Consider the following 56783-nt stretch of genomic DNA (forward strand, 5'->3'; position numbering starts at 1 on the left):
ATGCGCGCGACGTCGGTCGCATCTTCCGCGTGGCCGGCGCGCTCGAATACGGCATCGTCGGGATCAACGAAGGCATCATCAGCACCGAAGTCGCCCCCTTCGGTGGCGTGAAATCCTCCGGCCTCGGCCGCGAGGGCAGCAAATACGGTATCGAGGACTATATCGAGATCAAATACATCGCCCTCGGCGGATTAGGATCTTAGAGACGCCAGGCTAGGACGGTCAGGCAGGTTAGGACCTTGAGGGGTTCCGGCGGCCTGACAGCTAAGTGCGCTATACCTGTTATGTTAGGCATTGGCCTAGATACGAGATCGCAACAGGCTCCTATTGTCGTGAACGAAGATCGCCAGCAGAATGCGGGTGATTCCATAAAAGGTCGCTGACAAGGCGGCCAAAAAAGTCGGGGAACACGACCATGCGGGTTTCGGATCTGACCAGCAAAAAGGCGATCGACCGCCAACTCGATAGATTGGACACCTACGGCGTCAGTCGGCGAGACTTCGCGCGTCTGGCGACGACCGGCATCGCGATCGGTGCCGCCGCCCGTGCTCTTGGCCTGCCTACGGCGGCCATTGCCGCGCCCAATGGCAAAATCGCCTATATGTATTTCTCCTCGCGACTGCAATATTGCCTGACTGTCAAGAAGTCGGTGGAAGACACAACGGCGGCGCTGAAGATCGGCGTCACCTCGGCGGATGCCGAATTGAACAGCGAACATGAGTTTGATCAGTATGAGCAGCTTGCCGCGGCCGGCGGGCTTGGCGGTGTCATCCTCAACGCGCCCGACGGTAGCAATATCAAGCGTATCGCGGGGCTGGCCGAACAGAACAAAACATGGATCGCCAATGTTTGGGCGACGGAGCCTTGGTTCACGCCGTTCGATGCGAGCGAATACTACACCTATTACGCCGATCCCGATGACTATCATGCGTCCTATGAGGTTACGACCAAGCTGCTGACGGAAATCAAGAAGAAGACCGGAAAGGGCGGTAAGATCATCGGCCTGACCGGCATTCCCGGCTTCATCACCGATAAACTGCGGACGCGCGGCCGCAATGATGCCTTCAAGGCCTTTCCGGAATTCTCGATCGCCGACGATCTGCCGGGCAACTTCAATATGGAAGACGGCAACAAGGCGGCGACCGATCTGCTGACACGTCATCCCGATGCCGTCGGCATCTATGCCGCCAATGACGAGGAGGCCGCGGGTGCGATCGCGGCCCTGCGCACGGAGGGCATGAAAGCGGGAGATGACATGCTCATCGTCTCGGCCGGCGACGGCAATCCTGAGGCCGCGGCGGCCATCAAGCGCGGCGAACTGGTGGCCACAGCTGCCAATGTCCCGCAATTCATGGGGGCGATGATGACGACAAGGCTCTATGATGTGATGAACGGATGGTCACCACGCGCATCCGAGCGGATGATGCATTGGGGCTCGAAGATGATGACGATCGAGAATGTCGACACCTATCTTGCGCGCTATGTCAACAACGGTAGCGTGGCACCCTTCGATTACCGGCTGATGTCCAAGGTGCTGCATCCGCAGGATTGGGACCCGCAGGATCTGATGACGCCGCTCGATATGGACGTCGAATGGCAGGGCATTCCGAAGCCGGCGAATTGGAAATATCCGAAAGCCTATATGGATGCCAAGCAGAATGGCGAGATGCAGGCGGTCGCTGAGGAATATAAAAGCCACTACAAGATCGACATGTTCGGCCCGTCGCCGGTGAAATCCGGCTAAGGCGCGGGCATTCCGGCGCCATGGCCGAGCTTCTCAAAATCGACGGGGTGTCGAAAAGCTACGGCCCGGTGCCGGTGTTGCATGACATCAGCCTGTCGGTGTCATCGCGATCGATCATCGGCTTGATCGGGGAGAATGGCGCCGGCAAGTCCACGCTGTTCAACATCATTTCGGGGCTCGCGCGACCCGATACGGGAAGCATGCAACTGAAGTGCGAGGCGTATGCGCCGCGCGACTTCGGCGATGCTTTCAAGCGTGGTGTCACGCGCGTCTTTCAGGAACAGGCGCTCGTCTCCAATATCCCGGTCTATGAGAATCTGGTTCTGTCGCAGGAACATCGCTTCACGCGTTTCGGTCAGGTTCTGAACAAGCGGGCCATGATCGCGGTTGCGGAACGGATCGTCGCCGATGCCGGGATCGATGTCGATGTGCGTCGCTTGACCAGTTCGTATGACTTCTCCAAGCGACAGGCGATCGAGATCGCGCGTGCCTGCCTGGCGCCACGGCATTTGATGGGCATCGAAGATCCCGTCGTTCTGCTCGATGAGCCGACATCCGCACTCGACCGTAAGGACGAGACCGCTTTTTTCGATCTATTGCTGCGCCTCAAGACGCAGGCATCGTTCATTTTTGTATCGCACCGCCTGTCGGAAGTGCGAACGCTCAGCGACGCGATGCATGTGATGCGGGACGGAAGACTATCCCCAGTGTTGAACCCGGTCACAACGCCGGAGACCGATATCTACGCGTTGATGGTCGGTCGCGAACGGTCCGACGACTACTACCACGTCGCCCGACAGCAGAGCGTCGAGGATCGGCCGGTTGTTTGCCAGGTCAAGGCGCTGACGGGACGCTCGTTCTCGCCCGTCTCGTTTGATATTCGCCAAGGTGAGATCATCGGTATCGGCGGCTTGCTCGACTCGGGCAAGTCCGCCTTCGGCAAGGCGCTCGCGGGTGTGGAACCACCGCTGTCAGGCGCCATCAGCCTCGCCGGAAACGCACCGCAGACGCCGCGCATCGCGGCCCTTATCCGCGAGGGTGTCGGCTATGTGCCGGCGGAGCGGCTTGTAGAGGGTATCATTCCCAGCCTGGCGCTCGCCATCAACCTTTCGCTGCCGAGCGCGGATCGTTTCTCGCGTTTCGGGCTGTGGCGTCTGGCACGCGAACGTCAGGCGGCCGAGGCGGCTGTGCTGAGGATGGGTGTGCGTTCCGGTTCGCCCGGCATGCCTTTGCGCAACCTGTCCGGTGGCAATCAGCAGAAGGTGGTGCTGGCACGTTGGCTGCAGCGCGACCTCAAGCTCCTCGTATTGGACAATCCGACGCGCGGCGTCGATGCCGGTGCCAAGGAGGAGATCTACGCCCATATCCGGCATTTGACCGAGCAAGGTGTCGGCATCGTGCTGATCACCGACGAGTTGATCGAGCTCATCGGGCTGTCGAACCGAATCCTCATTATGCAACGCGGCGAATTGGTGGCTGAGTTGGACGCGCCGGTCGGCGGCAAGCCAACCGAGCATGATTTGATTCCGCATATGCTGCCAAGCGCAGCTTAGAGAGAGACGAGCGCATGTCATCGGCGAACTCCGCTCGCGTTTCTCCGACCAGGCCAGGCTGGGTGCAGGCCGGCCTGGCCAATCGGGGCACATGGTTGCCTATTCTGGTCGTGGTCGGCCTGATTGTCGTATTTGCCGTCACATCCCCGCCATTCCTGAGCTGGCGGAATTTCTCGGCCATCACCGGGGAAGGGGCGACACTCCTTATAGCCTCTCTCGGTGCCAGCTTCGTTATTCTGATGGGGAGCATCGACCTCTCCGTCGGTTCGATCGTGCTGCTTGTGGGTTCCGTCTGCGTCACGCTGCTGGCCGATCATGACTATGGGCTGATGATCCTGCCGCTGGCGGCCTTGCTCGGCTTGGTGCTCGGCGGCATAAACGGCATGATTTCCGTGGTCGGTCGGGTGCCGAGTTTCGTCGTGACGCTCGGCAGCCTGTCCGTTTTCACCGGGATCGCGCTGAGCATCCTCAGCGGCCAGGCCATCATGTTCGATTCGACGGCGCTGGATGATCTGGCGACTGGCCATCTCATTCCGCATCTGCCGAACATCGCGCTTTGTGCGCTGGCATTGTGGGTGATCGCGGTCGCGATCGGTATCTGGACGAAGTTCGGGCGGTTCATATTGATCATCGGCGGGGGGGAGATTGTTGCGCGCACATCAGGCCTGCCGGTCGGGCGGTACAAGATTCTGTCCTTCGCCTTTTCCGGCATGATGGCCGGCATCGCTTCGGTTTTCGCAATGTCGCGGCTTGGCGCGGTGGGGCCGACCCTGGGACAGGATCTTCTGCTCAATACGATTGCGGCCATCGTCGTCGGTGGCACTTCGCTCGCGGGTGGCGCGGGTGGCGTTCACCGGACCTTCGTCGGCGTGGCCATTATCGCTTTGCTCAATAACGGCCTCAATCTTCTCGGCGTGGGACCGTATTGGCAGATGGTCATCAAGGGTGCTGTCGTTATCGGCGCCGTGCTGGTCGGGCAAGACCGGCTCCTGACCCGGATCGTCAAATAAAACTGTATCAGGGAAGAAATCTATGAGCGTGACTTACAACTTCGCCGGCAAGACAGTGCTGATCATCGGTGGCACCACGGGTATCGGACGCGCCACGGCGGTCGCCTTTGCCGATGCCGGCGCCGACATCTTCGTGGCCGGCATCGGCGCCGCAGACGGCGAAAGCCTGAAAGCCGAGATTTCGGCAACCACGTCGGTGGCCGTGGAATTTTCGGAAGTCGATGTCAGGGTGGACGCCCAGGTGAAAGCTCTGGTCGAGCGCGCGGTCGTGCGCTTCGGGCGCATCGATATCGCCTTCAACAATGCCGGCATTCCGGGAAAAACCGCGCCTGTCCAGGACTTGGAGGAGAGCGACTACGACCTTATTCTAGACGTCAATCTGAAAGGCATCTTCCTCGGTCTTAAATACCAGATTCCGCATATGCTGGCCCAAGGGGGCGGTGTCATCGTCAATACCGCATCCCTGTTTGGTGTCATGGGTTTTGCGACGACTGCCGCCTATTGCGCATCGAAATGGGGCGTGATCGGCCTGACCAATTCGGTCGCGCTGGAAGTTGCCAAGTCCAATATCCGGGTCAACGCCATCGCGCCCGGTTCGACGATGACCCCGCTCCTCAGCGGCATGTTCGGCGGTGAGCAGAGTGCGCGCGATACGGTCACGCATCTGATTCCCATGGGTCGTATCGCGGACCCCAAGGAGATCGCGCAACTGGTATTGTTCCTGTCGTCCGACGCCGCATCCTATATCACCGGTCAGGCGGTCGTGGTCGACGGTGGTGGCTTCGTCGCCAGTGCTTGAGGTATGGATATGAATAATCGAGACATCACACGGCTGTCAGTCAGACGCATCGAGGAGCGGGCGCCCAATATACCGCTATTTTGCGTGCCGGAGGCGCCGACCGAGAGCCTATTGCCGGCCGGTGAAACGCTGCTCGACGATGCGACTCTCAGCTATGTGGTCGCCGCACAACCTGCCTTCGATTTGTTGCGTCAGGCGGCGGGACAGCTCGCGGCACTTCTTGTCTTGGCGGCGGCCGGCGGCCGCAGCGCGCAGGACAACCCGGCTTTCGCTCTCGCCTGTGCGGAGCGTGCTAAAGCAGGCGATCTGATCGGGGCATTGCCTACGGCCCGAAAGGGGAGGCATCATCATCGTCATCTGCGCGCCTGCAACGATGCCTTGACGGCAGCCTGCGCGGAGGCGGCCGTGAACCTCAACAGGGACGACCAGCGGGCCTTGGCCTTGTTGCGGGAAGGGCTGCGGCAACTCCATTTTGCGGCCGCTGCCCTGCCGGGCTTCGAGGTTGTGGCCTTCGGGCAGTCCTGCTGCGCTGCTCATGCATCTATGGCGACGATATCACGGGGGAAAGCCAATGGCTGACTATTCGATCTGGGTGATGGAATACGCCTTCATGCCGTCAGCGCCGGTCAGCGTCATGGTCTATGGCGCGCATAATCAGGGCACAAGAAAGATGCCTTATGGGTATGTGCTGATCAAAGGTCATGGCACGCTGGCCATGGTCGATGTCGGGTATAATCAACGCGACTACGGCCAGACGCTTGAACAGAGGTTTGACGTTCACGGCTGGAAGTCTCCCGAGGTTGTATTGGCCGAGGCCGGTGTCAAACCCTCGGATGTCGAGCATGTCATCCTGACGCATGCGCATTTCGATCATGCGGGCAATACCGATGCCTTCCCGAACGCGACCTTCTATTTGCAGGAGCGTGAGCTATCCAAATGGATTTGGGCGCTGGCGCTGGATCGCAAATTCCGCTGGCTCCAGGCCGCGACCGACCCTGGTGACATTGCGCGGATCGTGGATCTGGCGCGAGAGGGTCGTCTTGTCTCGATCAACGGCGACCATGACGATATTCTGCCCGGGATTGACCTGCGTCTTGCAGCCGATAGTCACACCTGGGGGTCGCAATATGTGACCATCCGGAATGACGGCAAGCGCGAGAGCGACGATGTCTGGGTCATGGCTGGCGATCTGGCCTATAGCTATGACAATTTTCGCGGATTGGACGCGGCCGATCCTGGCTATGTGCCGATCGGCCTTGCGATGGTCAGCCAGGAAAATCTACTATTCGCGACAGACGCGATGATCAACGCGGTCGGTGGTGACTATAGGCGGGTCGTTCCGCCGCATGACGAGGAGGTGGGTACTGTCTTCCCTTCACGCGTCACCAAAACCGGGTTGCGGATCAGTGAGATTGCCCTTGCCAAGGGAGACACAAGCCTCGTGTCGTGATGCTGTACTGCACGACTCTGGGTCTGTCGTGATTCGTGTGAAATGATCATGCAGTGACCGGCAGCATTCTGGCGCGCAGTAGTTCCGTGCCGGCTTGACCATACATGGAGTGCGTGAGCGCCTTAGAGCGTTTCCTGTTCGCTTACGCTCACAGGTGCCGCTCTAATTTATTGTTTTTGCGAGCATCTTCACCCGGACAGATGATTCCATCTGACCGGGATCTGCTCTAGGGCAAAGTCCCGAGCCAGAAAGGACAAAAGGTCTGCCGGATTGGTAAGCCCCACAACAACGCCTTAGATAGTTTGCTTTCGATCGTGGGAGCCATCAACCAAGCAACGAACGAGGTGTAACCCCGAATTCTTTTTTGAATGATCGCGTAAAATGCGAGAGGTCGGAGAATCCAAAATCGAAAGCGGCGCTCGTAACATTTTTCACGGAACCATCGGCAAGTGCCTTGTAACTTGCTGCCAATCGCTGGCGCCACAGCCATCGGCCAGGTGTTGTTCCATCAATGGCAAACAAACGATTTAACGTTCGTGGCGCAACGCCCTGTGCTTTGGCGATAGTTTCTGTGGTCAATGTTGAATCATGTAAATTTGCACGGATGTATGCCTTGACCTGGCCAAGGCGGATATCTTTGCGATCACTTGCGAAACTGGCGTCCAAGTAAACTTCTATGCTTGCGCCCAGAAGGTCCAATAAAGGCAAGGCCAGCCGGTTGGCGCTCGTGCGGTCAACGCTATCTTTCAAATCGACGAACTGCGAGATCAGCGAACCCACAAACACACCTAGACGCGATGCCCCGGAGATGCGGGTTGCTGTTGCCCTTTGTGCGCTTGGCAGTCGGGAGATTATCAGGGGCCGTGGTATGGTGATCACGGTTCCTCGCGATTCTCCAATAAAATCAAGCTTGAATGGCTTGGATTGATCGTAGAGCGCGATGTCTCCAACGCCAATCCTGATAGCGCGATCGGCCTGAAGCATACCGAGCTCGCCCCTTGTGCCAAGGTACAGCATAAAATCGTCTCGAGGGTCTTTCTGGACATCCAAGGAGCTCCGGGTCACCAGGATATGCCCGGACGGAACATTGGTCTCGATTTCGCTAATCGACGTGGCGCCAAAATCCCACATCGAAACGCGGCCATCAAAGTCCCCGACGGTGGGTTTCTTGCACTCCGTCAGTGAGTAGTTCCGGCAAGTAAGATGATGCCAGCTCTCGAAATCACGCCGCGCGGAATCCATAGAACTCTTGAGCAATTGAGCCCCCGTGCTTATTACATCAACGCGTAAACTATCCCGCTTTAGCGGCAGCAAGATTTGTGCCACCGCAGTTTCGCAATTTCCTGCGAGCTTTGGCCGTTAGAGGCCAATGAGTGGCCGCTATAGGCAAACAGCACTCGGAAATCTTTGTTAACATCGTCAGAGCATCGGCCTGCACCAAGTACAACCTGCACCAAGTACAAATCGACGAGGCTTGCGCTTTCCGCAGCAAAACGCGCCGCCTGCCGTCAACTTCGCCTTAAAGGAAACATTGAATGACGATCAAACGTCCTACGCCCGATCAGTTGAGTTCAATCGCCACTGGCTTCGGCATGAGTATGACGGGAGAGGACATCGCTTTTTTTGGCGACCTCATAGAACCAACGATTAAGGGCTATGATCTTCTCCAGCAGATGACCGACGAACTGCCGATAGTCAAATATCCCAGGACGCCCGGCTATCAGCCCATGGGTGACGAGAACATCTATAACGCTTGGTATATCAAATCGGAGATTAAGGGCGCGGCGGCAGGCGCGCTTTCGGGCAAGAGCGTCGTTATCAAGGACAATGTCTATGTGGCGGGGGTTCCGATGATGAACGGCGCTTCCACGCTTGAAGGGTATATGCCGGAGATCGACGCCACCATCGTCACGCGAATCCTTGACGCAGGTGGAACGATTGTTGGCAAGGCAGCTTGCGAGTTTATGTGTTTCTCAGCATGCAGCCATACAGGTTCGCGGGGGGCCATTCATAACCCACACCGGATGGGCTTTTCCGCGGGTGGCTCGTCATCAGGAAGTGCAGCACTTGTTGCGGCTGGCGAGGTTGAGATGGCGATCGGCTGTGATCAGGCAGGATCCATTCGAATGCCGTCGGCGATGTGCGGGATCTATGGCATGAAGCCGACCTATGGTTTGGTGCCTTACACTGGTATCGGCGGTATTGAACCGACGATCGATCACACGGGTCCGATGACGGCAACGGTTGCCGACAATGCTCTGTTGCTCGAGGTTATCGCGGGGGCTGACGGGTTTGATTCGCGCCAGCATTCGCCCGTCGTGGGAAACTACAGGGAGGCGCTCGGTCTGGGTGTGAAGGGTCTGAGGATCGGCGTGGTTCGTGAGGGATTTGGTCATGCAAATTCCGAGGCTGCCGTGGATGACGCGGTCTATCGGGCGGGAGCGCTTTTCGCCAAGCTCGGTGCCATAGTCGAGGATGTCTCGATACCCATGCACCAACTAGGCCCCGTGATCTGGCTGCCTATAGGGTTGGAAGGTAGCGTCAATCACATGATGAAAGGGAATGGGTTCGGCACGGGTTATAGCGGCGTTTATCTTTCTAGCTTTTCGGATGCACACGCGGCCTGGCGCGACCGGGCGGACGAGTTACCGGACAATATCAAAATGGTCATGCTTTTGGGGGAGTATTTCCAGAAGCATTATCGAGGCCGTTTCTACAACAAAGCTCAAAACCTAGTTCGGCGCCTGCGCGCGGCTTATGACACTGCGCTCCAAAATTATGACATTCTCCTCATGCCGACGGTGCCGACCTTGGCACCGCCTTTGCCGGGTCAAGATGCTTCGCGAAAGCTGAAGGCTGAGCGGGCGCTCGACGTGGTTGCTAATACTGCCCCATTCGACATCACTCATCATCCGTCGATGTCAGCTCCATGTGGTATGCATGATGGACTGCCAATCGGCATGATGCTGACGGCAAAGCATTTTGACGAAACGGCAATCTACCGGGCCGCCCACGCATTTGAGCAAGCCTATGACTGGAAGTCTCTATAATCGCGAGCCATTTACTCCTGGGCTGGCGTCATTGGGAGCGGGGGCTTTCAGCGTTGCGTGCATCTGGCGCTAAACATGAGAAGCGCCGGCTTGGCTTCATCCTACCGCCTCACATTCACCTGCGGCATGTGCTAGAGGGCTGGTGAAATCCTTCAGCCAACACGCCAAACTGGCTGGACAATTGTGGCGGCAGAGACGGTTTACCTGATCCCATTTAAGGAGCAACGCTGGCGCATAGTTTGTTTAATATTCGGGCATTTGCTCAGAATTTGAGCGGTTAAATTGTGTTTGACAAGCGGTCTGGCTTGCATAGATTACTATTCCGGCAGTTGGAGCAATGGCGCTCTGGATACTGCCACCTCGTTGCTTTCTGACATGGCACCGCCGCCGCTGGATTTTCTAAAGCTGCGTCGAAACCAGCCCTGCATAATGGGCTCGCGAAAGTGGATGAGTGTTCAGAACATTTAAAATAGGTTTGCTGCTGTCGACAACCGGGTCCTACGGCCCAATGGCGCATGCGAGCTTGAACGGCGGTCTTTTGGCCGTAGATACGCTCAACGCTAGACCAGATCGCAAGTTTAACCTCGTCCCGGTCACGTCGGATCCAGGGGGCGAGCCTTCGCATTATGCGCGTCACGCTTCGGCATTGCTCGACCAAGGAATTCGCCATGTCGTCGGCTGCTATACATCTCTGAGTCGCAAAGAGGTGGTGCCGGTGTTTGAGAAGCGCGACGCACTGCTGTGGTACCCCACGCATTATGAGGGTTTCGAGGCATCGCCCAACGTCGTTTATGTCGGGGGGGGCCCGAATCAACACACCTTGCCGCTCATCGATTGGGCTCTCCGCAATGTCGGGCGGGCCGCCTATTGTGTTGGGTCCAATTACGTCTGGGCTTGGGAGACCAATCGGGTTTTACGAGAAGGGCTAATACCTGCCGGAGGCCGTATTGTCGGCGACCGCTACATCGCCGTCGAAGATCTAGACCTCGATCATGTCGTCCAGGATATTTTGAGGGTTCGGCCGGATTTTGTATTCTGCACTTTGATTGGCGCTTCGGCTGCCCGGTTCATGGATCTGTTGCGAGCGGCCTGCCTGTCCAGGGGTATCGACCAGGCGCGGGATATGCCGCTTCTGACCTGCAATCTCACCGAAACGACAATGCTGGCGGTGTCGCCTGAGGCCCGTGACGGCCATGTCAGCTCCTCAGTCTACTTTTCATCTGTTGACACGCCGGAGAGCCATGCATTCGTCAGCGCCTTCACCCGTCGCTTTGGCGCAATGCCTTCGGCCGATGCGGAAAGCAGTTTCGTCGCCGTCCATCTTTTGGCGCAGGCGCTCGAAGCGGTAGGCACCGATGATATTGATGCAGTTCGAGCGGTTGCAAATACGCTGCGGGTACAAGCACCGCAAGGCGAAGTGAAACTTGAAGCCGACACCATGCATGCTTGGCTAACCCCGCGTATCGGTATCTCCCGTCGGGATGGCGGTTTTGATATCATCGAGGAATACGAAGCGCCCGTTCGGCCAGACCCTTATCTAGTTGCGAGCACGCCGAGACTGGCGCCGGTCAATCTAAGGCTGGTGTCATGAGCGTCACGGGACGTGTCCAAAATTTCAGTGGCTTCCATGCCGTAGTGCTTAGCTCGCAAGTCGACCGCGAACAGCCGCTCGCTCAGGCTCTGAGGCGTCTCGGAATGACGATGACCGTGCGTGATCCGGACGAGGGGTTACCTTTGTCCCACGACGGCAAAGGCGACCTGCTGTTTGTTGATGGTGATTTTCATCCAAAGGGCATGGAAAGGCCTGAGGAAGCTGCGCTCTGGGATGTGCCGGTCATAGGTCTCGTGGGTATCGAGGCTCCTGGTCGCCTACGTGCCCTCATGGCGCTGGGTGCGACAGCGTTCCTGCGCAAGCCGGTTTACGCGCCTGCCGTTTATCCAGCAGTCTTTCTGGCTGTGAACACCCATCGTGAGCGCCAGCATATGCGAGAGCAGCTGGTGGCCCACGAGCGTCGGCGCGCCGGACGAAGATTCGTTATCAAAGCCGTTATTGCGGTTATGCAGGACGAAGGCTGTGACGATGAGCAGGCCTACGAAATGCTTCGCCGAGCAGCGATGCAAGAACGCCAGAGTATTGAGGTTTACTGCGAGATTTGGGTGCAAAAAAGCATCTCGGAACAAGCTCATAATCTCGGTCAAGCTAAAGGCTAAAGTCAGCTTATTTTTCAAACAAAGGACAGCAAATGGATCCGAACGTTCCGCCCAGTGGCGCCTCGCGCCGTGGTTTTCTGAAATCGTCCGCAGCCGTTCTCGGTGGCACGCTCGCGGCGCCTCTGGTGGCCCGGTATGCCCATGCCGCTGATACGATCAAGGTCGGCAGCCTTCTTGATCTCTCAGGCGCACTTGGTAGCTCGGGGCAGGGGATGTATGACACCATCCGCACGGCGGTTGCAGAGGTCAATTCATCGGGTGGTCTGCTTGGCAAGCAGGTGGAACTTATCAACTACGACACTCAGACCAACATTCAGTTGTATTCGCAGTATGCACAGAAGCTAGCGCTGCAGGATAAGGTTGCGGTGGTTCATGGCGGAATTACCTCCGCGTCACGTGAAGCGATCCGACCGGCCTTCGATCGGTTTCATACCCTGTATTTCTACAATGTCCTCTACGAAGGCGGCGTCTGCGATCGCAACATCTTTTGCACGGGCACCACGCCAGCTCAGACAGTTAGCAAGCTGGTGCCCTATGCGTTGAACAACACGGGCAAGAAGGCCTATATCATCGCCGCGGACTATAACTACGGTCAAATCACCGCCAAGTGGATGGCCAAATATACCCGAGACAATGGTGGCACCGTGCAAGCGGTGGACTACTTTCCGCTCGACGTAACCGATTTCGGTGCCACCATCAGCAAAATCCAAAGTGCAGATCCTTCCGTGGTATTTTCGGCTCTCGTGGGTTCGAATCACACGGCTTTTTACCGTCAGTGGGCCGCAGCGGGGATGCTGAACAAGATCCCGATCGCCTCTACGACCTTTGGTCTTGTTGACGAAATTCATACATTGGATGCGAGTGTGAGCGATGGCATCGTCACGGCCTATGGCTATTATCAGGAGATAGATACCCCCGAGAGCCAAGCATTTGTCAAAGCGGTGCAGGCCAAGTTTGGGTCGAATATCGGTTATCTGAGTGAACTGCCAGCTGACAATTACGAAGGTTTCAAGCTTTGGGCCGCCGGTGTGAAGGCGGCTGGGTCAATTGACCGTATGAAGGTCATCGAGGCGCTTGAAAGCGGCATATCTATTGATGGTCCATCCGGAAAAGTGACGATAGACCATGCAACGCATCACGTGATCCGTAACGCGTATCTTGCGAAGGCAAAGAACAAGACATGGGATGTTGTTAAATCGTTTCCAGATCAGAAGCCTGATGATACCGCGGCTGTCTGCAATCTGATAAAGGCACCCCGGACGAGTAAGCAATACGTCATCGACGTCAAGGCCTAAATCGATGCATGAGCATGGTGCCTGCGGGATTTTGCGGGTGCCATGTTCGCTATCGGAGCGTCTTTTTGTGCATTTCGGAACCATGCCAGCTGAGCAGTCCTTAATGTTCGGCGGAACTGGGAGACCTTTCGAAGAATGATCACGATCACTGCAATCATTCGCGTACGAGCTGGCGCGGCCGACGCAATGCTTGATGCTCTAGCAGAAGTAGCCGACTATGTGCGCTCGGAGGAGCCCACCACGGTCGGCTTTTTCGTGTCCCGTGATTTGGAGACACCTTGTATCTTCACAACCTACGAACGCTTTATTGATCGTGCTGCGATGGATCTTCATAATTCATCTGAGACGGTCGCACGCTTCTTTGCAAAAGCAACGCCTTTACTGGAAGGACCTGTGGTTCTCCATAGTTGCGAGGAACTGATCGCGGTCGCGCGTCAGGAGACTAACTCTAGGTGACTTGACTTCGCGCTATCCGTTATTTTGGTTTGTGGCTGAACTGGCGACCACCTTTCGGGCGGGAAGGCCTCTTACGGCGACTGGAGCGCGACGCTTTTACGCGAAAAGATTGTCGTTAACGTGAGGATGGCAGCAGCGACAAGCACAAGGCCTAACCCGAGTGTGCAGACGCCGGTCCAGCGGGCAAAGGACCAGGCGTAGCCGCCAGCTAACGCACCCAAGGCTCCGCCACCGAAGGTTGCGACCATATAGATGGTGTTGAGGCGTCCGCGTATTTCCGGTGCAATCCCGAATATGCGAGTTTGGTTCGCCACCTGACCGCTTTGCAGGCCAAAATCTAACAAGTTCACCGCGATGACAAGGCCGACGATGCTAGTGGCGCCTGTCGTGCCTGCGAAAACGAAGGCCAGTCCCGCGGACAGAAGTCCCAGGCAGTTCACCGGTGCCGAGCCCCACCGGTCAGACAGTCGTCCAGCGATGGGTGCCAGGAGTGCGCCTGGTGCCCCCCAAAGGCCAAACAAGCCAGCCGCGGCCGGCCCCAGCCCAAAGGCGGGCGTCTCAAGATGGAATGCGAGTGTCGCCCAAAGGGCGGAGAAGCCCCCGAACACACAGAAATTCATACCCATGGACAGCAACAGAGGTCGGTGCCGCAGGAGGGGAGGAAGGGATTTGAGCAAAGCAAAATAGCCGGTCTTGGCTTGCCCGGCAGGTCGCTCTGGCATGAATTGTGGTACAACGAAGAACATCACCACCAAGAGAACCGCCTCAAGCAGGTAGGGCGCTCGCCAACTATGGCTGAACTGCGCCACAATCCCGGAAACCGTCCGCGACAAAAGGATACCCATGATCAGCCCGGTCGTCAGCGATCCGACGATCCGCCCGCGATTTTCAGGGCTGGCAAGGGTGGTTGCGAGCGGGATTAATATCTGCGCAACGACAGACGTCGTAGCAATCATCAGGCTTGCTGCAAGCAGGATTCCCAAACCGGGTGCCAATGCGGCACCTAAAAGACCAAGTATGGTCAGGACGAGCAAGACCTGCACCAGCTTCTTGGGTGCAGCCGCATCTGAAAGCGGCACGACGAAGAGGATGCCGATTGTGTAGCCAATTTGAGCTGCCACGGCCACCAAAGCAGAAGCATGCTCGGGGACGCCGAGTTGGTGAGCTATCTGGCCTAGGAGTGGCTGGCATAGATAAATAGTCGCAACCATCACGCCACATGCGACGGCCATGACAGGGATGGTTCCCGGCCGGACGCCGGGGAGAGTGACGGACTTAGCCATGATGGTTCATCGCACCGGATTTTTGTTGGAAATCTTGGGTTTGGCCAGATTTTCAGACGCGTGGCGGCGCTTACGCTTTCTTCGCAGCGTCAAGGCTCTCGAAGACTTCCTTAGCGGCCTGCAGAGCGCCCAGTGCGGTCGGGAGGCCAGCCCCAAAGCCAATTTGGATCAAGACTTCGACAATCTCCTGCCGCGTGGCACCGGCCCGGAGAGCCGCAGGAATATGCATCTTCATCGCACCCCAACCGGTCACACCCAAGGCACCGCAAGACGCAATAACGACGAGTTCGCGGGTTCGCAGATCTAGGCCTGGGCGGTTATAGGCATCCCCGAATTCGCTTTCGAGAATCATGCGTGCATAGCCGGGCGCTATCGCATCAACCGTCTCTATAAAGGCCGTCGGGGGCTGGCCCATAGCGGCTTCAAATGTTTTGACGCCCTGCTCATAAAGGGCGTCGGAGCCGTTTTGATTGTTTTTGCCGTCAGACATGGTAAAACTCCTTTTGCACAGCTAAGTGCAAAATTGCCATGCACAGTGCAGTGCAGTCAAGGGCTGGGGTGAGAAGGTCGCTACATGCCTAACGAGGTTCACGGGTCGATATTTGACGCGATCGCCACGCCGTCGGCCTCGCAAACCAAACGTGACGCCATTCTCTCGGCCGCCAGCATCGTGTTCATCCAGCATGGCTATGAGGGCGCCAGCATGGATTTGGTGGCCCAGGCAGCCGGTGCAGCGCGCCGTACCCTCTACAATCAATTCCCGGCCGGGAAGGAAGAGCTGTTTCGTTCCGTGGCCGAGCGCATGTGGCGGGCCTTTCCGGTTATGGATATCGCGACCGATGAGGAAGCCCTGGCAGATCCGGAGGCAGGATTGCGGCGGATCGGCTATGGCATCGCAGGTTTCTGGGCGCCGCCTCTGGCGATCGCTTTTCTGCGCATGGTTATTTCTGAAAGGCCCCGCTTTCCAGACCTGACGCGCAGCTTTTTCGAAGTCGGGAAGACGCCCGCTATGAGCGCCGTCCGCAACTACATTGCCGAGCTCGGTCGTCGCGGAATCCTCAAAATCACGAATGCTGAACTGACATCGCGGCAGTTTCTTGGGCTGATCGACGAGTCCGTGTTGTGGGGCCGTGTCATGGGAGACGATAAGCAACTGAGGCAAGCTGAGGTCAAAGATATCGTCGAGCAGGGTGTCGATATCTTCCTCGGCTATTATCTCGTCGTCAAAGCAAATGCATCTAGTGAGACATCGCGGCCAGTTGCAAACAAACCAAAGCGCGCCAAGCGATCCAGCAAATAGCCGGACTGTTTGACACGCTTAGCTAGGCAGGATGCGCGCTCCCATCAACGTACAGGGCAATGCGCGCGATGACTGCATTGGTCATTTTATATGAGTCAATGGCGGCTGGTCTGATTACGGCGGCATTGGGGGGAAGCGGACTGTCCGGTTTTGGGAGCGTAAGTAGGAAAGCAGCCGCGCAAATCTCATTCTCCCGGGACGGCACAGAGGCGGACCTGCCGCATCCAGGCTCCAACGCGCGGGCTTGCCGTGAAACAGGCAAAGGGGACGGCTAATAGGGACCCTGCCAAAGTTGGTAAGGCCCAGAGCAATGATGCTGGCGCCACATGCCAGGTCGCCAATCCGAATCCCAATCCGAGCAGGAACTGCGGCCATAAGCCACCGATCGCTTCACGGATCGGCACGATCCCATCGTCGCGCTGCTGGGCTTCCCAGATGATGCGGTGACCGAACAGCAATCCGAATATAAAGCGTGATTGTGCGACCATCATCACGGGGCCGATCATCAGGGTGAAGACCGCGTCTGTTGCGGCACCGGCCAAAAGCCGAAATCCTCCGCCCCAACGTTCGCGATCTTCGCGCCGCATCAGAATATCAATGACACCCAGCAGACGCGGTGCGAAGCCCAGGATCAACATCCCGAAATAGAGCCCGAAAGCGAGTGTTCCAGGCGTATGGCCGTGCAAACCTGAGAAACCATTGGCAATACCGACCGTCAGCATGATGACGGAGGCGGGTGCGCCCAGATACATCGCGACGGCGTTGCACAGCTGAAATCGTCCCATCAGGCGAAAGCCCGGCTTTCCGATCAGGCGCAGGTATTGAAGATTGCCTTGGCACCAGCGCAGGTCTCGACGAATGAAGTCCGGCAGCCGCGGCGGGTTTTCCTCCCAGCTGCCGAACTCATCCGCGATGACGCGAACATCGAAGCCGGCCGCTCGCATCAGCGCCGCCTCCACCTGATCGTGGCTGAGCATATGCCCTGCGAGCGGCAGTCCGTCCCGCAATACCGGCAGCGCACAATGCGCCACAAAAGGATGCAGGCGGATGATGGCATTATGACCCCAGTAGGGGCCGCTGGAACCTTGCCACCAGGCGATGCCCGTCGTATGTGTCCGCATCCCATGGCGCATGCCGAATTGGAAAATGCGCGCGAATGCGCTGGTCGCGGGCCGTCCTGTCACCAGTGTTTGCAGAATACCGAGGTTGGGGTTTGCCTGCATGACGCGGATAAGCCGCAGGATAGCGGCCCCTGACATCAGGCTGTCGGCATCGAGCGCGATCATGAAATCGATCCGCTCCTGATGGGCTGTTGCAAAGTCACGCAGGTTGCCGGCCTTATACCCGATATTTTCTGTGCGACGGCGATAGTGCAACCTGGGATCATTTCCGAAGGCTATGGCTTCCTCGGCGCAAATATCTGGTCGCGCGCTATCGCTCAGAACGTGAAATTCGATATCTGCGCTTTGCGACATCGCATCCAGGCTTTCACGCATGGCTTTGACTCGTGCCACAACACCCGTCACGCTTTCATGGCGGATGCAAACGCAAATCGCTGTTCGCGAAATAATTAGGGCATCAGCGGGCGTCGCGTTCAACGCGGGATTGGTGTAAGACGCGGGAGAATGATGGAAGCGGAGAATGAAGAAACCAATGACCGCATTCCAGAAGGCCAGCAAGGTCCAAGGCAACGCGATGAGGTATAGCAACATGATCGCCACGCCGGCCCACGACCAGCCGGCGCCCCCGATGATCCGTGCCATGAGCAAACCTAGTCCCAGCCAGCTTATGAGGTTCAAAGCCAGCACCAAGACGCGCCGCGGCCAAAGCCGCTGCTCCTCTGCGATTGTCGACGCTTTGCCCTCGACCCAAGTGGTGCTCACGAAAAGTCCTGTCGCTGATCTGCCAAAGTTAGTGGAACACGCGTGACCCGCAATTTATTCACGCATAAGGCGCAGGCTCTTTGGATAACAGGTCGGGCGCAATCGGACATCCGCGCCACGGATGTGCCGGCGCCGCGGGATCGCGACGTGCTGGTTCGCGCTCTGCAAAGCGGCATCAGCCGGGGGACGGAAGCGCTGGTCTTCGCGGGCCAAGTGCCGGAGGGCGAATGGGCGCGCATGCGTTGCCCGTTTCAAGAAGGCGAATTCCCCTTCCCAGTGAAATACGGCTACGCGTCGGTCGGCGTCATCGAGGATGGCCCGGCCGACCGGCTCGGCCAGCGGGTCTTCTGCCTCTATCCGCATCAGACCTTTTTTACCTTGCCGGCCGATGCCGCAATCCCGGTCCCAGACAACGTGCCGACCTCCCGTGCTGTTCTTGCGGCCCAAATTGAGACAGTGCTTAACGCGACCTGGGACTTGGCGCCAAGGATAGGCGACAGAATCGCGGTGGTCGGTGGCGGCACGATCGGCTGTCTGGCCGCCTGGCTCTGCGCCCAATTGCCAGGGACCGAGGTCACCCTGATCGACGTTAACCCCGCGCGGGCGATGATCGCCGAAGCCCTGGATGTGCGCTTCGCCCAAGGGCATGAGGCGCCGCGCAATTGCGACGCGGTCATCCACGCCTCCGGCAGCGGCGACGGTCTCAGCCTTGCCTTGTCGCTGGCGGGGTTCGAGGCGGACGTCATGGAATTGAGCTGGTATGGCGACAAAGCGGTGACGGTGCCGTTGGGCGGCGCCTTTCATAGCCAACGCCTGTCATTGCGAAGTTCTCAGGTGGGAATGGTCTCACCTTCCCGTCGGGCTCGTTGGAGCCACGCCCGACGGTTAGGCCTGGCGCTGTCGCTCGCCGCCGATCCGCGATTGGATTGCCTGGTGCGGGAGGAGACATGCTTCGACGCCTTGCCCGCTGCTTTGCCGGGGCTGCTCGGCCAGCCGGGCGCCTTGTTCCATCGTATCATCTATCCGTCGGAGTGACTGCCATGTTCGCTGTCGAAGTGCGTGACCACATCATGATCGCCCACAGCCTGCGCGGTGCGGTCTTCGGCCCCGCACAAGGCCTGCACGGTGCGACTTTCGTCGTTGACGTGGCGTTTTTTCGGCCGGCGTTGTCGCCTGACAATATCGTGGTCGATATCGGTCGCGCGCTCGATGCCTTGCGCGCGGCGCTGAAGCCAATGAACTACGCCAATCTCGATGACGATCCCGCTTTCGCCGGGCAGGTCACGACCACGGAATTCCTTGCCTGGACGATTTTCGATCGTATGGCCGGGGCGCGGCGTGACGGGCTTCTCGGGCCCTATGCCGAGGGCATCACCCGCATGCGCGTGACGCTGAGCGAATCCCATGTCGCAAGGGGCTGGTACGAGGCTGATCTTGATTGACGCGACAGGGCGGGAGGTTGCGTTTGCGATACCGGGCGATATCGATACGCGCACCGGCGGCTACGGCTATGACAGGCGATTGATCGCGGGTTTGCGCGAGCAGGGTTTTAGTATTCGTCATTTGCCTTGGCCGGGCAGTTTCCCTTATCCAACGGCCTCCGATCTAGCCGAGGTCGCGGCCTCTCTGGCATCCCGGCCGGATGGCGAGATCGTCCTTATCGATGGTCTGGCCCTTGGCGCCATGCCGGAACTGGCAGCGGCCGAGGGGCAGCGTCTGCGGCTTATCGCTCTGGTCCACCACCCGCTGGCGCTCGAACCATTGGCGCCACGCCGCTTCGTCGCCTCTGAACGTGAAGCCCTGCGCCATGTACGGGCCGTCATCGTCACCAGCGACGCGACGGCAGAGGTTTTGCGCGACGCTTACGGTGTTTCGGCGGAGAGACTGATCGTGGCGCCGCCCGGCACAGACACCGTGCTGCCGGCCGCGCGGCAGGGTGATCCGCCGCATATCCTGTCCTTGGGCAGTGTGACACCGCGTAAAGACCACACCACCCTCGTCTCGGCGCTGTCCGCTGTCCGCGACCTGGAATGGCGTTGCACGATCGCCGGCAGCCTGGACCGCGCCCCGGAAACGGTTGCCGCGCTGCGGGCGCAGATCGACGCTTTTGCGCTGCGGACAAGGATCATCCTCGTCGGCGAGGTGGAGGATACCGGGCCGCTCTATGCCGATGCAGACCTATTCGTGCTGGCAAGCTTGCATGAGGGCTACGGCATGGTCTTCGCCGAGGCGCTGGCCCACGGACTGCCGGTCATCGGCACGCTGGCTGGCGCCATCCCCTCTGTCGTGCCGGAGAAGGCTGGGGCCCTCGTGCCGCCCAAGGATGGGCTTGCCCTCGCTATCGCGCTGCGTCGGTTGCTGACCGACCCTGCGGCGCGCGAGCAGGCGTCCAGTGCCGCCCTTCAGGCAGCGGCTGCGCTGCCTGGGTGGGAGAATACGGTCAGCGTCGTCACTGAGCTTCTGCGCCGGTTGGGCTGAGCGTCTCATCAAGGTCGAAGTCGAACAACACGTCGTCGCCCAGCCGATGCGTCATGCAGGGCGGCCGCATGGCCTGCTCCATACGGGCGATCTGCGGCAGGCAGATACCGGTCTGCCCGGAGCCGATAATGACCGGGGAAACGCATATATGGAGCCTGTTGAGCGCACCGGCGGCCAGGAAGGCCGATACCGTATGGGCACCACCCTCGATAAGGATTCGCTTCAGCCCTCGTTCCGTCAAGGCTTTGACAAGGGCATGCACGTCGATACGACCGTTGGAGGAGGGCAGCGTCAACCCCTCGATCCGCGGTGGCCGCGCCATAGGGTGACCTTGGACGGCGATGCAGGGGATACCGTCGTCGTGCAGCACGCAGGCGTCATGCGGCAACCGACCGTTGGGGTCTATGATCACCCGCACCGGGCTTGGTCCATGGACATGGCGTGTGGTGAGTTGTGGGTCGTCGGTTGTCACAGTGCCGACGCCGACGACAACGGCATCCGCCAGGGCGCGCAACTGGTGCAGATGCGCGATCGCCTCGGGCCCACCAATGGTCCGCGAATGCCCTGTGGGCGTTGCGATACGACCATCGAGCGATTGGCCAAGCTGACCCAGGACGAATGACCCCCGTGCTTGGGAGATCGGGGCATAGAGGGAATGGAGGCCCATCTCGGCAACGTCATCCATGCGGTAGCACCTTTGCCAATGCGGTCTCCGTCGTTGCGGCAAGTCCGTCCGGTACCGGGACGGAGAGCAGTCTCGGGTCTAGCATATGGCGATGCGCCAGCTTTGCCTGGAGATAGGCTCGATTGGAATCGGTCACAAAAACGCTGGTCTGGCGGATCGCGGCAATATTGATACCCGCCGCGCGGAGCTGGCTGACCTTTTCGGGGTTATTGGTCAGAAGCCGGATGCGATCGATATTCAGAGCGAAAAGCATCTGGGCCGCGAGACCGAAATCCCTTGCGTCTTCAGGGAGGTTGAGTTCGCGATTGGCTGCATAGGTGTCGATGCCGCGGTCCTGCAAGCGATAAGCCTCAAGCTTGGCATAGAGGCCAATCCCCCGACCTTCCTGGCGCAGATATAGCAGCACCCCACCTTCTTCAGCCATTTGCGCGAGAGCTTCATGCAGTTGCTGGCCACAATCGCAGCGCGCGGAACCGAATACGTCTCCCGTCAGGCATTCGGAATGCAGCCTGACCAATATGGGTTGCGATGGGTCTGAGGAGCGCCCCGGAACGCGGATCGCGATATGCTCGCCCCCCTCCAATCCATCGAATCCTAGGAATTCGGCGGGCACTTGGCCGTCTCCAATGGCAATCTTGACCGGATTGCGCGCACGACAGAGCGTATTGGATGTTCCCACCATTCGCTGTGCGGCGACGTAGCTCATAAGGAGACCACCGGTTGTCTGCAATGATGGCGCCGGCCCCGTAAGGCCTCGCACGCCATGGCGTTTCCATTTTTCCGGTCGTTGTCGTTATAGGCCATGGAGCGCCGAACCGCGGGCAGTTGAAGTCGATAAACACTTCGGACCTGGGTTTATTCATGAAAATGTCGGGGATGCTGGCCTCGGCCTTGGGCGCCCTGCCATGGGAGCCGATGGTGCTCGGGGCGTGCAACAGCTAAATTTTTGAAAATGCGGCATGACCCTGAATAAATCCCCTGCTGGCGTGTTGTTACGCCATGATCCAACTGGTCAGTGATCGACTTCAGAGCGAAACGAGGCGAAGCGAGCCTTTGACAGTCGCAAGCGACAAAGCCGGCCACGTGCGCGAGCATCTTGCCGGGCAGTTGGCGCGTCTTTGGCGCTACGCGCTCGTCTTGTCGGGGCGTCGCGACGTGGCCGAAGATTTGGTGCAGGCAACCTGTCTGCGTGCGCTGGAGCGCGCGGAGCAATTTCAGCCCGGAACCAGGATTGACCATTGGCTTCTGACCATCCTGCATTCGATTTGGATGAACGAGGTTCGCGCGCGCCGCATTCGTATGGGCCGCGGTTTTGTCGATCCTGAGACAGCTCTCACGACAGACGGAGTGGCGACCGCGGAGTCTCAGGTGTTCGCCAATGAAATGGTCTCACGGGTGCAAACCTTGCCCGAAGCGCAGCGTGCCACCGTATTCCTCGCCTATGTCGAGGAAATGACCTACCGGGAAACCGCCGATATCCTCGGGATCCCTATTGGCACAGTGATGAGCCGTCTCTCTAGTGCGCGGGCGACACTCATTGCCATGACCAAGGCGAAGGGGCGGTCATGACGGTCCAAACCCCAACGGATCCTGAACTTGTTGCTTATGTCGACGGTGAATTGAGCCAAGACGATAGGGCGCGTGTGGAGTTGGCCATGGCATATGATCCGCAGATCGCCGCGCGTATGGCTGCGCTATCCGGGGCGACGTTCGGGATGCGAAAAGCCTTCGCGCCGCTCCTATCCGAAGCGCCTGTCGAAAAAATGCTATCGTCGTTGGGCGACATCCCGACAAAGGTTGCGCCGCGGCCTGTGCAGACTGTCAACAAGACGGCGGGCGGCGGGCGGCGATGGATGATTGCCGCCGGCCTCGCCTTGGTGGTGCTCGGCGGTTTGGGCGACCATCTGGCCTTCGCGCCAAAACCTGTTGCTGTTGCGGAAAACTCCGGCCATTGGCGGGACATTGTCGCCAGCTATGTGCGGCTTTACACACCCGAGACATTCGCTAATGTCTCTGATGACGCTGCGCTTCAAGCACGGCAGTTGCAGACCGTCAGCCGCGCCATGGGCCTTCATCTGGATCCGAAAACCATTGCATTTGCAGGACTGCAATTCAAACAGGCCCAGCTTCTGCAATATGACGCCACGCCGATCGCGGAGCTCAATTATCTTGATCCGCAATACGGCCCGATGTCGCTTTGCATCATGCCGTCCGATGCCGCGCCCTCGGCACCGGAAGCCGAAATGCGCCGGGGTTTGAACGTTTCCTATTGGAATGACGGACATCGTTCATTCATGGTCATCGGTGCGCAGCCTGCATCCTACCTTGGCGAGGTGGCACGACGCCTCGGCTCGACATTGGCATCTATTTCTGTTGACCAGGATTTGGGAAAAAGTGGCATCACGATATGAGAACGCTGCGCTCGCCAGAGGGACATATCTCAGCCGTACCGCCAAGCTATGATCATGCTGTCATCGCATTGCATTGGCTGACGGCGATTCTCGTGGTCACCCTCTTTGCCCTGGCTGAGGTTTGGTCTTTCCTGCCAGATGGGCATCTTAGTGACAGTATGCAGTCACTGCATATTTCTCTGGGCATGTTGCTTGCCGCAGTAATGATCATGCGGATAGGCTGGCGCACCGTTTTTGCGAAATCGATCCCGCCTGCTGTCAATGGTCTTCAACATTTTGCAGCGACTGCGGTGCATCTTGCCCTCTATACCCTGCTTGCTTGCCAGGTTGTGCTTGGCTTTCTGTATTGTTGGGGCGGCGGCCCAGCCGTATTTTTTGGAATTTTCTCAATTCCGTCGCCGATCAAAATTGGTTCGGTCGCCAATAATTGGATCGGCTTTCTGCACTACTATAATGCCTGGCTCATCATCTGCCTCGCGGGCGCCCATGCTTGCGTGGCACTCTTGCATCACTATGTGCAGCAGGATCATGTTCTATCTCGCATGATCCCATTCATGAAAAACCTGCCTCGCCATAAATGACAGATAAGATCTGACATTTCACCTCGGCTCACCTGATTTCTTGCAGGTGCGCGGAGGCGTACGCGTTACAGTTGTGTTTACAAATTTCTCTGACGCAGGCACTTCAGCCGCGTCCATCTAAATCCACACAATTGCAATTGACAGTCCGGCAGATGCCCAATAGGAGATGCAAACGAGAATCATTCTCAAAATAATCAGAGGAACATGTCCGTGACACATCTGAACTTCCGACGCCGAGGGCTTGCCTTCGGCTTATCTGGCGCGATCATGGCGCTTGCGGCGCCGACCTTGTCCTACGCGGCGGACCCTGAGGTATTGACGCTCTACTCGGCTCAGCACGAGCAGGTCATCGACATGTTGACCGCCGCCTTCACAAAGCAAACCGGCATCAAGGTTTTGTCCCATGCAGGCGAGGGGCCGGATATCGCTCATCAGTTGGTGCAGGAAGGCAGCGCCTCTGCTGCCGACATTTTTCTGACGGAGAACTCACCGGAACTGGTGCTGCTCGACGAAAAGAAGCTCCTGGCGCCTGTTGATCCGAAGACGCTGGCGGCAGTGCCTCCGCAAGACAGCCCATCCAGCGGACATTGGGTTGGCGTGCTGGCGCGGGAAAATGTTTTGACCTTCAATCCCAAACTGATCGCGGAAACGGAATTGCCCGCATCGCTGCTCGATTTGGCTGACCCCAAATGGAAAGGTAAGATTGCGATCGCGCCAAGCGACAGCGATTTCCTGCCACTGGTTAGCGCTGTGCTGGTCCTCAAGGGGCAGGAGGCGACGCTTGCTTGGCTGAAGGGCCTGAAAGCCAATGCGCAGGTGTTTGATGACGACGAGGGCGTCGTCGCGGCCGTCGATCGCGGTGCCGCCGCCACGGGCATCATCAACAGTTACTATTGGGCGCGCTTGGCTACCGAACAGGGGATGGCGAAGACCCAAGCACAGGTCTATCATTTTGACAATGGTGACGCTGGCGCGCTCGTTAACATCTCGGGTGCAGCCATCTTGGCTTCGTCAAAAAACAAAGACGCGGCGCAGAAATTCCTGGCCTTCCTGGTGTCCAAGCCAACCCAAAGCATGCTCGCGGCATCCGACGTCGATTTCGAATATCCTCTGGCGGCCGGCGTGCCGGTCAACGCGATGATGAAGCCGCGCTCTGAACTGCATCCGCCGGTGATCTCGCTTGAGGCATTGGGCGACGATCAACCAGCTGCCGCGCTGCTGCGCGAGGCAGGGCTGATCTGACAAACGCCGATGCGCTGGAAGCCATCACGCCCCATCCCGGCCGCTCTATTGGCGGCCGCTCTCCTGGCATCCCTGCTGGTGCTAGCACCGATTGGCTGGACGGCGGTGCTGGCCTGGGGCGTCGGCGCCGCAGGCGCACGCATGCTGCTTTTTCGCCCCTTGGTCGGAGAGTTGCTGGTCAACACGCTCGCGCTCATATCCTGCACCGCCATGGTCGCTACCGTTATCGCGACGGCGGCGGCCTGGTGTGTGGAACGGACCGATCTTCCAGGGCGACACATCTGGGCGGTGCTGGCGGTGGTACCGCTCGCCTTGCCATCCTTCATCACCAGCTTCGCCTGGGTGTCGCTCAGCCCAGCCTTGCAGGATTTCGGCGGCGCGTTGCTGGTCGTGACCAGCTCCTATTTCCCGCTCATTTATTTGCCAGTAGCGGCGGCTTTGCGGTCCATGGACCCAAGCCTGGAGGAGACGGCGCGCAGCCTGGGGCTGGGACTTTGGCAGGTCTTTGCGCGCGTGACCTTGCCGCATCTGCGGCCAGCACTGCTGGGCGGCATCTTGCTTGTGGCTTTGAATACGCTCACGGAATTCGGTGCGTTTGCCCTGTTGCGGTTCCGCACGCTCACCACGGAAATCTTTGCCATCTACCGGACGAGCTTCGACAATTCGGAAGCCGCGCTCTTTGGTATCCTGTTGATCCTTCTATGCGTCCTTTGCCTCATGGCTGAATCCTGGTCCAGGCGCCAGGCGCGCTATGACCGCATCGCGCGCGGCGTCGTGCGACCTGCGTCACGGGTAGCGCTCGGGCGTCTTCGCCTTCCAGTCCTGGCTGGCTTCGGCATGCTGTCGCTGGTCACGCTTGGCGTGCCGTTTGGCATGATCCTCTATTGGCTGACGCAGCATAATTCTGCCGCTACGTCTGTCGCCGCAGCCAATTTGCCGGACGTGTTGAGCGCCACATGGGCATCGCTGCGCCTGGCTTTGGGCGGAACGGCGGTGACCATGGCACTCGCCTTGCCGCTGGGCTTCCTCGCCACGCGTTACGATGGGCGGCTGGTCGCGCTGCTGGAGCGTACAGCCTATCTGTCTCAAGGCATGCCAGGGATCGTACTGGCCCTGGCGATGATCTCGATCACCATCACCTTGCTAAGGCCGCTGTATCAAAGTGCATTCCTACTGATGGTCGTCTACGCGGTTCTGTTTCTGCCGCTGGCCTTGGTGAGCGTCCGGGCGGCCTTTGGGCAAGTGCAGAGGGGGTTGGAGGAGGCCGGCCGCGCTGCCGGTCTCGGTTGGTTTGCAACGGTGTGGCGCGTTCTGTTGCCCTTGGCGGGACCGGGGCTTGGTGCGGCAGCGGCGATGGTCTTCGTGTCGGTGATCACCGAATTGACGGCCACACTGCTGATGGCGCCGATTGGAACACGCACGCTTGCGGTGCAGGTTTGGGCGAATACGACGACGCTCGCCTTTGCTGCGGCGGCACCCTACGCGGCTTTGATGGCCGCACTATCGCTTCTTTCCGCCTGGGTGCTGGCCCGACGGTTCGGATTGGTTCGCGGGGTTTAGGAACGTCGATGGCCGACTTACACATCACGGGGCTGCGCAAAGCCTTCGACAACACACCTATCCTGCGGGAACTGACATTGTCCGTTGCGCGCGGAAACCTGGTTGCCGTGCTCGGTGCCTCGGGCAGTGGCAAGACGACGCTGCTGCGGCTCATCTGCGGTTTCGAGCGGGCGGATGCCGGAACTATTTCGATCGACGGTGCTCCCGTCTGTGGCCCTGGCCTCCATCTCCGGCCTGAGCAGCGGCATATTGGCTATGTCGCGCAGGAAGGCGCGCTGTTCCCCCATCTGTCCGTCGCCGCGAACATCACATTCGGTCTGCCCTGGCGGCAGAGACGGGTGCGGAGCAGGGTGGCTGAATTGTTGGCCCTGGTCGGATTGCCGGAAGCCTATGCCGATCGAGCGCCATACCAACTCTCCGGCGGCGAGCAGCAGCGCGTGGCGCTCGCCCGCGCCTTGGCACCGTCACCCGCGCTCGTCCTTCTGGATGAGCCTTTCTCGGCGCTTGACGAGGCTTTGCGGCTTGAGACGAGGCAAGCCGTCACGCGTGCTCTCACCAAAGCCGGTGCCACAACACTGTTGGTGACGCATGACCAGAGCGAAGCCTTGTCAATGGCCAATGCGGTTGCCGCACTGCGTGCCGGAGAACTTGTTCAAGTTGCCGACCCGCGAACTCTGTATCAGCAACCTGCTGATGCCGAACTGGCCAAGTTCTTGGGGAAGGCCGTGATGGTGCCGGGGCAAGCGATGGGGGATTGCGCCATCACTCCATTTGGGAAGCTGCCTTTGGCTGGGTCCCCTGAGACAGGGCCGGTGCAAATTCTGATCCGCCCAGAACAGATCTGCTTGGTACCGTCGGGGGAGGGTTACCAGGTCTCGGTCCGTACTGTGACCTTCCACGGCAGTTTTTGTAGGGTCACCTTGCAGGCAACAGAAAATTCAATCCCGATCGAAGCGCTCGTTCCTGGCCACTCGGCTCCTATATTGGGAACTATAGTCGCGGTTCGAGTCGAAGGGACTGTGATGGCATATTCACATTTGTTCTAGGCTGCGCCGGGTCCGGCGCTTGCCAAACCAGTGTGCTGTATCTTTTACATTTTTCTCGTTGACCATCGGCCTCTCCCACAATCTATCGACCATGATCATTGGGCGCGTCGGCCAAGGCTTTACCGGTGGCGCACTCATCCCTGCCGCACAGACCACTATCCGCACCCGGCTGCCCGCCCGGCAAATGCCACGCGGCATGTCCATCTTCGGGCTGATTCAGGATCAGAGCCAAAAAGCTTCTCGCGTTGCGTTAATCAACGGGAAAGTGACGCATTATCTGAGCGATTTCAACGCTATGCACGCGTATCAAGGCCCTCTGTCGGACCAAGGCTCACCCCTTTTTACCTTGGAAAAGCCAGCTAAATCAGGTGACCGAGAAGGCCGAAGGCCTCTTCGATATATTGCGCCAGCGGACGTGCCGCGTTGTCCTGCCGCCAGTTGTCTTTGGCGAAACGTAGCGTGCCCATAGCCATCTTGGCGGCAAGACGTAGAGCAGGCCGCTGCGTCTGATCGGGCCACAAATCGTAAAAGGCCTCGGCCAGAACCTCCTCCAACTGAACGTGAAGCGCTTCTTTGCTTAGCCGAAGCGTTTCCGTTGATCGCAGGATGCGGTCCGCAAGAATGGACTCCTTGCTCTCGTATCTTGAGGCAAGGGCGAGGAAAGTCTTCCGAGCGGCGTTGATCGGTGATTGATCCGGCGACTGCTTGAGCACGGTAGACCGCAAAACATGCGGTATGCCGCCGCTCTCATGTGCCAGCAAAACATCTTCTTTCGACTTTAGATAATAGAAAAAAGTCCGCCGCGATATGCCCGCTGCCGCCGCGATCGCATCGAGCGTGGTCGCCTCATAGCCATATTCGATGAAGAGCTTCAGACCAGCTTCTGCGATCCGGTCAAGCGTCAACCGGCGTTTACGCTCGCGCAGACCGACCGGGGTTTTCTCGACGCTATTCATACGAACCATTCTGACTGCGGGAAAGGGGCTTGCCAAGTTTACACTCAGTGCGATATGCATAATTACACTGAGTGCAATTTAACAGGAGGCAGTTCACTATGACCTCGACAAAGGTTTGGTTCGTCACGGGTGCATCGCGAGGGTTTGGCCTTGTCTGGACGGAGGCGGCGTTGAAGCGAGGTGACAGGGTCGTGGCAACCGCGCGAAATCCGGCAGCGCTCGGTGACCTAGTGACGGCCTATGGCGATGCGGTCCTTGCCCTGCCGCTGGACGTGACGGATCGGGATGCCGTGTTCACGGCAGTCGATCAAGCGCGCCAGCATTTCGGGCGCCTCGACGTCATCCTGAGCAACGCTGGTTATGGCTACATGGGCGCCATCGAGGAGTTGGAGCCCGCGCAAGCCAAAGCGAGCTTTGACACGAATGTCTTTGGGACGATGTGGGTTCTTCAGGCAGCGCTGCCGATTTTGCGGGCGCAAGCCAGTGGTCACATTCTGACGGTGTCGAGCGTCGGGGGCGTGATCGGTTTCCCGACAGGGGGCACTTACCCCGCAACCAAATTTGCAGTCGAGGCCTTGTCGGAAGCGCTGGCCGCCGAAGTGGCCGCATTCGGTATCAAAGTCACGATCATTGAACCGGGCCACTTTGCCACTGGTTTTCGCGCAGCCGTGCAAACGCCGCCGGCAATCGACGTCTATAATCCCATTCGCCAGGCCATTCGCGCGTCATTCAAACCCGAGGATTTTGGCGATCCGCTGGCTACCTCTGCCGCGATCTTCGAAGCCGTGGACGCGAATGATCCGCCGCTTCGCTTGGTGCTGGGTTCGACAACAATTGCGAAATTCAAGGCGGTATATGAGGCGCGGCTCACCAACTGGCACAAATGGGAAGCCATATCGAACCTAGCTCAGGGCAAAGCATACATGTGAAGCGACGCATGTGATCCTGCGCCAGGCTTCTGTCCTTTGGCCCTTCGCTGAGCAATCTGGATCCCACGGCGCATCGACCACTGCGTCATCGCGCCAGCTTTTCAAGATTTCGGTTCGACGCCAATGCTCGAATGAGATGGACTGAAGATGAAACTGCTCCTTTTGGGCGCTACAGGGTTGGTGGGAAGCAGGGCGTTGAAGCTCGCGCTTTCTAACGACACCTTTTTGGAGGTGATTGCGCCAACACGGAGGGTGCTGCCACAGAGCGAGAAGTTGGTAAATCCAGTCAACTCAAGCCTTGAGGAGCTTGCTCCGATTTTAAAATCGTACAAACTGGACGCGGTCATATGCGCGTTAGGAACGACCCAAGTAAAAGCAGGGTCGAAGGAAGCATTTCGCCATGTCGACTACGAACTTCCTATTTTATTTGGCCAGGCCGCGCGCGCTGTCGGCGTAGAGACATATGCGGTTGTCACCGCCATGGGGGCATCCTCAGCGTCCAAGAGCTTCTACTACCGAACAAAAGGTGAGGTTGAAAAGGCCATCCAGGACATCGGGTTCCGATCGCTTACGATTTGCAGGCCCAGCATCATCGGTGGAGAGAGAAATGAAGCGCGGGCAATAGAGACAGCAGTGCTGACGCTGGCACGGCTCTTGGCTCCGATCCTGCCGAAGAAGTTCCATGTCAATCCAGCGGATGTCATTGCTGCTGCGTTGCTCGACGCGGTCGTCGTTCCAAAATTGGGCTGTCATTGGATTTACGCTGACGAGATGAACTGAAATCTGGCAATATCCATCGCAAATTTCTTCGGAGCCGCGGGCGCCAGCGCGACGCCGCTTCGTTTGAGCAGCAATTCATAAGTCGAACCAAAACGGACCATAATCATGACCCTTTCACCAAAAGCACTTTTGACGGCGGCCATGATCTGCGTCGTATCGTCGCCTTCCGCTTTTGCTGCCGACACCTACGCCCTTGACCCGGCTCATACACAAACGATCTTCACGATCAACCATCTTGGTTTTTCAACCATTACCGGGTCCATTCGTGATCTTAGGGGAACCCTGATACTCGACTCAATGAAGCCAGAGGATAGCGCGATCGATGTTTCCATGGCTGCGAACAGTGTCGATACCGGCTTCGCCGCTCGAGACAAGGTTCTCCAGGGGCCGATGTTTTTCAATATAGCGCAGTTTCCAACGATGACCTTCAAAAGCACACATATTAAGAAAACCGGTCCCAAAACCGCAGACATCCAGGGTGATTTCACGCTTCTAGGGGTTACCAAGCCTCTGGTCCTCAAAACGACGTTTAATCGTATGGCGCAGGATAAGATTGGCACGAATGTTTTTAAGGTAGGTTTCACAGCCACAACTGTGATCAAGCGTTCCGAGTTCGGCATGAATGCCTATGTCCCATATGTTGGCGACATTGTTCACGTGACAATCAATTTTGAGGGTATCAAGCAATAAGTTGCTAGAAGAACTGCTTCCGTGCGATCGTTGGCAGTCACCGGTTGAATATCATAGCTATGAGATTGCGCTGAGAAAAACCCCGACTTTCCTAATGGGACAGCCGTACGTCCGAACCATGGAAGATTGGTAAGGCAAGGACTTCAAGTGAGGAAGACAGGTTCGATTATCAGAAAATTGGATTGGTGTTGTGCCTCAATTTTCTGACAGTGCAACCTCACCGGCTAGAGGCATCCTGCTCGCTTACGCTCACAGATACCGTTCTCGATTATTGTTTTTACGAACATCTTCACCCGGCCAGATGATTCCATCTGACCGGAATCTGCTCTAGGTCCGACTAACGTTGGGTGCGCTGACGTGGGAACAAGCGGCGCGCTGTATCCAAGCCAGTGCAAAGACCGCACCTGAAGTTGATCGATGCTGAAGCAGGCGTGTGCTTGGCGGTCTTGCTGCCAACCTCTGTCGCCCCAATCTGCCGTCGTGATTGAAATTTTGACAAAGCGGAGCAAAGACGATGCCTACAAACGCACAGATCGACGTTAAGGCCGGCGAAAAGCCGACACCCGGCGAGAAATTCATCATCCAGCTTCAGGAAAATAGCGAAATGCTGGGGCTGCTTGATGACGGCCGCACCTTTCGCTTTAAGACGCCGTCCGCGACGGAGCGGGACTATCAGCAGGAAAACAAAAGCCTTGTCGTCATCGGCCTCGATCTGGACGACGCTGATAGCCGCGAGGAACGGTTGGTCGGTATGCTCAGCTATCGCGCCTGATCATTTTCGATGAGGTCGATCCGGTAAAGCGCGTGACGCCGTTGCGCGGCGATGAATAGGGGCGCTGCGGACAAAAACCGCTCTGCGGCCAAGTCGCCGGGCTGCGGCAACTCGTCGGCGCCGAGCCAGTTCACGAGGATAACGCGCCCGCCCGGTGCTAGGCATTTCAAAACACATGCGGCCAAGGCATCGATTTCTGACGCCGGTAGGAAGTAAAGCACCTCTGACAGGACAATCAGGTCGAACTGCCCTGCGGGCCATTGATCTGGAACCCGCATGCACTCAAACCGGGTGGCGGGGATCGCCGCGCAATTGGCGCGTGCTTCCTTCAAGGGATGTTCCGAAATATCGAGGCCGAGAAAGCTGTCGCAGAGCGGGGCGAGGCAAGTTGACAGGATGCCGATGGAGCAGCCGACTTCCAGGCCATTTCGATATCTGCGGTCGCTGATTATACTTATGGTTTCTGCATATTTAGCCCGCTCATAATCGCTGCTGCGAAATCGCCACGGGTCGGGGTCGCTTGCGTATAGGTTGTCGAAATAAGCGCGGTCGTACGATGGATCGGTCATGGGATGAGAAACGTCTCATAGGGGCGTTCGAAAACGGACAGCAGATGGCCGGGTAGCGTAAAGCCATCCGGTGAATCTGTGATCAAGCCGCCATATTGCGTGGCGTGGGCGCGGATGGCCTTTTGCTTCAGTGGCATTTCCTGGCCGATTGCCAAACGAAATCCCTGTCCGGGGGCTGGGCAATCACAGGTATCGGCCAAGGTCCATCCCCAGACAGGATAGCTCATCAAAGGAAGTCTCAATCTGCGGGTCAATACCTCCGCGATGGTGGCAGCTGCCTCATGGTCGCAATGCGGGTCCTGTCCCCAGGCACAGAGCACGAGGTTGCAACCAGTCCGGTCGCACAAATCGGTCAGGCGGGCGAGGATGTTTTCCGCCTCCTGCCCGGATAAGGGGAGGGAGCTGTCTTCAGCGCCAATCCAGCACAGGCTGTTTTCCGGCAGGCCGAGAACCATCAATGCCTTGAGGGCTTCCTGCTTGCGAACGGCGGCGAGGCGTGACGGCGGATAGGTAACGGAGCCCGGATGAGACCGGCTGCCGTCTGTCAGAATAGCGACCTGCGTCGGAATAGCGGCTGCAGCGCATTGGGCCAAAAAGCCGCCGCAGCCCAGGCTTTCGTCATCAGGGTGTGGCGCCAATATCAACGGCGTCCGCCCACCCAGCAAAGTCTCAAGATCAACCAAGGGCAGCTTTTCCCAAGCGGCCCGGACCTCGCGCATCAGCATGGGCGATCCCCCGCAGCCGGCAAGGCATGGGACAGGAAGTATCCTGCGGCATTGTGCAAGACTTCGTCGGCGGCCGGTTGGCGCAGATAGGTCTGCAGATCTCGTGTCAGCCGCTCCACCGGATTGTCGCTCAGGAAGGCCGAGAGACCGAGAGAGCGATGGACGAGTTCAATCCCGTCCAGGCAAGCGCGCTCCACCGCCAGCCGGGCCAGACCGACAGTCGCCACGATTTCATCCGGGTGGGCTTCCAGATTTTCCGCCATCACGGCGGCACGATGCAGCCACAAGCGGCCGGTTTCATGTGCCATTAGCACCTGTCCGAAGCGCGCGCGTTGATGCGGATCATCGGCGCGGCCGCGCGCCTTCAACTGGTCGCGTAACAGAGCGGTCAATCGGAACAGTCCGCCGAGGGCGACGGCGGAACTGCGCCAGGCACCGGCCGAAAAATCGGGCTCCCTCAAATAGTCGCCTGGCTGGCCGATCATGGTCTCGACGGGTAGAATCCGGCCGCTGAAATCAACCTGCCCGGTGACGGCCGCCTTCATCCCGGCGAGGCCAGCGGGTAAGGGGGATATCCGTTCAGACCCGTCCAGCCGCAGAAGCAGCAGCCGCTGGTCCTGGCAGGCCGGGTCGAAGGCCGTGACCACAGCCCAGCCGATATGCCCGGCACCCGAGCAGAACATTTTGCCACCCGTCAGGCGCAGGGACGCGCTATCCTGCTGCATCGTCAGACCGGCGACCCCCGGCGGGTCGGTCACCCAGAGCCCGAATACCCCGCCGCTCTGCACCCCGTCCGCCGCTGCCGCCATCTGCCCAGGGTTGCCGTAGCGGGCGATGATGCGAAGCGCGTTGACATGTGCTTCCACCAGTCGGCCGAGCGGCAAGCTGATGCGTCCGAGACTGTGGAGCATCAAAAAGGTCTTGATCCCGCGTCCGGGCTCGGTGCCCAAGCCCAGGCCACCGAAGGCCGTGGGTAGGGATGCGCGCATTACCCCGATATCCGCCAGACAGTCCATCGCCGCCCCAGGGAAGATGGCCTGGTCAGCAACCGGCAGTCCGGTTTCTGCAAGAGTTTCAAGAGCAAGGCAAAGATCCGGCGCATTCGTCATTCGGCGAGAACCGTCATATCATCGTGAGTTATTTCCAAATTGCTGATGATCGGCCGATCAGAGTGCCGTAGCAGGTGCAGGATGGGCGCCGCCTCCCTGATAGCATGCGGCAGAGACGCCATCGCGATGGGCTTGCGTCGAAGCACGGGGCTCGCCGCCTCGATCTCAGCCCAGGCAGCACCGAACCAGGGACTAAGCATGAAGGCTTGGATCTGCGAAACCGGAAGCCGCAGGGCAGAGGCAAGAGACCGGCAATCCGAGGGCAAGGTCCAGACGTCCCGCGCGGCCCGTCGCAGCTGCGCCCGGCGAAGGGCCGCTTGGGGCGCTTCCAGCCGGTCATCCGCCCATTTGTCCTGCTGGATGATGCGGCGGGCGATCGTCTCTGCCATGCCGCCGGGCGCGCGGCCTAGGCGCCGGCCCGATACCGTGACGATGATCCCGTTGTCATGCCTGATCTTGCAGTCTCGCCCTTCAAGCTTTGCGATAAATTCACGATCTTCGCTTTGGCTTACATGCGGCACTCCACCGACTGCGGCATAGACGGCTGACCGCACCGCGATGCTGGCGCCGGACCGGTGCGTGTGGCGCGGCCAGGAATCCCATATCCGGGGATCAATCCAATGATCGATCTCATCCAGCAATGCCTTGTACTTTGTCTCGTTGAGATCGTCGTCAATGAGATGGGCAGGGATCAGGGCCTCGTCCGCAGGGTCGATCGCGGCCATGCCGCATACGGCATCATAACCTGAGCGAAGCCAGCCAAGATTGCGCGCCACCCAATCTTCAGGAACCCGTCCATCGGCATCCGTCGTCAGAATGGCGCCTTGGCTTCCGGCGATATCGGCTGCGTATTCCATTGCCAATCGTCGCGCGGTTCCGGCATTCGCCTGCGCCGGCGACAGCGTCACTTCCTTCACATGAAGGCGACCACCGGTGCTGCCAAAGCTTCGCGCAATCTCTGCCGTGCGGTCCGTCGCGTTATTGACGAGAAGCACGATGTCATCAGCCAATTCGCTTTGGTGCGCTAATGCACAAAGACAGGCGCCGATCAGGTCGGCTTCGTCCTTCGCCGGAATAGCCACGACGGTTTTTGGATTCTTGCTGCGGGGAAAATTCAAAATACACCACCGGCCGGATCAGAATGCAGAAATGTGCGCAGCGCAGCGCAGCGGCAAGACCGGAAACGAATAGTCGAAAATCACATTATTGCCGATTGAGACGAACACTTTGTCGAATGTGCGGTAGTGCTCGTTTCAGCTTTTTTGCACCTGCAGCGAGATACGACCCATCGCCGGAAGTCGTGATTGGAAAATCCCCGTTTGACGCCATCTTCCGCATAGGCGCCTGACCATGTCGGGCAGACAATTCCTCAGCAGGAAATCTCAGCAATGGCATCCATGAACGTCAGCGAATTCGTTTGGAACCGTCTCGGCGAGTGGGGCCTGAAGCGCGTCTATGGCTATCCCGGCGACGGCGTCGGCGGCCTGGATGTCGCGCTCGAAAAAGCCAAGGACAAGATGGACTATGTGCAGGTTCGGCACGAGGAAATGGCGGCGTTCATGGCTTCCGCTCACGCCAAGTTCACCGGTGAGGTCGGACTTTGCTATGCGACATCCGGGCCCGGCGCCATTCATCTGCTCAACGGGCTTTACGACGCCAAGATGGATCACGTGCCTGTCGTCGCGATCGTCGGCCAGCAGGCGCGCATGGGGCTTGGTGCAAGCTATCAACAGGAAGTTGATCTGCAAAACCTGTTCAAGGATGTGGCCGGTGAGTTCGTCATGCAGGCGAGCTTGCCCGGGCAGGTCCGCCACCTGATCGACCGCGCTGTCCGCATCGCGAGCGCGCGGCGGGTAGTGACCTGCGTGATCCTGCCGAATGACTTGCAGTTGATGCCCTATCAGGACCCGCCGAACGCCCATGGTGCCACCCATACCGGTGTCGGCTACGCCGGCCCGGCCAAGCTGCCTGACGATGCCGTGCTGCGACAGGCCGCGGCCGTCCTGAATGCAGGCAAAAAGGTCGCCATGCTGGTGGGGGCAGGTGCGCTACAGGCGACGGATGAGGTCATCGCCATCGCCGACAAGTTGCAGGCCGGCTGCGCCAAGGCCCTGCTCGGCAAGGCTGCGCTGCCGGACGATCTGCCCTGGGTCACGGGTTCGCTGGGTCTTCTCGGCACCAAACCGTCCTGGGACCTCATGAAGGACTGCGATACCTTCCTGATGATCGGGTCGTCCTTCCCCTACAGCGAATTTCTGCCGAAGCCTGGCAGCGCGCGCGGCGTGCAGATCGACATGGATCCCGGTGCGCTCAGCCTGCGCTATCCGATGGAGGTCAGCATGGTGGGCGATAGCGCGGTCACCCTGCGCGCTTTGCTGCCGCTGCTGCAGCAAAAGACGGATACATCCTGGCGCGGGACGGTCGAAAAAGGGCTGCAATCCTGGTGGAAGACGCTGGAGGAGCGCGCCATGCAGAACGCCGAGCCGCTCAATCCGCAGCGCGTCTTCTGGGAGTTGTCGCCGCGCCTGCCGGAAAACGCAATCATCACGGCGGACAGCGGATCGGTCGCCAATTGGTATGCGCGCGATCTGAAAATCCGCCGCGGCATGAAGGCATCGCTCTCGGGAGGGCTCGCGTCCTTGGGCGCCGGCACACCCTATGCGGTCGCCGGCAAAATGGCCTATCCGGACCGGACTGTGATTGCCTGCATGGGGGACGGCGCCATGCAGATGAACGGTCTCAATGTCATGATCACCATCAGCAAATACTGGAAACAATGGTCCAACCCCAGGCTCATCGTTCTGGTGCTGAACAATCGCGACCTCAATCAGGTGACTTGGGAGGAGCGGGTTCAATTGGGCGCCGGCAAGACCGAGAGCACGCAGAGCATTCCCGATTTTCCTTATCACAAATATGCGGAACTTCTTGGCTTGAAAGGCATCTTCGTCGATCACCCGGACAAGGTGGGGGCCGCCTGGGACGAAGCGCTGGCGGCCGATCGTCCGGTGATACTGGAAGCCTATACCGATCCCAATGTGCCGCCTTTGCCGCCGCATATTACGCTCAAGGATGCGCGCAATTTCATGACGTCCCTGTTCGATGAGCCGGAGCGCTCCAGCGTCATCATCAATAGCGCGAAGGAACTGCTGGCGGGCGTCTTACCCGGCCACAAGAGCTGATCGGTGCTGAGTAGTTTGCCAATTCGGGCGGTATCGGCACGCGCCTATTCCGTGCCGACAGACGTGCCCGAAGCAGACGGGACCTTTGCCTGGACCAAGACGACGTTGTGCTTGTCGAAGTTCAGGCCGGCGGCAAGACAAACTGCGCCTGAAAATCGATGTGCCTGGCGAACAGGCAATGATCCACTCCATTCGATCTGTCGGGTTTGTTTTAAAAGTGGATAAGCCCCCATCCGGCGAGATGCCGGAGGGGATGAACTGCCGTTCGGTCCGGCGAGCAAACACCGCTGATTTGGCCCTGTCGATGATTATCCGACAGGGCAAATTTGAAGTAAAAGACTGAAAGAAATGCAATATGTTTTAGATGTATTTGGTTGATGTCTTAATAATGCATCATGGCCGAGAGGTGAGGCGGCATACGCCCATGGGCGAGCTGAATATCGTCAGGCCCCAGCAGATGTCCTTGCGATAAAATCCAAGGCTCACGGCCAAGGGATAATCCGCTCGACAGAATTCGCATGGCTTCGTTGACGGCGGTCTGGATATCCAGGTGGTAGGTTGGAGTCGAAGACGGCGATCCCATCCTGAAAGCGGTCTCCGTCGGTGTCTGGCCGCGTTCTACCCATATTAAGATAGCGGACCCATTATTTGTATTGGCGATCATCTTAGCCTCCCTCGGATAGCGCGATCGGTCGTCTGCGCCATTGGCTCAGATAGGCTGGAGAAGAGCGATATCCATATCCGCATCAGGAATTTTTGCGGAAATTTTAGGGCGCTTGTTCGCCTAGCCGGTATGCGCGTCTCCCGATTGTGCAGAAGTGGACAAAGACTGGAGCGTTGACCGCCGCCGACATGTCGTCACAGATGCCGGTCCAATGGGCGTCCAAGGACCGAGGCCAGACCGAAATTTGAGGAAGCGACCTATCTGCAAATCAGGGCTTCGCGTTCCTTGTCGAGGCTGGTAGCAGAGGTGATCAGTCCTGTGAGCCTCGTCGGCAGACCTGTCTGGAAAGCAACATGCCTCTCGTCAAGAAAGCCGTCCTGGATAAACCAAAAGCGCCGGCCGCTCGGACCGCAGAGGCGGCGGTGCCGCGCGCGTCACGAAGGGCATCTGTGCCGTCTGCGAAGCCGGGCGCTACGACCGTCAGAACGGCTGCCGACCGGATTGCTGCGGCGACCCAGGAGTTGGCGAGCGGCCTTACCGAGGCCGCCGCCGCCGCCGCCGAGTTGCAACGCAGCATGGATCAGATTTCGGCAGGGGCGGAGGAGGCAGCCGGCGCCGCGCACGAATCGCTCGGCCTGATTGCGTCTCTCGGGTCTGCCTTCACGGCGGCACGGGAGCGGGCTGAGGTCACGCGCCGGCAATCCGAGCAGCTGCACATCGGTTTTGGGGAAACCATCGTGCAGATCGAGGCATCGATCGCAGCGATCGAGCTGAATGCGGGTCGGCAGACGGACAGCGCCGACATCATCGCTTCCCTGGAAGACCAGGCGCGCGGGATCGACAGCATCACGCGCACCGTCACGGATATCTCGGACCAGACCAGCCTTCTGGCGTTGAATGCGGCGATCGAGGCTGCCCGCGCCGGAGATCATGGGCGGGGCTTTTCCATCGTCGCGGACGAGGTTCGGGCGCTCGCGGAAACTTCGGAAGCCAGTGCCGCCACGCTGCAGGAACTGGCTGGTGACGTGGGCGGCACGGTCCGCCAGATCGCTCAGCGCATACGGACGGCGGCAGATCAGGCGGTGGCTGAAACCAAAGCGGGCCGCGTGCTGGTCGGCGATTTGTCGGAGGCGCGCAAGGACCTGGCTTTGATCGGGAATGGTGCCCAATCCATTCTATCGGCGGCGATGGAGGCCGAGACTGCAGCGCGTGAGGCGGAGAAAGGGGCCGAGCAGGTCGCGAGTGCGGCGGAGGAGCAGTCCGCTGCCGCGTCCGAGGCCCAGCAGGGCATCTTGCAGCAGAGCACATCGCTCGACGAAAGCCAGCGGACCGCCGAAATGTTGTCGGCGATCGCCGAGCGGTTGGAGGGCGACAAAAAAGCCGCCGCCGGCGAACAGATAGCGGCTGCGGCCGACGAGCTATCGGCGACTGTGCAGGAACTCTCGGGTGCGTCCGCCCAGATTCTCGTGGCGGTCGAGCAGATCAGCCGTGGCGCCCAGATCCAGGCATCCGCAACCCTGCAGGCCAACGCTGCCATGGGGCAGATCGAGAAATCGGCCGGCATCGCGCAGAGCCAGGCTCAGGAGGCTGTCCAGCGGACCGGTGCCTTGACCACGGCGCTTCAGGCCGGCCGAGGCACGACGACTGGCCTCGTTCGTGGTGTCGAAGGCGCTTTGAATGAGACGCGGGGCGTTCTCGGCCTCATGATCAAGCTGTCCGGCACAGCGCGGCGGATGGAAAAGATCGTCAACGGGCTCGCTTTGGTCGCCGTGCAGACGACTATGCTGGCCGTCAGCGGCTCGATTGAAGCGACCCGTGCGGGAGACGCGGGCCAGGGTTTTGCGACAGTGGCCTCCGATATTCGCAAGCTTGCTGTGGGGGCAGCGGAGAATGTCGAAAGGGCGACGGATGTCGTGCGGGAGATTCAAGATCAAATCGGCGACCTTCGCCGCGATCTGGAGCAGATCGCGGCGGCGGCGGCGGTCGAGGCGGCCCGCAACCATAGTGTGGTGGCAAGGCTCGATGGCATCGTCGATGACCTGGCCGTGCTGACGACGGGTAGCGACGTCATCCTCGGTCATGCCCGAACCATTTTGTCGGCGACCCGCGAGGTAAGGAGCGGTACGGAGCAGATCGCAAGTGCTGCTGAACAGGCCGCCGCCGCGGCCCGGCAGGCCGCGACGGCGGCCAGTCAGCAGGCGCAGGGCGCGGAGGAGCTTGCTGCGGCGATCGAGGAGATTGCCTCGCTCGCCGGTGCGCTATCCGGTCCATGACGCATCAGCTTGTCTTCGACCTCGGAGGGGACCGCTTCGCGCTGCCGCCCGATAGCGTGGGCGAGGTTTTGACCCTCGGTCGAACGACCCGCGTGCCGCATGCGCCTCCCGCTTTGATCGGCCTTGGCAATGTCCGGGGCGTGGTAGTGCCGATGGTCTCGATGGCCCTGCTGCTTGGCCGGCCGCGCGGCGTGGAGCGCGGCGTCATTGTCCTGAGCGAAGGACAGCCGGTCGGTCTTGTCGTCGAGACCTTGCCCCGGTTGATGGAGGGCGAGCAGGCCGGCGTGCGGACCTTGGATGTTGCGGCCTTGCTTGAGAAGCATTTCGCCAAGCCTGCCAATGCGTCCCGACAGCGCTCCGCCTCGCCGAGACCTCGGACCGATCAGCAGGTAGCGGCGGTCAGACGCGAGACGAAAGCGATTCTTGTGCTGGCCTTGGCGCGCCAGAGTTTCGGCTTTCTTTTGGCCGAGGTGGATGAGGTCATCGCCTTTCCGAAGACCATCGCCTTGGCACCCGGCTTGGATGGCGCGGTCGTCGGCTCGATGGTCCATCGCGATGGAATTCTGCCGCTATTGTCTTTGCGGGGGCTTTTGAACCTGGACGGGCTGGCGCCCGCCAAACCTTGCGTTGTCATCCTGACGATCGAGGGCCGGCGCGTCGGTCTGGTCGTCGATGCGGTGACCGATATCGCGCAGGCCGCTGCGCAGAGCATCGATCCCTTGCCGGTCATCCTGACCCGCAACAGGGCCGAGGCAAAGATCCAGGCTATTTTCCGCCGCGACGACGGCAGCCTTGTCTCTCTTCTCTCGACCGACCATGTGCTGAGCGGGACGGCCATGGACCGGCTGCGGGACGAAACGGTGATTGCGGCCAGCGAGGGAGCGAGTGGTATGGCGGCCGAGGCTGTAGAGCAGGTTCTGGTCTTTCGCCTGGGTGACGAAACCTTCGCTCTGCCGGTCAGCGCCGTGCGCGAGGTGGTGGCCTTGCCGGGCCGGCTGACGCGCTTGCCCCGAGCCCCCGCCTTCGTGGAGGGCGTGATGAATCTCCGTGGCCGCGCCATTCCCGTGATCGACCAGCGTCGCCGTTTCGAGGTCGCGGGAGAAGCGAAGGGCCGCCGCAGGGTGATCATAACAGCGGTCGGCGCGCTTGAGGCGGGTTTCGTGGTGGATGCGGTGTCGGAGGTTTTGCGCATTCCATTGGCTCAGCTTCGGCCGGCGCCTGAGATGGGAGAAGGTGCCCGGATCTTCGACCGTGTGGCTAGTCCGAAGGATGACGGTCAAATCATGCTGGTGATCGAGCCTCAGGCTTTGCTTGATCGCGCCGAACGCGATCTTTTGGCCGGCATGAGCAGCAAGGGCGCGCTGTCATCGCCGTGATCCGTTTACTGATCGTTGACGATTCTCCGCTCATGCGGCGGCTCCTCGTCGGGATCTTCGCGATGGAGGATTTCGTTGTCGAAACCGCGCGTGACGGTATTGAGGCAATCGAGAAACTGCATCAGTTTCGGCCCGACGTCGTAACGCTCGATATCAACATGCCTGTGCTCGACGGGCTTGCCTGTCTTGACCGCATCATGCTGGAGCGGCCCTGTCCCGTGGTCATGGTCTCTTCCCTCACCGAAGAAGGGGCGGCCGAGACATTGGACGCCTTGGCGATGGGGGCGGTCGATTTTGTGCCGAAGCCGAGGGGCCCCTTGTCTCTCGCGATCGATCAGATCGCCCCCCTGCTGCTTGACCGTGTGCGGGCCGCGTCGACCGCAAAATTGTCGCAGACAAGGCGGCTGGCTGAGCGGGTGCGCCTGCGAGCGTCCGGCATGCCTGCGGTCAGCCGGCGGCCAAACATTGCAGCGATATCGCCGATGCGGTCGCAGCCGCTGCCGGCCGGCGACCGGCTGGTGCTGGTCGGCAGTTCCACCGGCGGCCCGGCTGCTCTGGAAACGGTCCTGACCGCGCTTCCGGGTGATTTTCCCTGGCCGATCGTCATTGCCCAGCACATGCCGGAAAGCTTCACCGGGCCGCTGGCCCGGCGCCTCAACGGATTATGCGCGCTGGAAATCGAGGAAGTGTCGCGCCCCGTCACCCTCTCGCCCGGCCACGCCTATATCGGGCGCGGTGACGCGGATCTGATCGTGACGCGTTGGGCTGGCGAGTTGCGCGCGATGGCGGCGCCGAAAGACCCGGCGCGGCCATGGCACCCGAGTACTGACCGGTTGGTCGAAACTGCCATGGCGAACGTATCGCCCGATCGACTGGTCGGTGTGCTGATGACAGGCATGGGCAATGACGGTGCGGAGACCTTGACGCGACTGCATCACCTTGGCGGCGTGACGATCGCGGAGGCTGAGGAGAGTGCCGTTGTCTGGGGCATGCCCGGCTCGCTTGTTCGCATGGGCGGGGCAGGCAGGGTTGTGCCCCTCTCCTATATCGCTACCGAATTGAAAATCATGGCCCGCACAGAATGAGCGGCGCCAATCCCGTTCGCCCCATTCTGACGGCAGCTGAATTGCGACGTGTCGGCGAATTGCTCTATCGCGCGACGGGCATGACCTTCGGGGAAAACAAACGCTATTATATCGAGCGCCGCGTGGCAGAGCGGGTGGCGAAGACCGGGCTCGGCAATACGGCCGCCTATCTTCTGGCGCTCCCCGCCTTGGCCGGCGAGATGGAAATGCTGGTCAATGCCTTCACAGTAAACGAGACCTATTTTTACCGCGAAGAGCATCAACTCAAGGCGCTGGGCCGGGCGATGCTGCCCGGGATCGTCAGAAACCGCAGGCCGGGCGATCTGGTACGCATCTGGTCGCTGCCTTGCTCAAGTGGGGAGGAGCCTTATTCCGTCGCCATCTGGTTGCTCGAAAACTGGCCGATGGTGGACGCCTGGCATATCGAGATCATCGGTTCCGATATCGATACGACGGCCTTGACCCAGGCCAAGGCCGGCCGCTACGGGGAGCGTGCGCTGTCGCGTCTGCCGCCTGCGGTCCGTGATCGCTACTTCGTGCCGCTGAGCGGGTTGGAATGGGAAATCGTCGACGACCTCAAGGAATCGGTCGAGTTTCGCCCGGTCAATCTGATCGATCCGATGAGCATGGTGCGGCAAGGCCGTTTTGACGTCATTTTCTGCCGTAACTTGCTGATTTATTTCGATGACCGTTCCCGCCGCGCGGCTGCGGATCTTCTGTTCGATAGCCTCAACCCTGGCGGCTATCTGTGTCTTGGCCACACCGAATCCATGGCCCGCATCAGCGACCGATTCGAACTCGTTCGCCTTGACGACGCCATCGTCTATCGTCGGCCGTGATGGACGAACTTCTAACCCAATTCCTGATCGAAGGCCGGGAACTTGTCACGGATGCGCAAGCCCATCTCCATGCGCTGCTTCGCGATCCGGCCGATAGTGCGAGGATCGACGGCGCCTTCCGGGCCTTCCACACGCTGAAGGGATCGGTCGCATTGTTCGACATGGCTCCGGCCAGTCGGGTTCTTCATGCGGGCGAGGGTCTGCTGGATCAGGCCCGTGCTGGAAAAGTGCCATTGTCCAAGGAATCCGCAATCATCCTGATCGACTGTATCGATCATGTCGATCGCTGGATCGACGCGCTGGAGGTCGATGGCCATCTGCCTTCCGCCGCCGATTCTCTGGCCGAGCAGCTTCTCAGTCGTCTGAGGGGCGACAATACCGCCGTCGCGAGCGGCTCTGCCGAACCTGCGCCGCCCGTCTGGCTCGATGAGTTTCTGGCTGCTGCCGCAGCCATCATCGAAACGACCGACAGGCCGCTCACCGCGTTTCGCTATCAGCCTGACGTCGGGTGTTTCTTTCGGGGTGACGACCCTTTGCGAACGGCTGCCTCTGTGCCTGATATGCTCGCCATGCGCGTCCTGCCAAGATCGGACTGGCCGGATTTCAGCGACCTCGCGCCCTTTGACTGCATGATCCTCATCGAAGGCATCACCACGGCTCCGCTCAACGCCGTTCATGACGCCCTGCGCATGGTGGGCGACCAGGTCGATATTCAGCCCTTGCCGGCGCGGCGGCGCGCGCGAGGGGCGGCCGGGCAATCTATCAGGATCGACGCGGCCAGGATCGACGCTCTGGCCGAGGATGTCGGCGAATTGGCGCGGTTCGGGCACGAACTCGCCCATGCGGCGGATGCGGTTGCCCGGATCGATGCCGCTCTCGGTACGCGGATGCATCAGCTTCAGGCGGAGTTTGAACGTGGTCTCGGCGCGCTTCATCGCGATGTGACGGCGGCACGCAGGGTGGCGCTCGGGCCGATCCTGCGTCGCCTCCCGCGTCTTGTACGGGAATTGGGCTCCGAACTGGGGCGCCAGGTGGTTTTCACGATCGAGGGAGACATGACCGAGGTCGATAAGACTGTCGGTGACATGCTCTACGAGCCGCTTCTTCATCTCGTGCGGAATGCGATCGATCACGGCATCGAGCCTCCTGATCGCCGGCAGGCGCTGGGCAAGGCCGGTTCCGGGCGCATTAGTCTTTTGGCCCGGCGCCTGGGCGATACTGTGGTCATCGCTTTGTCCGATGATGGTGCCGGAATCGACCCTGACAGAATTCGCACAATGGCCATCGCAAAGGCGATTCTGCCGCCGGAGGCCGTGATGGCTCTTGCGGACCGGGATGCGCTGCAACTGGTCTTCTCCCCGGGCTTTTCCACGGCCGACAAGGTGACGCAGATTTCCGGCCGCGGCGTCGGGCTGGACGCGGTCAAATCGGCGGTCGAGGCCGTCGGCGGCCATGTCGCGATAGAGAGCATGCAGGGCAGGGGCACGACGACGACGCTGACTTTGCCGCTGAGCGCCATCACGACCCGTCTGCTGCTCGTGCATATCGGTGGAGATGGCTATGGCGTGCCGTTCCACAGGATCATCGAAACCGTCCGGGTCCAACCTGACCGCATCCGGCCGATCGGTGACGGCCTTGCCCTCGTTTATCGCGGCCGCACCATTCCGGTGGTGGGACTGGCACCTTTGCTCTCGGCCGTATCGCAAACCGAAGGTGACGCCTGCCTGCTGATCGTCGAGGCGGAAGGGGAGCCTTTGGCCCTTGCGGTCGATGCCTTCGGCAGGCAGATCGAGGCAATGATCCGTCCGTCCGGCCGCCTGCTTGCGGGATTGCCGGCAATCACCGGGACGGCTGTTCTGGGGGATGGGCAGGTTTTGCTGGTGCTCGATCCCGCGAGACTCGTCGCATGAGCGTGATTGTCGAGGTAAACCGCATTCGTTTGACTGGCCGATGCGGTGTGGAGGACGCGGAAGCTCTACTGACCGCACTTCAGGCCAACCCGGCTTACGCGATCGACCTTGCCGATTGCAGGACGCTGCACACTTCTATTGTCCAGGTTCTTCTGGTCAGCCGGAGCAAGATCATCGCCGAGCCGGTCGAATTGGCCCTTCGCCGCTGGCTCTTGCCTCTGCTCGCGTCCGGGGGGCAAGCTTTCGAGCTTTTGCCCGATGGGATAGGATTTTCTGTACCTTAGCTTTGGCCGACCGCGCCGCCCTTGGAGTTGCCTATGTCCGTAAAGGTTCTGATCGTTGATGACAGCAAGCTCGCGCGTATCGTCGCTGGAAAGGTGCTGGCAGAGTTGCAGCCGGAATGGGCGCGTGTGGAGGCGGGAAGCGCTGCCCAGGCTTTGACCATCATGGCGGAGACGCAGGTGGATGTCGCCTTGATCGACTTCAATATGACGGAGAAAGACGGGCTGACCCTTGCGGCCGAACTGCGACAGGATCGGCCTGACATGCCGATCGCCATTATTACCGCCAATATTCAGGATGAGATCGTCGCGCGTGCCCGCGCCATTAACGCGGCTTTCGTTCCCAAGCCCGTGACCGTCGACGGGCTTGAGGGTTTTCTGTCCGGCGCCTCGCTGAGGCTGAAATCGACCAAGGCATGACAAGCGAGACGGTGACGCTTACGGAGCTTGAGCGCGATGCGCTGACCGAGATCGTCAATATCGGCGTCAGCCGTGCGGCGTCCAGTTTGCGCAAAATGGTTGGCGCCCATGTATTGCTCTCGGTACCCTCGATAGAGGTCGTCTCCCAGCGTCGTGCGGCAAGGTTGATCGGCGAGCGTGAGATTGCGCAACTCGTGGCGGTGCGACAGGATTTCAGCGGACCGTTCTCCGGGCGGGCTCTCCTGATCTTCCCTGAGGCGAACAGCCTGGCACTGGTGCGCGCGGTGGCGGGCGATGAGCTGAGTGCCGAAGAACTGGTCGAAATGGAGCATGAGGCGCTGGCCGAGACCGGCAATGTTATCCTCAATGGCTGCCTGGGCACGATGGCGAATATGCTCCAACGCTCGCTAAGCTTGACGATACCTGAAATCATCAAGGGAGACGGAGCTGTACTGTTCGATGCCTGGGGGCAGAATGGTACGGATGGTTTGGTGCTGTTCCTGTATATCGACTTCAGCGTCCGTCAGCGTGACATCCGTGGCTACATTGCCATGATCATGAACCTGCCAGCGATAACCGCGCTCAGCGAGTTGCTGGGGGAGTTCATCACCCGCGTGGTGGGCGACGATGCCTGAGGATGACGACCGGCTGCATGGTGACCGAGATCGCTTCGCTGTCGGCGAATCAGGCGCGAGCGGCTTATGGGATTGGGATATTATTGCTGGCCTGTTGCGCACCGATGAGGGTTTTGCGGATCTATACGGTATCGACCGGGCCGCGGCCCGGGCCGGTGTGGATCCTAAATTGTTTTTTTCGCGCATTCACGCGGATGACAGAGCGCGGCTGAAAATCGCAGTTGCCGGTATTTTGTCGGGCGCTGAAATTTTCTCAAAGGAATTCCGAATTGTTCGGCCCGACGGCACTGTGCGTTGGATGCTCGGGCGCGGGCAAGGCCACCAGAATGCCGATGACGAGCCCATCCGATTTACCGGCAAGCTGGTCGACGTTACGGAGCGCCGCCGCGCACAGGAGCGTTTGCGGATTGCACAAACGGCGGGTGGCGTCGGTACGTTTGAGCATATCGATGGCTTTGCAACCGTCGCTGTCTCCGCACAATTCTGTCGCGTGCTCGGCTTGCATCCGACGGATGTTCTTCCCGTCACAACGATCAATGCGGCCGTCTGCTCTGGCGAAGGCGCGCTTATTCCCGCGGGCTATTCCGCCGATCGGGTGCCGCCCGCCGATTTTCGTATTCGCCGCGGTAGCGATGGGGCAGAGCGTTGGATCGCACGGCGCGGCGAGGCGGCGGTGGATGATGAAGGCATTGGCCACCGTTTCATCGGCGTCATTTACGATGTGACGGAGGCCAAGGAAGCTCAGGCCCAGCTCCGCGAATGGAATGAGACGCTGGAGAGCCGCGTCGAGGAAGCGATCCGCGAGCGCTCCCGGGCGGAAGACGCGCTGCGGCAAGCCCAGAAGATGGAAGCTGTCGGCCAGCTCACCGGCGGTATCGCCCATGACTTCAACAATCTTCTGACGGTCATCATCGGCAATGTCGAGACGGTCGGGCGTCGGCTGGATTCGCATGACGATCCGCGCGTAAGGCGAGCGCTTGACAACGCGGCCAAGGGGGCCGCCCGTGCGGCGGCGCTTACGCAACGTCTGCTGGCTTTTTCACGCCGCCAGCCGTTGGACCCCAAGCCGGTCGAGGTTGGGCGCTTGCTCATGGGCATGTCTGATCTTCTGACGCGCGCCATCAACGAAAGCATTGCCGTGCATGTGCCGGCGAGCGGGGATCTTCCCCATATCGAAGTCGATCCGCATCAGCTTGAAAATGCGATCCTCAACCTTGCGGTTAATGCACGCGATGCGATGACGGAAGGCGGCAGCCTGACCATCCAGGCTTCGAGTGACAGCAGCAAGCGCGAGATTGTCATTACGGTGACGGATACCGGTTGCGGCATGTCCGCCGAGACCATGGAGAAAGTGTTCGATCCGTTTTTTACGACGAAGGAAGTCGGCAAAGGAACGGGGCTAGGGCTTTCAATGGTCCATGGCTTCGTCATGCAATCCGGCGGTCGCATCGCGATAGACTCCGAACTAGGAAAAGGCACGACGATCACGATGGCTTTTCCGTCCTTGTCCATCACGCCTGATGTGCAGGATAAGGACGTTGCCGGCTTCGTCGATCATAATGGCAGTGGCGAGACCATTATGGTGGTAGAGGATGACGAGGACGTCCGTGCCTATAGCGTCGGGCTGTTGCGCGAATTGGGCTATCGCGTGATCGAAGCGACCGATGGTGAAGCAGCCCTGCGCCTGCTCGAACGCGCCGACCAGCATATCGATCTTCTTCTGACAGACGTCGTGATGCCGGCCATGTCGGGCCGGGAACTTGCTGACCGGGCGCGGCTGCTGCAAGGCGAATTGCGGATATTGTTCATCTCCGGCTATCCACGCGAAGAAATTGCCAAAAATGGGCGGATTGAGGCTGGCATTGATCTTTTGGGAAAGCCTTTCGGCTTCGTCGCCCTGTCCGAAAAGGTAAGACAGGTTCTGGACCGCCCTTTGTCTAGCGACAGGACGGACCGGTAACTCAGACCTCTGGTGGTCCCTGTCTGGCAAGACAGGGAAGCTGGCGCCAGGAACGCTTAAGAAACCCTGGGCTGCTCTTGTGAACAAAACAGGAAACATGGTTGAGTGACGCTGTTTCGATCACTCGGTAGCCACAGATGTCTTCTGCCTCCTTTGCTGCACTGAATGCCGAGCAGCGGCAAGCTGTCGAATACGGCATTGGTGCCGGCGATCAGCATGCGGCTCCGCCGTTGCTGGTCATCGCCGGCGCCGGATCGGGCAAGACCAACACTTTGGCGCATCGTGTAGCCAATATGCTGGCCCATGGTGTCGATCCCCGCCGCATCCTGCTGATGACCTTCTCGCGAAGGGCGGCGTCCGAGATGATCCGTCGGGTCGAGGGCATCTGCGCGAAGATGCTGGGGGCTAAAGCCAGCGTCTTGACGGATGCGCTAACCTGGGCCGGGACCTTTCATGCGATTGGCGCCAAGCTGCTCAGCGACTATGCCGAGCAGATCGGGCTGCAGCCCAATTTCACCATCCATGATCGCGAGGATTCAGCGGATCTGATGAACCTGCTGCGGCACCAGCTTGGGTTCTCCCGGACTGAAAGCCGTTTCCCGACGAAAGGCACCTGCCTCGCCATCTATTCTCGGGTAGTCAATGCCGAGATGCCGCTTGCGGCGGTGCTGAAGGACCACTTTCCCTGGTGCGCGGATTGGGAGGTGCAGTTGCGGACGCTGTTCGCCACCTATGTCGAAGCCAAGCAGGCTCAGGGTGTCCTCGATTACGACGATTTGCTGCTGTACTGGGCGCAGATGGCCAGCCACCCGGTGTTGGCTGCCGAAATGGGTGCGCTTTTCGATCATGTGCTGGTTGACGAATATCAGGACACAAACCGGTTGCAATCGAGCATCCTGCTGGCTTTGAAGCCGACTGGGGCCGGCCTGACGGTGGTGGGGGACGATGCACAGTCGATCTACGGCTTCCGGGCCGCGACGGTGCGCAATATTCTCGACTTTCCTGATCAATTCGAACCGCCGGCGGCGATTATCATGCTCGACCGCAACTACCGCTCCACCCAACCGATCCTGACGGCCGCGAATGCCGTCATAGGCTTGGCTGCTGAGCGCTTCACTAAGACCTTGTGGACTGACCGGCAGTCGGCGGACCTGCCGGCTTTGGTCAGCGTGCGGGACGAGACGGAGCAGGCGCGTTATGTGGTCGAGCGAATATTGGATAACCGGGAAAGCGGCACGGATCTGAAGCAGCAGGCGGTGCTGTTCCGAACGTCTAGTCATAGCGGTCCTCTGGAGATCGAGCTGACCCGCTGTAATATCCCCTTCGTCAAATTCGGCGGCCTCAAATTTCTCGACACGGCGCATGTCAAGGACCTGCTGGCGCTGCTTCGCTTCGTGGAAAACCCGCGTGACCGGGTCGCGGGCTTCCGCATCCTTCAGCTGTTGCCCGGCGTGGGGCCGACATCCGCGCAACGCGTGCTGGATGCCATGGCCGATCAGGTCGATCCGATGAGCGCGCTGCCGCAGATCGCGCCGCCGCCGCGGGCCGGGGAGGGATGGACGGCCCTTGTGACGACGCTGCAGCAGCTTCGCTCCGGCAAGACTGGCTGGCCGGCTGAAATTGGCTGCGCGCGGCTCTGGTACATGCCGCATCTTGAGCGTATCCATGATGATGCCGAGGCCCGGCAGATGGATCTGTTGCAGCTGGAGCAGATCGCGGCCGGCTATCCGTCGCGGTCGCGCTTCCTGACTGACCTCACGCTTGATCCGCCGGATGCCACCAGCGATCAAGCTGGCGTGCCGCTATTGGACGAAGACTATCTGATCCTGTCGACCATTCACTCCGCCAAGGGGCAGGAGTGGAAGTCGGTTTTTGTGCTCAACCTGGTCGATGGTTGCATACCCTCGGACCTGGGCGCCGGGACATTGGCCGAGGTTGAGGAGGAGCGGCGGCTGCTTTATGTCGCGATGACAAGGGCGAAGGATAGTTTGCACCTCATCACACCACGTCGTTTCTTCACGCAAGGGCAGGCAGCGATGGGTGACCGCCACGTCTTTGCATCGCGCACGCGGTTCATCCCGAATGGCCTTCTGCCGATGTTCGAGAGCATCATGTGGCCCATCCTTGCGACCCAGCTAGCGCGGGAAGCAGCGGTCAGCCAGGTGCGGATTGATCTCGGCGCCCGGATGCGCAGCATGTGGGGGTAACATCAGACCGCCAAGGTTGCCTCATAATTTCATCAATACAGTGCGTGAGCGAGCCATTAATCGATCTCGATGTGAGAGAAATTACGCGATAAGATAATTTCCTGCGGTGCTGATTTATTCGGATAAGGCGATGTTCACCGAATGGTTACTGCATTGTTTAATGCGATCTCCGTCTCGTGAAGTGACGAATTACTGACTCCGCTTCATAAACGGTCAACGAGTTTGACCAATTTTGAGTGGACCGGCGCAGTCTGGGCCATACTCTACATAACAGGAGTGTCCAATGGCTCTCGCAATGCTGAAATTTGCGCCAGAAGATAACCTCTCCCGCTATCTGCAGGACATACGGAAATACCCGATGCTGACGGCTGAGGACGAGCTGAAATTCTCGAAGGCTTGGCGTGATAATGCCGATCATGATGCCGCCCATAAGCTTGTCACCTCTCATCTTCGGCTGGTTGCAAAGATGGCCATGGGCTATCGCGGCTATGGCATGCCGATCGGTGAGCTGATCAGCGAAGGCAATGTCGGCATGATGCAGGCGGTGAAGCGTTTTGACCCGGACAAGGGCTTCCGTCTGTCCACCTATGCGATGTGGTGGATCCGTGCAGCGATTCAGGAACATATTCTTCATAACTGGTCGCTAGTAAAGATGGGTACCACCTCTGCCCAAAAGAAGCTGTTTTTCAACCTTCGCCGGCTGAAGGGTCAGATGCAAGCCATTGAGGACGGCGATCTGCGGGCCGAGCATGTGTCGGAAATCGCCCGCGTTCTGGATGTGCCGGAACAGGATGTCGTCAACATGAACCGCCGTCTGTCGGCGTCTGACAACAGCTTGAACGCACCGGTTCGCTCCGACAGCGAGGGCGAGTGGCAGGATTGGCTGGTCGATGACAGCGACAGCCAGGAAGAAATCCTCGGCGACCGGGAAGAGTTGACGGACCGCAAGACGCTCCTCGCCAATGCGATGAAAGTGCTGAACGACCGCGAGCGGCACATCCTCATCGAACGCCGCCTGAAGGATGATGCGACGACGCTGGAAGACCTGTCGCAGCGCTATCGCATCTCTCGCGAGCGAGTCCGCCAGATCGAGGTGCGGGCTTTCGAAAAGCTGCAGACGTCAATGAAGACGCAGATCGCCGATCGTCGTCAGCAGATTAAGCAGCATCCTGGCGCCGGAAGCCTGGCAAACTAAACGGGCTAAAGCTTTCGTCAGTAAAAATCCCCGGTCCAATGGCCGGGGATTTTTTTGCTTATTCTTCTGTTGCTTGCGTTTTCTACTATCTAACCAAAATAACCCAAAGGAGGATTAACAATGACCCTACTCTTGATCGTTATCATTATTCTGCTTTTGGCCGGCGGCGGCTACGGCTATGGCCGAGGTGGCTGGCGCGGCCCTTACGCGGGCGGCGGTATCGGCCTCGTTATCATTATCATCATCGTTTTGCTGCTGCTCGGCTATATCTGAGCCCCGCAGAGCGGCCCTGCCGTTCGGGCCCAGATCCGTTCTCGAAACACGATTAGCGCGTGGCATATCTCGCGCTAATCGTGGAACATCCTTATCCGTCCGGGGAGTGCCGCCTTGCCGCTCTTTGGTGCCAGTTTGAAAGATGAGGTTGGAGAGGCTGAGAAGGAAATCGTGACGTGGTTCATGTAACAGAACTCTATCGCTACCCGATCAAAGGGCTGTCGGCACAACCCACAGACGTCCTGCCCCTGAGTGAAACTGGCGGGGTCGCTCATGACAGAAGTTACGGCCTCGCCTTGGGGACGACAATGTTTGACCCTCGGAAGCCTGAACCATTGGACAAGGGCCATTTCCTGATGCTGCGCGCCAATGAATCTTTGGCCCGGCTGCAAACCCATTTCAGCGAGCAAACCTCTATCCTGACCATCCAACAAAATGGTCGTGATGTCATGAAAACCAATCTTTCGTCTGATGAGGGGCGGGCAGCGGCCGAGACATTCTTTACCGACTTTGCTGGTCTCGCCGCACGAGGGCGCATCCGTCTCGTCGACGCGCCTGGCCACAAGTTTACAGATGTGAGCGTCGTATCCCCGGTTATGATGCGGGCGATATCAGTGATAAATTTGGCGACCGTTCGGTCGCTGGAATCCGCAGTCGGCCATGAAATCCATCCGCTGCGTTTCCGTGCTAACGTCTACTTAGAGGGCTTAGAGGCTGGTTCCGAGTTGGACTGGGTGGGGCGGGAAATATCCATCGGTGGCGTTCGTTTTCGGGGAGCGTTGCGGACGCGACGGTGCGCCGCTATTGACGTGAACCCGATCACGGCAGAGCGCGACACCCATTTGCCCAGGGCGATCTTTCGTCACTTTGGGCATTCGGATCTCGGCATTTATTTGGAAATTTTAGGGGATGGATATCTGACCGTAGGTGACCCAGTGCATTAGCTATAGACCGCCACCGAGAATACCTGTTGCGTGCGCGAGATTACCCGCACCGCTTAGCGTTAAGGAAAATCGATGAAAAATCTTGTTCTGGCTTGTGTCGCCACGCTCAGTCTTATCGCAGTCGATGCCGGTAAGGTGCAAGCTCAAACGCTCTCACGAGTACGAGGGATAGTCACTGCGCTGAAAGGCGACGTCGCACAGATAACGACCCATCAGGGCAATATCATTGCCGTCAATCTGAGTGCCAATACAAAGTTTGCCGATGTGACTTACGCGAAGATATCGGATATCAAACCCGGCAGTTTCATCGGAACTGCGGCTGTACCGCAGCCGGACGGCTCATTGAAGGCTTTAGAAGTTCACGTTTTTGCCGCAGCCTTGCGCGGTTCCGGAGAAGGCACGCGAGCTTGGCAAGGTGATGGACGCAAGGGTTCCATGACCAACGGAACGGTGGGCGACCTAGTCGTGACGAATGGCAGAACCATGACCGTCAGTTATCGTGGCGGCCAGAAGAAAATCGTGGTTCCGTCCGATGTCCCCATTGTCTTCATTGATGCGGGATCGCTGGCCGATTTGACCCCGGGAGAACATATCATCGTCTTCGGTGAGAATGGCACCGATGGCACGTTGGCCGCGGAACGCGTTCTCATCGGCCGCAACGGGCTTGTGCCACCTATGTGACAAGACGGGCCTCTTAGAGCGTTTCCTGTTCGCTTACGCTCACAGATACCGCTCTAGATTATTGTTTTTGCGAGCATCTTCACCCGGCCAGATGATTCCATCTGACCGGGATCTGCTCTAGGAGAAGCCCGTCTGACCCATTCTGTCACATGAGCTTATCGAGCGTCAGCGGCAGCTCACGCACCCGCTTCCCGGTTGCATTGAAGACAGCATTGGCCACGGCGGCGGCAGTTCCTGTGATGCCAATCTCACCGATGCCATGCGCCCCCATGGGGGTGTGAGGATCTGGGATGTCGTTCCAGATCACGTCAATCTCGGGCACGTCCATGTGAGCAGGCACATGGTAGTCGGCCAAGCTCGGGTTCATGATGCGCCCGTTGCGGCTGTCGAACTGGGTCTCCTCCATCAACGCCAGGCCGAGACCCATGATGATGCCGCCGCGGAATTGGCTTGCTGCTGTCTTGGCATTGAGGATGCGCCCGCAATCGAACGACCCAAGGAATCGACTGATGCGGGTCTCGCCCGTGATGGCGTTCACGCGCGCCTCACAGAACATGGCGCCGTAGGAATGCATCGACCAATTCTGCAACTCCAGCGGCGGCGGCGCATCCTGTTGAACGGCCACCTCATCGCGACCGGCGCGACCTAGGATGGAGGCATAGCTTTCATGGCGGCCTGGGTTGGCAAGTTCGGCCAGTCCGCCATTGAGGCCGCCGACCTCCTCAGGCTTAAGGCCAGCCAGGGGCGATGAATTGCCTGCCAGGATCAAAAGCTGGGTGACCAAGGCATGTTGGGCCGCGACGATAGCCGCACCAATCGAGGCCGTCTGCTGAGACCCGCCAGCCAAGACCGCGCCAGGCATCTTTGAGTCGCCGTAGCTGAACGTCACCTGATCCGCCGTGAGACCAAGGCGGTCGGCGGTGACCTGGACGTGAGCAGTGGCCGTTCCCATGCCCATCTCATGGGCCGCGATCTCCACGCGCGCGTGACCCTCTCTGGTGAGTGTGATCCGCGCTGCGCCGCCTGGCATCCGATAATAGGGATAGGTACCCGTGGCACAGCCCATGCCGATGAGCCAATCGCCGTCCCGGATGGCTGCTGGTTTGGCGCTGCGCTTCGCCCATCCAAATCGCTGAGCGCCGGTTCTCCAAGCCTCGACGATGTTCCGGGACGAAAAAGGCTTGCCTTCGGTCGGATGCTTGTCCGGCTCGTTCAGGATCCGAAGCTCAACCGGGTCGATGCCTAGTTTGTCAGCCAGCTCGTCCATGGCGCATTCCAATCCGAAGGTGCCGACGGCCTCCCCCGGAGCGCGCATGAAGGTATTGGCCAGCATGTCGAGCTGCGCCACTTCAACATGCAGCTTGAAGCTTTCCGCCGCGTAGGCGCCGCGGGTCGCCAGGATGAACGGCTCAGGCAAGGCGTTCTGCCGGGACATGGCCACGACGCCGGTATGGATGATCGCCTTCAGATGCCCATCCTGGTCGGCGCCAAGAGCGACCCGCTGCTCTGTCTGCGACCGGCCCCCGACCATTCGATAGACGCCCTCACGGGACAAGGTGATGCGTACCGGGCGGCCAGAGAGCTTTGACGCGGCGGCGCCGAGCACCTGATGCTGCCAAAGGGTCTTGGACCCGAACCCACCTCCGACATAGGGCGAGGTCACATGAACCTGGCCTTCGTCGATGCCAAACACGGAACTTAGAGACCAAGCGGTATGGACGACCGCTTGAGACGCGTCGTGAACGACGAGACTGTCTCCGTCCCAAACGACGGTCGCGGCATGAGGCTCGATAGCATTATGGCTGTGGCGCGGCGTGCTGTACTCCGCGTCGATCGATACGGCCGCCTGATTCAGCGCCGCTTCCGCATCGCCGATGTCGAGCTTGAGCGGGCCGCCACCAAATTCTCCGGTTTTGGTTCCCTGGCGCTTCGCGTCTTCAAAATCGGTGACTGAGGGTTCCGCCTCAAACGTCGCATGAATGAGCGATGAGGCATAATCAGCCTGTTCCTGGGTTTCAGCCAAAATAAGGGCAATCGGCTGGCCGTTCCAGTGAATCTGATCGTCCTGCATGATCGGCAAATTGTCGCCGCCCGCGGCCTTCTCGGCTGTCATAAACAGCGGCATCGGCTTCATGAGAGGCGCGTCTTTATAGGTCATCACCAGGACGACACCAGGTGCGGCCTCAGCCGCCGAGGCGTCCAGAGTCGCAATGCGGCCCTTGGCGATTGTGCTGAAGACAAGGCTCGCATAGGTGAGGCCCTCCATCAGGAATTCAGCCGCGAAAGTGGCTTTG

At 59.5% G+C, this 56783-nt stretch carries 54 protein-coding genes (1 of these 54 running past the window's edge); 41 read left to right on the plus strand and 13 right to left on the minus strand.

Annotated features, from left to right (window positions below):
- The 7 genes from ACELLULO517_RS25520 to ACELLULO517_RS25550 all read left to right on the plus strand — a co-directional run.
- Positions 1–203 (plus strand): aldehyde dehydrogenase family protein (locus ACELLULO517_RS25520; protein ID WP_227307665.1); only part of this gene is annotated, 203 nt, incomplete at its 5' end.
- Between the two features lie 212 nt (positions 204–415).
- Complete coding sequence (locus tag ACELLULO517_RS25525; RefSeq protein ID WP_227310283.1) at positions 416–1744, plus strand: sugar ABC transporter substrate-binding protein; 1329 nt, start codon at positions 416–418, stop codon at positions 1742–1744.
- A 20-nt stretch (positions 1745–1764) separates the two neighbouring features.
- Positions 1765–3297 carry a sugar ABC transporter ATP-binding protein gene (locus ACELLULO517_RS25530; protein WP_227310284.1) on the plus strand — a complete coding sequence of 511 codons (1533 nt, stop codon included), beginning with the start codon at positions 1765–1767 and terminating at the stop codon, positions 3295–3297.
- A 14-nt stretch (positions 3298–3311) separates the two neighbouring features.
- Positions 3312–4307: an ABC transporter permease gene (locus tag ACELLULO517_RS25535; protein ID WP_227310286.1), complete on the plus strand. Its 996-nt coding sequence runs from the start codon at positions 3312–3314 to the stop codon at positions 4305–4307.
- Between the two features lie 22 nt (positions 4308–4329).
- Complete coding sequence (locus ACELLULO517_RS25540; RefSeq protein ID WP_227310287.1) at positions 4330–5106, plus strand: SDR family NAD(P)-dependent oxidoreductase; 777 nt, start codon at positions 4330–4332, stop codon at positions 5104–5106.
- Between the two features lie 9 nt (positions 5107–5115).
- A complete protein-coding gene (locus tag ACELLULO517_RS25545; RefSeq protein WP_227310288.1) occupies positions 5116–5685 on the plus strand; it encodes a hypothetical protein in 570 nt (189 codons plus the stop codon).
- Positions 5678–6556 carry an N-acyl homoserine lactonase family protein gene (locus tag ACELLULO517_RS25550; protein ID WP_227310289.1) on the plus strand — a complete coding sequence of 293 codons (879 nt, stop codon included), beginning with the start codon at positions 5678–5680 and terminating at the stop codon, positions 6554–6556. The genes ACELLULO517_RS25545 and ACELLULO517_RS25550 overlap by 8 nt, the downstream gene beginning before the upstream one ends.
- Positions 6557–6880: 324 nt before the next feature.
- Here the strand turns inward: ACELLULO517_RS25550 and ACELLULO517_RS25555 are convergent, their stop codons facing one another.
- Positions 6881–7882, minus strand: a complete 1002-nt coding sequence (locus ACELLULO517_RS25555; protein WP_227310291.1) for a helix-turn-helix domain-containing protein — start codon at positions 7880–7882, stop codon at positions 6881–6883.
- Positions 7883–8091: 209 nt separating this feature from the next.
- On the opposite strand from ACELLULO517_RS25555, the gene ACELLULO517_RS25560 reads away from it, so the two are divergent.
- The 5 genes from ACELLULO517_RS25560 to ACELLULO517_RS25580 all read left to right on the plus strand — a co-directional run bounded on the left by ACELLULO517_RS25560 (position 8092) and on the right by ACELLULO517_RS25580 (position 13568).
- Positions 8092–9606, plus strand: coding sequence for an amidase (locus tag ACELLULO517_RS25560; RefSeq protein ID WP_227310292.1), 1515 nt, complete (start codon positions 8092–8094; stop codon positions 9604–9606).
- Between the two features lie 451 nt (positions 9607–10057).
- The gene (locus ACELLULO517_RS25565) at positions 10058–11197 is read left to right on the plus strand and encodes a transporter substrate-binding domain-containing protein (protein ID WP_227310293.1); all 1140 of its coding nucleotides are present in this window, start codon (positions 10058–10060) and stop codon (positions 11195–11197) included.
- A 104-nt stretch (positions 11198–11301) separates the two neighbouring features.
- A complete protein-coding gene (locus tag ACELLULO517_RS25570; RefSeq protein ID WP_227310295.1) occupies positions 11302–11817 on the plus strand; it encodes an ANTAR domain-containing response regulator in 516 nt (171 codons plus the stop codon).
- A 32-nt stretch (positions 11818–11849) separates the two neighbouring features.
- Positions 11850–13112 (plus strand): urea ABC transporter substrate-binding protein, encoded by a 1263-nt coding sequence (locus tag ACELLULO517_RS25575; RefSeq protein ID WP_227310296.1) that lies wholly within the window; start codon positions 11850–11852, stop codon positions 13110–13112.
- Between the two features lie 135 nt (positions 13113–13247).
- Complete coding sequence (locus tag ACELLULO517_RS25580; RefSeq protein ID WP_227310298.1) at positions 13248–13568, plus strand: putative quinol monooxygenase; 321 nt, start codon at positions 13248–13250, stop codon at positions 13566–13568.
- Positions 13569–13639: 71 nt separating this feature from the next.
- Here the strand turns inward: ACELLULO517_RS25580 and ACELLULO517_RS25585 are convergent, their stop codons facing one another.
- Both ACELLULO517_RS25585 and ACELLULO517_RS25590 read right to left on the minus strand, forming a co-directional pair.
- Positions 13640–14851 (minus strand): MFS transporter, encoded by a 1212-nt coding sequence (locus ACELLULO517_RS25585; protein WP_227310299.1) that lies wholly within the window; start codon positions 14849–14851, stop codon positions 13640–13642.
- 70 nt (positions 14852–14921) lie between these two features.
- Positions 14922–15341 (minus strand): carboxymuconolactone decarboxylase family protein, encoded by a 420-nt coding sequence (locus ACELLULO517_RS25590; protein WP_227310300.1) that lies wholly within the window; start codon positions 15339–15341, stop codon positions 14922–14924.
- 84 nt (positions 15342–15425) lie between these two features.
- Here ACELLULO517_RS25590 and ACELLULO517_RS25595 point away from each other — a divergent pair, with 84 nt between their 5' ends.
- Positions 15426–16151 (plus strand): TetR/AcrR family transcriptional regulator, encoded by a 726-nt coding sequence (locus ACELLULO517_RS25595; RefSeq protein WP_227310301.1) that lies wholly within the window; start codon positions 15426–15428, stop codon positions 16149–16151.
- A gap of 185 nt (positions 16152–16336) precedes the next feature.
- Here the strand turns inward: ACELLULO517_RS25595 and mdoH are convergent, their stop codons facing one another.
- The gene (gene mdoH, locus ACELLULO517_RS25600) at positions 16337–18034 is read right to left on the minus strand and encodes a glucans biosynthesis glucosyltransferase MdoH (protein ID WP_227310302.1); all 1698 of its coding nucleotides are present in this window, start codon (positions 18032–18034) and stop codon (positions 16337–16339) included.
- Between the two features lie 42 nt (positions 18035–18076).
- Between mdoH and ACELLULO517_RS25605 the strand changes: the two genes are divergently transcribed.
- The 3 genes from ACELLULO517_RS25605 to ACELLULO517_RS25615 are packed head-to-tail and all read left to right on the plus strand — an operon-like array spanning position 18077 to position 20512.
- The gene (locus ACELLULO517_RS25605; RefSeq protein WP_227310304.1) at positions 18077–19069 is read left to right on the plus strand and encodes a zinc-dependent alcohol dehydrogenase; all 993 of its coding nucleotides are present in this window, start codon (positions 18077–18079) and stop codon (positions 19067–19069) included.
- A 5-nt stretch (positions 19070–19074) separates the two neighbouring features.
- Complete coding sequence (locus ACELLULO517_RS25610) at positions 19075–19476, plus strand: 6-pyruvoyl trahydropterin synthase family protein (RefSeq protein ID WP_227310306.1); 402 nt, start codon at positions 19075–19077, stop codon at positions 19474–19476.
- Positions 19469–20512 carry a glycosyltransferase family 4 protein gene (locus ACELLULO517_RS25615; protein ID WP_227310307.1) on the plus strand — a complete coding sequence of 348 codons (1044 nt, stop codon included), beginning with the start codon at positions 19469–19471 and terminating at the stop codon, positions 20510–20512. Before ACELLULO517_RS25610 ends, ACELLULO517_RS25615 begins: the two co-directional genes overlap by 8 nt.
- Here ACELLULO517_RS25615 and ACELLULO517_RS25620 read toward each other — a convergent pair.
- Together ACELLULO517_RS25620 and ACELLULO517_RS25625 are read right to left on the minus strand one after the other, a co-directional pair.
- Positions 20484–21197 (minus strand): RibD family protein, encoded by a 714-nt coding sequence (locus ACELLULO517_RS25620; protein WP_227310309.1) that lies wholly within the window; start codon positions 21195–21197, stop codon positions 20484–20486. The genes ACELLULO517_RS25615 and ACELLULO517_RS25620 overlap by 29 nt on opposite strands.
- A complete protein-coding gene (locus ACELLULO517_RS25625; protein ID WP_319796451.1) occupies positions 21190–21903 on the minus strand; it encodes a GTP cyclohydrolase II in 714 nt (237 codons plus the stop codon). The genes ACELLULO517_RS25620 and ACELLULO517_RS25625 overlap by 8 nt, the downstream gene beginning before the upstream one ends.
- Positions 21904–22196: 293 nt before the next feature.
- Between ACELLULO517_RS25625 and ACELLULO517_RS25630 the strand changes: the two genes are divergently transcribed.
- The 6 genes from ACELLULO517_RS25630 to ACELLULO517_RS25655 all read left to right on the plus strand — a co-directional run bounded on the left by ACELLULO517_RS25630 (position 22197) and on the right by ACELLULO517_RS25655 (position 28037).
- Positions 22197–22766 carry an RNA polymerase sigma factor gene (locus tag ACELLULO517_RS25630; protein WP_227310310.1) on the plus strand — a complete coding sequence of 190 codons (570 nt, stop codon included), beginning with the start codon at positions 22197–22199 and terminating at the stop codon, positions 22764–22766.
- A complete protein-coding gene (locus ACELLULO517_RS25635; RefSeq protein ID WP_227310312.1) occupies positions 22763–23608 on the plus strand; it encodes an anti-sigma factor family protein in 846 nt (281 codons plus the stop codon). The genes ACELLULO517_RS25630 and ACELLULO517_RS25635 overlap by 4 nt, the downstream gene beginning before the upstream one ends.
- Positions 23605–24189 (plus strand): cytochrome b, encoded by a 585-nt coding sequence (locus ACELLULO517_RS25640; protein WP_227310313.1) that lies wholly within the window; start codon positions 23605–23607, stop codon positions 24187–24189. Before ACELLULO517_RS25635 ends, ACELLULO517_RS25640 begins: the two co-directional genes overlap by 4 nt.
- 210 nt (positions 24190–24399) lie before the next feature.
- A complete protein-coding gene (locus ACELLULO517_RS25645; protein WP_227310315.1) occupies positions 24400–25431 on the plus strand; it encodes an iron ABC transporter substrate-binding protein in 1032 nt (343 codons plus the stop codon).
- A gap of 9 nt (positions 25432–25440) precedes the next feature.
- Positions 25441–26991, plus strand: a complete 1551-nt coding sequence (locus ACELLULO517_RS25650; RefSeq protein WP_227310316.1) for an ABC transporter permease — start codon at positions 25441–25443, stop codon at positions 26989–26991.
- An 8-nt stretch (positions 26992–26999) separates the two neighbouring features.
- Positions 27000–28037 (plus strand): ABC transporter ATP-binding protein, encoded by a 1038-nt coding sequence (locus tag ACELLULO517_RS25655; RefSeq protein WP_227310317.1) that lies wholly within the window; start codon positions 27000–27002, stop codon positions 28035–28037.
- Positions 28038–28396: 359 nt separating this feature from the next.
- On the opposite strand, the gene ACELLULO517_RS25660 is transcribed toward ACELLULO517_RS25655, so the two are convergent.
- The gene (locus ACELLULO517_RS25660) at positions 28397–28993 is read right to left on the minus strand and encodes a TetR/AcrR family transcriptional regulator (RefSeq protein ID WP_227310318.1); all 597 of its coding nucleotides are present in this window, start codon (positions 28991–28993) and stop codon (positions 28397–28399) included.
- Positions 28994–29091: 98 nt separating this feature from the next.
- Here ACELLULO517_RS25660 and ACELLULO517_RS25665 point away from each other — a divergent pair, with 98 nt between their 5' ends.
- The 4 genes from ACELLULO517_RS25665 to ACELLULO517_RS25680 all read left to right on the plus strand — a co-directional run bounded on the left by ACELLULO517_RS25665 (position 29092) and on the right by ACELLULO517_RS25680 (position 32164).
- Positions 29092–29922 (plus strand): SDR family NAD(P)-dependent oxidoreductase, encoded by an 831-nt coding sequence (locus ACELLULO517_RS25665; RefSeq protein WP_227310320.1) that lies wholly within the window; start codon positions 29092–29094, stop codon positions 29920–29922.
- A gap of 147 nt (positions 29923–30069) precedes the next feature.
- The gene (locus ACELLULO517_RS25670; protein WP_227310321.1) at positions 30070–30702 is read left to right on the plus strand and encodes an NAD(P)H-binding protein; all 633 of its coding nucleotides are present in this window, start codon (positions 30070–30072) and stop codon (positions 30700–30702) included.
- 105 nt (positions 30703–30807) lie between these two features.
- Positions 30808–31392: a YceI family protein gene (locus ACELLULO517_RS25675; protein ID WP_227310322.1), complete on the plus strand. Its 585-nt coding sequence runs from the start codon at positions 30808–30810 to the stop codon at positions 31390–31392.
- Positions 31393–31906: 514 nt separating this feature from the next.
- Positions 31907–32164 (plus strand): hypothetical protein, encoded by a 258-nt coding sequence (locus ACELLULO517_RS25680; RefSeq protein ID WP_227310324.1) that lies wholly within the window; start codon positions 31907–31909, stop codon positions 32162–32164.
- Here ACELLULO517_RS25680 and ACELLULO517_RS25685 read toward each other — a convergent pair.
- Genes ACELLULO517_RS25685 through ACELLULO517_RS25700 form a run of 4 tightly spaced genes read right to left on the minus strand, consistent with a single transcriptional unit; the run spans position 32152 to position 35685 of the window.
- Positions 32152–32733 carry a class I SAM-dependent DNA methyltransferase gene (locus ACELLULO517_RS25685; RefSeq protein WP_227310325.1) on the minus strand — a complete coding sequence of 194 codons (582 nt, stop codon included), beginning with the start codon at positions 32731–32733 and terminating at the stop codon, positions 32152–32154. The genes ACELLULO517_RS25680 and ACELLULO517_RS25685 overlap by 13 nt on opposite strands.
- The gene (locus ACELLULO517_RS25690) at positions 32730–33458 is read right to left on the minus strand and encodes a PIG-L deacetylase family protein (RefSeq protein ID WP_227310326.1); all 729 of its coding nucleotides are present in this window, start codon (positions 33456–33458) and stop codon (positions 32730–32732) included. Before ACELLULO517_RS25690 ends, ACELLULO517_RS25685 begins: the two co-directional genes overlap by 4 nt.
- Positions 33452–34567, minus strand: a complete 1116-nt coding sequence (locus tag ACELLULO517_RS25695) for an acyl-CoA dehydrogenase family protein (RefSeq protein ID WP_227310328.1) — start codon at positions 34565–34567, stop codon at positions 33452–33454. The genes ACELLULO517_RS25690 and ACELLULO517_RS25695 overlap by 7 nt, the downstream gene beginning before the upstream one ends.
- The gene (locus tag ACELLULO517_RS25700; protein WP_227310329.1) at positions 34564–35685 is read right to left on the minus strand and encodes a glycosyltransferase; all 1122 of its coding nucleotides are present in this window, start codon (positions 35683–35685) and stop codon (positions 34564–34566) included. The genes ACELLULO517_RS25695 and ACELLULO517_RS25700 overlap by 4 nt, the downstream gene beginning before the upstream one ends.
- A 279-nt stretch (positions 35686–35964) precedes the next feature.
- Here ACELLULO517_RS25700 and ACELLULO517_RS25705 point away from each other — a divergent pair, with 279 nt between their 5' ends.
- Complete coding sequence (locus tag ACELLULO517_RS25705; RefSeq protein WP_227310406.1) at positions 35965–37746, plus strand: thiamine pyrophosphate-requiring protein; 1782 nt, start codon at positions 35965–35967, stop codon at positions 37744–37746.
- Positions 37747–38128: 382 nt separating this feature from the next.
- Here ACELLULO517_RS25705 and ACELLULO517_RS25710 read toward each other — a convergent pair whose 3' ends face one another.
- Positions 38129–38410 (minus strand): hypothetical protein, encoded by a 282-nt coding sequence (locus ACELLULO517_RS25710; RefSeq protein ID WP_227310331.1) that lies wholly within the window; start codon positions 38408–38410, stop codon positions 38129–38131.
- Positions 38411–38859: 449 nt separating this feature from the next.
- On the opposite strand from ACELLULO517_RS25710, the gene ACELLULO517_RS25715 reads away from it, so the two are divergent.
- The 14 genes from ACELLULO517_RS25715 (at position 38860) to ACELLULO517_RS25780 (ending at position 54489) form a co-directional block, all read left to right on the plus strand.
- On the plus strand, positions 38860–40683 hold the full coding sequence (locus ACELLULO517_RS25715; protein WP_227310332.1) for a methyl-accepting chemotaxis protein: 1824 nt from the start codon (positions 38860–38862) through the stop codon (positions 40681–40683).
- Complete coding sequence (locus tag ACELLULO517_RS25720) at positions 40680–42059, plus strand: chemotaxis protein CheW (protein ID WP_227310334.1); 1380 nt, start codon at positions 40680–40682, stop codon at positions 42057–42059. The genes ACELLULO517_RS25715 and ACELLULO517_RS25720 overlap by 4 nt, the downstream gene beginning before the upstream one ends.
- Positions 42056–43144: a chemotaxis-specific protein-glutamate methyltransferase CheB gene (gene cheB, locus ACELLULO517_RS25725; protein ID WP_227310335.1), complete on the plus strand. Its 1089-nt coding sequence runs from the start codon at positions 42056–42058 to the stop codon at positions 43142–43144. The genes ACELLULO517_RS25720 and cheB overlap by 4 nt, the downstream gene beginning before the upstream one ends.
- Positions 43141–43983: a CheR family methyltransferase gene (locus tag ACELLULO517_RS25730; protein ID WP_227310336.1), complete on the plus strand. Its 843-nt coding sequence runs from the start codon at positions 43141–43143 to the stop codon at positions 43981–43983. Before cheB ends, ACELLULO517_RS25730 begins: the two co-directional genes overlap by 4 nt.
- Complete coding sequence (locus ACELLULO517_RS25735; protein WP_227310338.1) at positions 43983–45893, plus strand: chemotaxis protein CheA; 1911 nt, start codon at positions 43983–43985, stop codon at positions 45891–45893. The genes ACELLULO517_RS25730 and ACELLULO517_RS25735 overlap by 1 nt, the downstream gene beginning before the upstream one ends.
- The gene (locus tag ACELLULO517_RS25740) at positions 45890–46177 is read left to right on the plus strand and encodes a hypothetical protein (RefSeq protein ID WP_227310340.1); all 288 of its coding nucleotides are present in this window, start codon (positions 45890–45892) and stop codon (positions 46175–46177) included. The genes ACELLULO517_RS25735 and ACELLULO517_RS25740 overlap by 4 nt, the downstream gene beginning before the upstream one ends.
- 33 nt (positions 46178–46210) lie before the next feature.
- Positions 46211–46594, plus strand: a complete 384-nt coding sequence (locus tag ACELLULO517_RS25745; RefSeq protein ID WP_227310342.1) for a response regulator transcription factor — start codon at positions 46211–46213, stop codon at positions 46592–46594.
- A complete protein-coding gene (locus tag ACELLULO517_RS25750) occupies positions 46591–47229 on the plus strand; it encodes a chemotaxis protein CheX (RefSeq protein ID WP_227310343.1) in 639 nt (212 codons plus the stop codon). Before ACELLULO517_RS25745 ends, ACELLULO517_RS25750 begins: the two co-directional genes overlap by 4 nt.
- Entirely contained in the window at positions 47222–49189 is a 1968-nt protein-coding gene (locus ACELLULO517_RS25755; RefSeq protein ID WP_227310345.1) for a hybrid sensor histidine kinase/response regulator, read from the plus strand. Before ACELLULO517_RS25750 ends, ACELLULO517_RS25755 begins: the two co-directional genes overlap by 8 nt.
- A gap of 137 nt (positions 49190–49326) precedes the next feature.
- Entirely contained in the window at positions 49327–51396 is a 2070-nt protein-coding gene (locus tag ACELLULO517_RS25760) for an ATP-dependent helicase (RefSeq protein ID WP_227310346.1), read from the plus strand.
- A gap of 283 nt (positions 51397–51679) precedes the next feature.
- Positions 51680–52591, plus strand: coding sequence for an RNA polymerase sigma factor RpoH (rpoH, locus tag ACELLULO517_RS25765; RefSeq protein ID WP_227310348.1), 912 nt, complete (start codon positions 51680–51682; stop codon positions 52589–52591).
- A gap of 120 nt (positions 52592–52711) precedes the next feature.
- The gene (locus tag ACELLULO517_RS25770) at positions 52712–52864 is read left to right on the plus strand and encodes a DUF3309 family protein (protein WP_227310349.1); all 153 of its coding nucleotides are present in this window, start codon (positions 52712–52714) and stop codon (positions 52862–52864) included.
- A 176-nt stretch (positions 52865–53040) separates the two neighbouring features.
- A complete protein-coding gene (locus ACELLULO517_RS28980) occupies positions 53041–53808 on the plus strand; it encodes an MOSC domain-containing protein (protein WP_227310350.1) in 768 nt (255 codons plus the stop codon).
- 72 nt (positions 53809–53880) lie between these two features.
- Positions 53881–54489, plus strand: a complete 609-nt coding sequence (locus tag ACELLULO517_RS25780; protein WP_227310351.1) for a DUF5666 domain-containing protein — start codon at positions 53881–53883, stop codon at positions 54487–54489.
- 145 nt (positions 54490–54634) lie between these two features.
- On the opposite strand, the gene ACELLULO517_RS25785 is transcribed toward ACELLULO517_RS25780, so the two are convergent.
- Positions 54635–56783, minus strand: the 3' portion of a protein-coding gene (locus tag ACELLULO517_RS25785; RefSeq protein ID WP_227310352.1) for a xanthine dehydrogenase family protein molybdopterin-binding subunit. Its footprint extends 158 nt past the window's final position; 2149 of the gene's 2307 nt are visible here — the last part of the coding sequence; the start codon falls outside the window, past its right edge — the gene reads right to left on this strand; the stop codon is at positions 54635–54637.

The sequence above is a fragment of the Acidisoma cellulosilyticum genome (assembly GCF_020621385.1).
Classification (GTDB): Bacteria; Pseudomonadota; Alphaproteobacteria; order Acetobacterales; family Acetobacteraceae; genus Acidisoma; species Acidisoma cellulosilyticum.

What these genes read in the sequence shown, in the direction of transcription:
- ACELLULO517_RS25525 (WP_227310283.1), top strand. Translation starts at nt 416, where the DNA reads ATGCGGGTTTCGGATCTGACCAGCAAAAAGGCGATCGACCGCCAACTC.
- ACELLULO517_RS25530 (WP_227310284.1), top strand. Translation starts at nt 1,765, where the DNA reads ATGGCCGAGCTTCTCAAAATCGACGGGGTGTCGAAAAGCTACGGCCCG.
- ACELLULO517_RS25535 (WP_227310286.1), top strand. Translation starts at nt 3,312, where the DNA reads ATGTCATCGGCGAACTCCGCTCGCGTTTCTCCGACCAGGCCAGGCTGG.
- ACELLULO517_RS25540 (WP_227310287.1), top strand. Translation starts at nt 4,330, where the DNA reads ATGAGCGTGACTTACAACTTCGCCGGCAAGACAGTGCTGATCATCGGT.
- ACELLULO517_RS25545 (WP_227310288.1), top strand. Translation starts at nt 5,116, where the DNA reads ATGAATAATCGAGACATCACACGGCTGTCAGTCAGACGCATCGAGGAG.
- ACELLULO517_RS25550 (WP_227310289.1), top strand. Translation starts at nt 5,678, where the DNA reads ATGGCTGACTATTCGATCTGGGTGATGGAATACGCCTTCATGCCGTCA.
- ACELLULO517_RS25560 (WP_227310292.1), top strand. Translation starts at nt 8,092, where the DNA reads ATGACGATCAAACGTCCTACGCCCGATCAGTTGAGTTCAATCGCCACT.
- ACELLULO517_RS25570 (WP_227310295.1), top strand. Translation starts at nt 11,302, where the DNA reads ATGACGATGACCGTGCGTGATCCGGACGAGGGGTTACCTTTGTCCCAC.
- ACELLULO517_RS25575 (WP_227310296.1), top strand. Translation starts at nt 11,850, where the DNA reads ATGGATCCGAACGTTCCGCCCAGTGGCGCCTCGCGCCGTGGTTTTCTG.
- ACELLULO517_RS25580 (WP_227310298.1), top strand. Translation starts at nt 13,248, where the DNA reads ATGATCACGATCACTGCAATCATTCGCGTACGAGCTGGCGCGGCCGAC.
- ACELLULO517_RS25585 (WP_227310299.1), bottom strand. Translation starts at nt 14,851, where the DNA reads ATGGCTAAGTCCGTCACTCTCCCCGGCGTCCGGCCGGGAACCATCCCT.
- ACELLULO517_RS25590 (WP_227310300.1), bottom strand. Translation starts at nt 15,341, where the DNA reads ATGTCTGACGGCAAAAACAATCAAAACGGCTCCGACGCCCTTTATGAG.
- ACELLULO517_RS25595 (WP_227310301.1), top strand. Translation starts at nt 15,426, where the DNA reads ATGCCTAACGAGGTTCACGGGTCGATATTTGACGCGATCGCCACGCCG.
- ACELLULO517_RS25610 (WP_227310306.1), top strand. Translation starts at nt 19,075, where the DNA reads ATGTTCGCTGTCGAAGTGCGTGACCACATCATGATCGCCCACAGCCTG.
- ACELLULO517_RS25620 (WP_227310309.1), bottom strand. Translation starts at nt 21,197, where the DNA reads ATGGATGACGTTGCCGAGATGGGCCTCCATTCCCTCTATGCCCCGATC.
- ACELLULO517_RS25625 (WP_319796451.1), bottom strand. Translation starts at nt 21,903, where the DNA reads ATGAGCTACGTCGCCGCACAGCGAATGGTGGGAACATCCAATACGCTC.
- ACELLULO517_RS25630 (WP_227310310.1), top strand. Translation starts at nt 22,197, where the DNA reads ATGATCCAACTGGTCAGTGATCGACTTCAGAGCGAAACGAGGCGAAGC.
- ACELLULO517_RS25635 (WP_227310312.1), top strand. Translation starts at nt 22,763, where the DNA reads ATGACGGTCCAAACCCCAACGGATCCTGAACTTGTTGCTTATGTCGAC.
- ACELLULO517_RS25640 (WP_227310313.1), top strand. Translation starts at nt 23,605, where the DNA reads ATGAGAACGCTGCGCTCGCCAGAGGGACATATCTCAGCCGTACCGCCA.
- ACELLULO517_RS25650 (WP_227310316.1), top strand. Translation starts at nt 25,441, where the DNA reads ATGCGCTGGAAGCCATCACGCCCCATCCCGGCCGCTCTATTGGCGGCC.
- ACELLULO517_RS25655 (WP_227310317.1), top strand. Translation starts at nt 27,000, where the DNA reads ATGGCCGACTTACACATCACGGGGCTGCGCAAAGCCTTCGACAACACA.
- ACELLULO517_RS25660 (WP_227310318.1), bottom strand. Translation starts at nt 28,993, where the DNA reads ATGAATAGCGTCGAGAAAACCCCGGTCGGTCTGCGCGAGCGTAAACGC.
- ACELLULO517_RS25665 (WP_227310320.1), top strand. Translation starts at nt 29,092, where the DNA reads ATGACCTCGACAAAGGTTTGGTTCGTCACGGGTGCATCGCGAGGGTTT.
- ACELLULO517_RS25670 (WP_227310321.1), top strand. Translation starts at nt 30,070, where the DNA reads ATGAAACTGCTCCTTTTGGGCGCTACAGGGTTGGTGGGAAGCAGGGCG.
- ACELLULO517_RS25675 (WP_227310322.1), top strand. Translation starts at nt 30,808, where the DNA reads ATGACCCTTTCACCAAAAGCACTTTTGACGGCGGCCATGATCTGCGTC.
- ACELLULO517_RS25680 (WP_227310324.1), top strand. Translation starts at nt 31,907, where the DNA reads ATGCCTACAAACGCACAGATCGACGTTAAGGCCGGCGAAAAGCCGACA.
- ACELLULO517_RS25685 (WP_227310325.1), bottom strand. Translation starts at nt 32,733, where the DNA reads ATGACCGATCCATCGTACGACCGCGCTTATTTCGACAACCTATACGCA.
- ACELLULO517_RS25690 (WP_227310326.1), bottom strand. Translation starts at nt 33,458, where the DNA reads ATGCTGATGCGCGAGGTCCGGGCCGCTTGGGAAAAGCTGCCCTTGGTT.
- ACELLULO517_RS25695 (WP_227310328.1), bottom strand. Translation starts at nt 34,567, where the DNA reads ATGACGAATGCGCCGGATCTTTGCCTTGCTCTTGAAACTCTTGCAGAA.
- ACELLULO517_RS25705 (WP_227310406.1), top strand. Translation starts at nt 35,965, where the DNA reads ATGAACGTCAGCGAATTCGTTTGGAACCGTCTCGGCGAGTGGGGCCTG.
- ACELLULO517_RS25710 (WP_227310331.1), bottom strand. Translation starts at nt 38,410, where the DNA reads ATGATCGCCAATACAAATAATGGGTCCGCTATCTTAATATGGGTAGAA.
- ACELLULO517_RS25720 (WP_227310334.1), top strand. Translation starts at nt 40,680, where the DNA reads ATGACGCATCAGCTTGTCTTCGACCTCGGAGGGGACCGCTTCGCGCTG.
- ACELLULO517_RS25730 (WP_227310336.1), top strand. Translation starts at nt 43,141, where the DNA reads ATGAGCGGCGCCAATCCCGTTCGCCCCATTCTGACGGCAGCTGAATTG.
- ACELLULO517_RS25735 (WP_227310338.1), top strand. Translation starts at nt 43,983, where the DNA reads ATGGACGAACTTCTAACCCAATTCCTGATCGAAGGCCGGGAACTTGTC.
- ACELLULO517_RS25740 (WP_227310340.1), top strand. Translation starts at nt 45,890, where the DNA reads ATGAGCGTGATTGTCGAGGTAAACCGCATTCGTTTGACTGGCCGATGC.
- ACELLULO517_RS25745 (WP_227310342.1), top strand. Translation starts at nt 46,211, where the DNA reads ATGTCCGTAAAGGTTCTGATCGTTGATGACAGCAAGCTCGCGCGTATC.
- ACELLULO517_RS25750 (WP_227310343.1), top strand. Translation starts at nt 46,591, where the DNA reads ATGACAAGCGAGACGGTGACGCTTACGGAGCTTGAGCGCGATGCGCTG.
- ACELLULO517_RS25755 (WP_227310345.1), top strand. Translation starts at nt 47,222, where the DNA reads ATGCCTGAGGATGACGACCGGCTGCATGGTGACCGAGATCGCTTCGCT.
- ACELLULO517_RS25760 (WP_227310346.1), top strand. Translation starts at nt 49,327, where the DNA reads ATGTCTTCTGCCTCCTTTGCTGCACTGAATGCCGAGCAGCGGCAAGCT.
- rpoH (WP_227310348.1), top strand. Translation starts at nt 51,680, where the DNA reads ATGGCTCTCGCAATGCTGAAATTTGCGCCAGAAGATAACCTCTCCCGC.
- ACELLULO517_RS25770 (WP_227310349.1), top strand. Translation starts at nt 52,712, where the DNA reads ATGACCCTACTCTTGATCGTTATCATTATTCTGCTTTTGGCCGGCGGC.
- ACELLULO517_RS25780 (WP_227310351.1), top strand. Translation starts at nt 53,881, where the DNA reads ATGAAAAATCTTGTTCTGGCTTGTGTCGCCACGCTCAGTCTTATCGCA.